The sequence below is a fragment of the Nocardia macrotermitis genome, from assembly GCF_009604405.1.
GTDB lineage: Bacteria > Actinomycetota > Actinomycetes > Mycobacteriales > Mycobacteriaceae > Nocardia > Nocardia macrotermitis.
In genome coordinates this window covers 225,432-283,102 of record NZ_WEGK01000012.1, presented here as the reverse complement: position 1 = coordinate 283,102, position 57,671 = coordinate 225,432, and the positions used below count along the sequence as shown (strand labels likewise).

Sequence of the window (57,671 nt, the reverse complement as noted above, 5' to 3'; positions counted from 1 at the left end):
GGGTAGTTCGGTGATGTGGGTCAGTGGGCAGGTGGCGAGTCCGGCGGCGGTGCATTCGAGCAGGACCGCGGACAGCGCTTCGCCGGTGTGCAGCCACTGCGGGATCGAATCCTCGTGCGAACCGAGCACCACGAGTTCGGCGCGATCACGAATCTCGGCGCGGCGCTCGGAATGCGACGGCCGCGGGAACGCGCGGCCCACATCGACACGGGTGCGCTCCGCGTCGGAGGCCAGCGCTGCCGGGGGCACGCCCTCCACGGTGCCGGAATGTCCTGCCCACCACTGTATTTCCTGTTGATAGAACATGTCGTACTCACGAACCGCCGCGGCACGCTCGGACACCGCGGCCAGCTGCGGCCGGACCTCGGCCGCGAGAATGTCCAGGGTGAGATCGTGCGGGGTGACCAGCCGGTTCAGTGCGTGCGCCAACTCGCTCCAACCGTTCGGTGGCAGCATCGGAAGCCGGTCGGTGTGGCGGTGCTCGATGGCCGCGGCGCGCCGCGCGATGCCCGGCGGAGGGTCCGGCCAGGGCCGAAAGCCGATGGCGGCCAAGTGATCCGGCCGATCCGGTTCGGGCAGCCGATCGGTGTCGGTGTGCCAGCCCAGCGTGGCGAGCACCGTGCGGACATGGTGCAGCGCGGCGCCGCAGCTGATCACCTGCTGACGCCCGCGCGGGTCCGCGGCGGGCAGCCGCCGATCGGGATCGGAATACAGGTGCAGGCGCGCACCATCGAAGATCCACTGCCACGGCTGGGAGTTGTGCAGGGACGGAGCGCGCGCGGCCCGCCCCACCGCGGCCGCGATCGCCCGAGCGTCCGGCGCGGTGGTGATGGGGTTGCGCGCTGTCATACACCAATCCTGCGCGGCGGCGAACCCGGCGGATACGGCCGTTCGGGCCGACTACCGGGTCGATGGTCCCTTCCTGGGATCACCTGCCGATCGCTGATCCGGACACAGGTGGTCCTCCGCTACGAGCAGGCCCCGGTCAGGCCGATCGCTCGAGTGTTCCGACGCTGGATGTCCTGTCGCCCAGGGCGTGCCGCGCTTGTTCGTACTGCGTCCGGAACGCGGCGACGAGTTCGGCGACGGTCAGGTTGTCTTTGATGGCACCGATGCCCTGGCCCGCGCCCCAGATATCCCGCCACGCCTTGGCCTCGCCGAGGCCGCCGGAGCCGAAGTTCATCGTCGTGGGGTCCGACACGGGCAGGTTGTCGGGGTCCAGGCCGGCCGCTTCGATGCTGCCGCGCAGGTAGTTGCCGTGTACGCCGGTGAACAGGTTGCTGTACACGATGTCCTTGGCGGTGGAATCGACGATCATCCGCTTGTATCCGGGGGCCGCGGTGGCTTCGGCGGTCGACAGGAATGCCGAACCGATGTAAGCGAAATCGGCGCCCGCGGCCTGTGCGGCGAGGATCGAGCGACCGTGGGCGATCGCGCCGGACAGCAGCAGCGGCCCGTCGAACCATTCGCGGATCTCCTGCACCAACGCGAACGGTGATTGCGTTCCGGCGTGACCGCCCGCGCCCGCGGCCACCGCGATGATGCCGTCGGCGCCCTTCTCGATGGCCTTGTGCGCGAATTCGTTGCTGATCACGTCGTGCAGGACGATCCCGCCGTAGGAGTGCACGGCGTCGTTGATCTCCGGGCGCGCGCCCAACGATGTGATGACGATCGGCACCCGATGCTCGACGATGACGGCCATGTCGTGCTCGAGGCGATCGTTGGTGCGGTGCACGATCTGGTTGACCGCGAACGGCGCCACCACCGCGTCCGGGTGGGCCGCGGCGTGGGCAGCGGTTTCCTCGTTGATCCGATCCAGCCAATCCCCGAGCAGCGATGCCGGGCGCGCGTTGAGCGCCGGGAACGATCCGATCACCCCGGCCTGGCACTGGGCGATCACCAGTTCGGGACCGGAGGAGATGAACATCGGCGAACACACCACGGGCAGGGTGAGGCGACCGGACAGGGCGGCGGGCAAAGCCATGAGAAGTCCTTCGGCAGTGCGGAATCGACTGGGGCCCACGACCGGTCGGCCCACCAGCCGAACGTAACGCGCCCACACACCATTATGCAACAAGTTGCACAAAGGTGTGTGAGCCATCACGACCGCCGCCCACGAGCCGCACGTCCGCACGACGACCGGAGTACCGGCTCTCTACGATGTGCCGGGTGTCCCTGCAGTTCGCGATCCTGACCGCCCTGACCGAACGCGAATCGACCGGCATCGAACTCACACGCCGGTTCGATCGCGCCTTCGGCTACTTCTGGTCGGCCACACATCAGCAGATCTACCGCGAACTGGACCGCCTCCACACCAACGGCCTGGTCGCCGAGACCACACCCCAGCAGTCCACCGGCCGCGGCCAGCCCAAGCGCTTCGCGATCACACCGGACGGACGCGACGCGCTGCGCGCCTGGATCGCGCAGGTCGACAAACCCTCCCCACCCCGGGACGCGCTGATCGTCCGCGTGCGCGCCGCGGCCGCGACCGGCGAATACGAGAGCGTCCGGGACGCGGTGGCGCACCATCTCGGCCTCCACCTCGAGGCAATCGAGACCTATCAGGAGATCGAACGCCGCGACTTCTCCGCTGTCACCACCGACGCCGACCGGCTCCGGCGGCTGTTGCTCGAGGCGGGCCTGGAAACCGAACGCGCACAGGCGAATTGGTGTCGTGAGGTGCTGGACACGATCGACGCCATCGGCCGCCGCGACGCATGACGCGACTTCAGGCGCAGTGGATCAGGAACTTCGCCACGGCGGTATCGGCGGCCTTCACATCGACCCGGGCGTTCGCCACGGCATCGGGCGCACACCCCGACGGCACCGAGGTCACCGTCGCGCGGTAGCACCCCGGCGGGAATTTGCCGCTGGCCGCACCGTCGTTGCCGGTGGTCAACGTCGCCAGGGCGGCGTCCGCGGCACAACTGGTGACCCGCACCGCGACCATCGGCACCGGGAACCGCTCGGTACCGGTTCCGGCCTGCACCTTCACCGTCCCCTGCGCCGAGGCCGGCGCCGAGGAGGGCGCGGCCGAACCGCCCGGCGACGCGGAACACCCCGCGACGGGCACCGTGAGCAGGATCGCGGCCAGTGCGGACAACGCGGAGAGCGTGCGGCGCATCCCGGTTCCTTCCGATCGATTCAGGAGGCGAACCCCGCCGCCCGCGCCAACTGTAAGCCCTCCCCGTGCCCGATTCGCGGCATGACACCGCGGACCGCTCGGCCTCGAACGAATCCCGAATCCGCTCCAGCGGCCGCGTCACCAGCGCCAATACACTCGCTTGCCGGAGCGTGCCCGATGTCGTGACCTGACGCCGCGGCTCATATGCGCCGCCGGTCCCCGGTCCGGGCGTCTCGAGATGTTTTGTCCGCTATTCCGGAATATCCCGATAGTCACTGCGCCACAGTCGTATTCGAAATGTTGCAGCCGGTATCGCCCGACGGGAAATCCGTATTCTCGCGCGCGAACCGTATGCGAGAGTGGACCCCGCCGCGACGCGCGGCACCGAAAATCGCTCGGCCGAAAACGGAGATCTCGAATTGACACCCGGAGACGCGATGCGGGTGGCCGCACTCGCAGTTGTCACCACCCTCACCGCCGCCGTCGTGACAACGGCCACCGGATCGGCCACCCCGCCGCCGGATCCGATCACCTCCTCCGGGCGGTCCGCGGCCACCGTGAACGCTCCCGACGGCTCCCGGATCACGAAACTCACCGTCCACGACACCCGGCGCCTGACCGTGCAGGTGCATTCGGCCGCGATGCGCCGCGACATCGCCGTCGACGTGCAACGCCCCGCCGACACCTCCACCCCGCGCCCGGTGCTGTACCTGCTCAACGGCTCCGGCGGCGGCTCCGACGGCGACAGCTGGGCCACCATGACCCACGTCCTGCAATTCCTCACCGACAAGAACGTCAACGTGGTGCAGCCGATCGGCGGCGCGTGGAGCGTGTACACCGACTGGATCAAGGATGATCCCACCCTCGGCCGCAACAAGTGGACCACCTTCTTCACCCGCGAACTACCCCCGCTGATCGACGCGGCCCTGGCCACCGACGGCCGCAACGCCATCGCCGGGCTGTCGATGGCCGGTGAATCGGTCTTCGCGCTGTCCATCGCGAGACCGGGCCTGTACCGCGCCATCGCCTCCTACAGCGGCTGCGCGCAGACCAGCGACCCGCTCGGCCAGCAGGAGATCAAGACCATGGTCTCGTTCTGGGGTCACGGCAACCCGGCCAACATGTGGGGCCCGGACAACAGCCCGCTGTGGGCGGCCAACGACCCGTACGTGCATGCCGAAAAGCTGCGTGGGACAAAGATATTCATCTCCGCCGGAACCGGGCTGCCCGGCCAGCACGACACCCTGGACAGCCCGTACCTGACCTACGGATTCACCCGCACCCCAGACACGCTGGCCAACCAGATCCTGCTCGGCGGCCTGATCGAGGCCGGGGTGAACGCCTGCACCCACCACCTGCAGGAGCGCCTGGACCAACTCGGCATCCCCGCCACCTACGACTACACCGCGACCGGAACCCACTCCTGGGGCTACTGGAACGACGCGTTCGTGCGGTCCTGGCCGGTACTCGCATCCGGACTGGGCATCTGACCGGTCCGCGCTTCCGGCTCGTCGCTCGGGCAAATTACCCGCATCCGATGCTCCCGACCACGTGACGTCGGCTCGTTACCCCGTCTATCCTCGCGGTGTGTCGTTACACAGCCCGGCACTCGGTGATGTTCAATCGGTGCCGTTGCAGTTCCAGCGAACGAGTGAAAGGTAGTAGACATGGCACTTCCCACCATGACGGCCGAGCAACGCTCCGAGGCGCTGGCGAAGGCTGCCGCCGTACGCAAGGCCCGGTCGGAGCTGATCGAGCAGATCCGCAAGGGATCGGTGTCGCTGTCGCAGGTGCTCGAGCGGGCCGACAACGAAGACCTGGTGAAGAAGACGAAGGTCGCCGCGGTCATCAAGGCGCTGCCCGGCATCGGCCCGGTCAAGGCCGCCAAACTGATGGACGAGGCCGAGATCCCCGCCGACCGTCGCATCGGCGGCCTCGGCTCCCGTCAGCGCGCCGCCCTGCTCGAGGCGATCAGCAACTGATCCCGGCGGCGCTCAGCACCCGATCAGCCCCGCGACCTGCGTGAACACCAGTGATTTGGTCCACGCGGACTGATCCGATAATCTTGCTGAGCACCACCGGTCCGGGTGGCGGAATGGCAGACGCGCTAGCTTGAGGTGCTAGTGTCCTATTAACGGACGTGGGGGTTCAAGTCCCCCTCCGGACACAGTTCGAAACGAAAGCCGTTGCATCGCAACGGCTTTCGTTGTTTCTGGACCTGACTTTCGCTCCAGGCGAAGGATCCGCGCCGCCCGCGCCCAACCCGTGGGCATGGAATACCGATCCTCGTGTCGGAAGAAGGCGCTACCACGGATGCGGGCAAATCGCCGCTTCTGTTGAGCTGGGAGCAGCACAATCTCCGGGCTAACCCAGACTGAGCACACGCGCGATTGCGGCCCGGTCGTAGACCTGGACAACGCCCGGCGTCGCTTCCAGGCCGACTACGGACTCGTCGAGGTGGGCGATGACGCCGTGCAGTCCGCCATGGGTGACGACACGATGGCCGGGGCGCAGTCGGCGGTGTAGTTCTCGTGCTCTGCGCTTCTTGTGCAGGCGGAATGCCAGGCCCAGAAGTAGCGGGATGGCCAGTGGCAGTAGGAGCGTCAACTGCTGCCACCACGGGCCGCCGGAAGCTGTCGGGGAGCCGGGCAACCCGGGAACGCCTGGCGGGAGTGCACCGAGCGTGTCTGCGAATATTGTTGGCATCGAACAGCTTTCACGCGGTTGAGATGGCCCGGTCGAGGGCATCGCGCAGGTCCCGCGGGTCCGGGAGCGGGCCGGGGCGGCCGTCGCGGTCGAAGTAGAGGCGGCAGGTGAGGGCGGGGGTCGGGTCGTCCGGCGGTGCGATGTCCACGCCGCTGATCCGGATGGTCGGTGAGCCGACGAAGGCTTCGGCCCTTGCCTCTTCGAGAGTGAGAACCTGGCGAGCTTCGATGCGTTCGGGATCGAGGCCGTGTTCCCGGAGCGCTTCCGCGAGCATGGTTTTCGCCCGGGGATGCGAGGGACAGCCGGGCCACCACAGCAATTCGATTCGGGGCGTCGGCATTACAGCGTCCACTTGATGGTGCAGCCGATCGGCTCGGTGTCGGCGATCGTGGGGCCACCGGTCAGGATGTGATCGAGCGCGGTGCGCAGCCACTGCGCGTGCAGGGAGTCGTCGTAGGCGTCGGCGTCGGGAGCGCCGTGGTAGGCGATCACCCCGTCGGGGTTCAGGACGAAGACGTCCGGAGTGTGCCGGGCGCCCCACTGGCGGGCGATTCGCTGCCCGGCGTCGAGCAGATACGGGCTCGCGAAATCGCCCTCGGTGACGCGGCGGCGGGATTCTTCGGTGGTGTCCCTCGGGCTGATCTGCGGATCGTTGCCGTTGATCTGGAGCATGCGCACTCCCGCGCCGGCGTAGTCGCGGGCCACCTGCTGGAGGCGGTCGTGCCAGCCCAGTGCCCACGGGCAGGCATTGCAGGTGAACACCACGACGGTCACCCCGTCGTGGTCGGCGTGTAGCGAGACGGGGGTTCCGCTGGTGTCGGGCAGGGTGAAATCCGGGGCTCGCATCCCGGCGCTCAGGGCAGCGGCCAGATCGGCCGGTTCCAGATGATGAGGATGAGGGCTCAGGCCGGTGATACGGCCCTGGTCGTCGAGGGTGAACTCGAAATCCATGGCCACCATCGGACCGCCGGGACCGGGCAGGCTCGCGCCGTCGGGGCCGGTGATCCGGACGGTGACCCGATGGTCGTCCCGGACCGGCAGTACGGACCACTCGCCGTCGCCGAGGCGGCGCACCGGCATCGTTCGCGCGTGCGCGAGTACGGCGTCGACTCCCTCGATGCGGCGACCCGCGAAGGTGAACACCACCGATGGGGCGAGGATCGGGCGCAGATCATCGAGAAGCGCTGCGGGGGAAAGCAGTACGTCGAACCAGCGGCGGACGCCGCCGGGTGCGCTCTCCAGGTGGATCATGGCCGATCCTTTCGTCGGAACATCTACCCGACCCACCATACCGATTATGTGACTATAGTTTCACCTATTGAAAATATGTGTCACATCACTGTGCTGTGTTCTCGGCCAGTGTCGTGAAGAAGGCGTGCGCCGGAGCCCGCCACGTCGCGCGCCGAGCGACAACCAGCTCCCGGCCGCGATCCCTGGGCCAGTCCGGACGCAGAACCTCGGCCGGCAGGCCCGGTTCGGTGATCACACATTCGCGCCAGGCGTGGACGAGTTCGGTCCAGGCGGCGAAGAACTCCTGGTCGGTGGTCGGTGCGCGCTGGTCGAATTCGTCGATGAAGCGGTCGTAGCGCTGGGCGATCGCGTCCAGATCCCAGGCCCGCTCGACCACGTCGAGGACCTCGGGATGTTCGATGCGGGAACTCAGTACCGTCACCTCGGTACCGGGTTCGGCCGACAGCGCGCTGAGGATTTCATCGTGGAATCGCCGGTGCGGTGCGAGCCAGACGCCGTTGCCGAGATAGCCCAGGCCCTCCAGGAGCATGGAGGTTCGCAGTCGGTAGCGGGAGCGTTGATCCTGCCCCTGGGTGCGCACGACGAACACCGACCACAGGCCGTCCCAATCGGTGTCATCGGCGGGTGTGTCGAGGGCTTTCGCGCCACGCAGCAGCATGACACGGGCCTGCTCGCGCAATTCCACGACCGCGCCACCGCCGCGTCGGGTGGTGGTCAGCGCACCTTCCCGGGCCGAGCGGGAGATCGCCTGGCGCACGGCCGCCGGTGAATGTCCGAGTGCGCCCAATGCCTTCACCAGAATCGCCTGGGGGACGGTCGAATTCTCCGGGGCCACATATTCGCCGAGCACCGCTACCAAGGTGCTCGCGGCGGATGCGGTGGTGGGCCGGGCGGGCGTATCGATGCTGGGCTCCTGTCGGGAATGTGAGCGTGGTGTCGGTCACGGTGCCGCCGAACACTACCGCGCGTCAACCAAGCGGAATAGCAAGACACCAGCGACCGGCCGGGAGCCTATTGGTGACGCCCGGTTCGATCCGTCGATCGCCGCGACGGTACTGGCGCGGCACACCCGTTCGGTGGGGCTGGTGGTGGGCGGTTCGGTGTTGCGGGACCATCCCTACAATCTGACGTGGCGGCTCGGATCGATCGATCATGTTGGGGCGCACAGTATTTCGGGCCCACTGAATATTCCCGAACCGCCGCAGGTCAAGCCGCCGATCTTCGTGGAACCGCCGGTGTCCGGCGAATTCGCCGAACTCGCCGGACTGGCCGATGTCCTACTCGGCGGTGGCGATGCGTTTGCCTCGACGCCGATTCGGCGGTGGCGCAGCCTCTCGGAATCGCCCCCGGCGCGTGGACTCTGGACGATGTGCGGGCCGACGCATTCGTCGATCCGGAGAATTTCGCGCAGGCCGCCCGCACTGCCGAACGCGGCAGCCTCGACGCGCTGTTCCTCGCCGACGGCCCGGCGTTGCGTGAGGATCCGCGGTTCAAGCCCGGTCGGGCGCTCGAGCCGAGCGTGATTCTGGCGACCGTCGCCGCCGAGACCGAGTAGCTGGGCCTGATCGGCACCCTGTCCACCACGTTCAACGATCCGATCGAATCGGCCGAGCGCATGCTGGCACTGGACCACGCCAGCGGCGGGCGGGTGGGCTGGAACGTGGTAACGACGTATTCGCCTGCGGCAGCGGGGAATTGCGGCGCTGCGCTCGATCGCGCAGCCGCTGCGATTGGCTTCGTGAAACGGGACGGCGCGTGAATCCCGCCGATCCCGAGGCGAGTGGGATCAGATCCACCCGTCGAGCGCTGTCAGCAAACCCTCGAAGTCATCGACGTGGACGCTGTGGCCGGTGTCGGCCACAGTGCGGGTTTCGAAGCCGGCCGATCGATACCTCTGCGCCAGCGGTGGCGGCAGCAACATACTCGGGCCGGCGAGCACGATGAGCGAGGGCGCCACGGGATACGTTGGTGCGTAGGCGGTTTCGAGATAGCGCAGGCGTGTGGTGTCGGGGTCCCAGGTGGCGAGTGCGTCGAGTTCGGCCTGTACGCTCGCCTCGCTCCATCGTGGGGACAGCGAACGCAACTGCGCGGCGTCGAGGTCCTTCATCGCCCGGATCGCCGGTTGTGCGGAGCTGAACGGGGTGTCGCCCGGATGCCAGGCGGGGTCCTCGTAGACCGCGCGCCGGGGCCACAGATGTTCGACGATCATGGCCAGCAGGACGCCACCCAGTGAGTGCCCGATCGCCAGTTCGACATCGTCCGGTGCGACCTCGAGCAGGTCGTCGGCCCACTCCTGTACATGCAACCGTGCCATCAGTCCGGAGGGCAGTCGTCGCCGCCACGAGCTGCGCGGTGCGGAGTTGGAGAGCCGGTACCCCGGGGTACTCAGCAGCATCATCGCCGCCGACCGCACCGCATCGGCGTGATCGTGAGAACTTCCTCCGGCCGGCGGGCACGATCCGGCGCGGCTAGGGAGTATCGGGCGCGTGTCGCAGCGGGGCGGCGGTGGTCACGGCGTGGGTGGAGACGCGCAGGTCGCTTCGCCGGATTTCCAGGATTCGCCCGTAGGGCAGGGTTTCCCAGTTCTCGCCGGTGGCTACACCGTTCGAGGTGACCACGGCGTCGTCGGCTCCGATGCGGTAGTGCATGCGAAAGAATTCGGGGCCGCGGCGTCGGCTCACCTCCGATTCGGGGTCCTCCTGTGCGTAGGCGTAGAGCGCGCTCTCGGTGAGCAGCAGGCAGTTGAGGCTGCCGAAATCCGCGCGGGAGCCGATGTCGGCGGCGGTGTGGGCGAGGGCATCGATGGGATCGGTGTTCTCGCCGTGCAATCGGCTGAGCACGCGCAGGAAGAAGCGTTCGGAGTCGGTGTCACCGGTTGCCCCGGCCAGGAGTTCGGGTTCGATCAGATCGTCCAGCGCCTCGCGTGGGGAGAAGAATCCGTTGTGCGCGAAGGCGAGGGTGCCCGCGACGAACGGATGGGTGTTGCCCGGCCGTACCGCGGCACCCGGGGACGCCAGGCGTAGATGCAGCAGGGCCGCGTCCGCGGTGACCCGGGTGGCGCTGCGGTAGGCCGGGCTGGCATAGGCGGGATCGGTTCCGCGCGTGAGGATCTGTTCACGGCCGCGGCGTGCGGCGATGCCCCAGCCGTCGATGTGCTCGCGGGACAGTGCGGTGAACGGTTCGAGCAGACCTTCGAGTGTTTCGGTCAACGGCCGGGGGACGCGGGTGACCACGCCGAGCAGACGACACATTCGCGAGAGCCTTTCGATCGAGTGACGCGGGGCGATTGCCCGGCGCCGGGGACGTCGGAGACGACGTTCGTTGTCAGAGGCGACGTTCGAGCACGTCCGCGGTCTTCGCCAGCGACGCGTTGACCACGATGAACACCGCGGCGGTGACCAGATAGGCGGACAGCAGGGTGTGTTCGTATTCGCCGAGCACCTGCGCGCGGTGCAGCAGTTCCAGGAAGCTGACCACATAGCCGAGGGTGGAGTCCTTGAGCAGTCGCACGAGTTGACTGACCAGTGCCGGGACGAGCCGCCGAATCGCCTGCGGCAGCACGACATAGCGCATCGACTGCCATCGGGTGAGCCCCAGGCTCGCGGCGGCCTCGCCCTGCCCGGGGTCCAGCGCCGCCACGCCCGCCCGGACGAGTTCGGCGATCACCGCCGCATTGGTCAGCGCGATGGGAATCACCAACTGCCAGAACGGCGGCAAGCCGATGCCGAGGCGGGGCAGACCGAACAGGAACAGATACAACAACAGCAGCAGCGGTGTCGCCCGCAGCAGTTCGGTGCACAGGCGCGAGAACACCCGCGGCAGTGCGTTGCGGGTCAACCGCATCAGAGCGAACACGCCGCCGAGCGGAAAGGCCAGCGCCGCGGCTACCGCGGTGACCAGCAGGGTGTTCACCGCGCCGGTCAGCAGATATCGGCAGATCGGCGCGAGCGTGTACACCCGCCACTGGTCGGCCGACAGCTGACCGTGCGCGGCGAACTGGCGAATCACGAAGGCCGCCAAGGCGATCAGTGCGAGTGTCGCGAGTGTGGTGGCGATCCGGATCCGGCGGCGTCCCCGGGGGCCGGGTGCGTCGAAAAGCGTTTCCTCGGTGCGTGATTCGCTCACACGCGGGTGTTTGCGTTCGGCGACCAGTGTCGTCATCGGTGGATCGCCACCCTCTCCTCGATGCGGCCTGCGACGAGTCCGGCGGTGAGCGCGATCACCACGTAGATCGCCGCGACGATCACGAAGGAGGTCAGCGGACTACCGGCCTGATTGGCCTGCTGTTGATACCAGAACGTGAGTTCGGAGACCCCGGCCGCGGCCGCCAGCGCGGTCGCCAGGGCCGATCCGATGAATATGTTGGCCAGCGGCTGGACCATCGTGCGCAGGGCCTGCGGCAGGATGACCAGTCCAAGGCACTGGCCCAGCGACATGCCCAGCGCACGAGCGGCCTCGACCTGACCGCGCGGGACGGTCCGCACGCCGCTGCGCACCACCTCGCAGACGAAGGCCGCCCAGTACAGCGCCATCGCGAGCGCGGCGTTGTAGTACAGCGGGATGAGCAGTCCCACGGTGGGCAGGCCGAAGGTGAACAGCACCAACAGCACCAGCAGGGGCACGTTGCGGAATACCGTGACGTAGGCGGTGGCCGCGGCGCGCAGTGGCGGCACCGGGCCGATCCGGCATATCGCCAGCAGTATGCCGAGTGCGAGTGCGCCCAGATAGGTCAGTACGACCAGGCCGAGCGTTCGTTCCAGGGCCGGGCCCAGATCCGCCCAAATCACCTCGGATCTTCCTTCCTCGTTCTGTTCTGCGTTGTGCTCGAAGGGATTTCGCCGGTCAGCTGCCCGCGACCGAGCCGATGACCGGGGGAGCGGGGACCGGGCCGGGCAGGATCGCGCCGACGGTGGCCTGCCACAGGGCCGCCCACTCACCGTCGGCTTCGATCTTCTTCAGCCAGTTGTTCACGAAGGTCTTCATCTCCGGGTGGTTCAGCGGCAGGCCGATGCCGTAGGGCTCGGTGGTGAACGGCTGGCCGACCACCTTCACCTTGTCCGGCTCCCGGTACGCATCACCCAGCAGAATCGCCTGATCCAGTACGTACGCGTCGGCGCGGCCCTGTTGCACGGCCTGCACGCACTGCGAATTCGTATCGAACAGCACCAGCTCGGCCCCGGGCGCGTGCTCCTTGATGTCCTGTGCGGCAGTGGAACTGGACTCGGTGCAGACCTTCCTGCCGTTCAGGTCGGCGACCTTCGTGATCGAGTTGTCCGCCTTCTTCACCAGGATCGCATCGCCCGAGGAGTAGTACGGACCGGCGAATCCGACCAGCTGCGCGCGTTTGGCATTGATGGTGTAGGTCGCGAAAACCGTGTCCACGGCGCCGTTCTGGAGCAGCGCCTCGCGGTTGGCGACCTGCACCTGCGTCAGCTTGATATCGGTCTTGCCGGTGATGTATTTGGCCAGCATTGCCGCGAGCCCGGCGTCGAAGCCGGTCGTCCTACCGGTCATCGGGTCCGTCAGGGAGAACACCGCCGCGGTATCGGTGCCGCCCACGACGAGCTGGCCGCGCGCCTTGATCGTCGCCATCAGACTGCCCTCGGGCATCTCCGAGGCGTCGGCGACCGGTGCGGTGTCCAGGACATGTTGGTAGGCATCGGAATTCGCGGCGCCGCCGGATCCTGCGGCGGCGGGCAGGGACGATGATCCACAGGCGGTCATCAGCAGGGCGGTGGCGGTGGCCAGGATGGCGGCGGGCAGCGTGCGGCGCGGCACGGACGGGCTCATGGGCGTGCTCTTTCGACGGTCGACGGGATGGCCGAAACAGGTGAGATCTGCTTCGACGTGCGAAATATGTTCAGCGGGTGTGAATTTCAGTGTGTGAGGATCTTGGAGAGGAACTCGCGGGCGCGATCGGTGCGCGGTCCGGCGAAGAAGTCCTGCGGTGGTGCGGATTCCACGATCCGTCCGGCGTCGATGAACACCACCCGGTCCGCGACGCGGCGGGCGAATCCCATTTCGTGGGTGACCACGAGCATGGTCATCCCTTCGCGTGCGAGTTCGCTCATCACGTCCAGGACCTCGTTGGTCATTTCCGGATCCAGTGCGGAGGTCGGTTCGTCGAACAGCAGCACCCGGGGTTCCATGGCCAGGGCGCGGGCGATCGCGACCCGCTGCTGCTGGCCGCCGGACAGCTGCGCGGGATAGGCCGCGGCCTTATCGGCCAGACCCACCCGGGCGAGCAGTTCGTGCGCGCGCTCGATCGCCCGCTCCTTCGGCACGCCCTTCACGCGTACCGGGGCCAGGGTGATGTTCTCCAGTACCGTCTTGTGCCCGAAGAGGTTGAAGGACTGGAACACCATGCCCACCTGTGCCCGCATCCGTGCCAGCTCGCGTCCCTCCAGGGGCATCGGGACGCCGTCCAGCAGGATCTCCCCGGCATCGATCGTCTCGAGCCGGTTGACGCAGCGGATCAGCGTCGATTTACCGGAACCGGACGCGCCGAGCAGCACGACCACCTCCCCGGCGCGCAGCTCGAGATCGATGCCGTGGAGCACCTGATGCGCCCCGAACGACTTGTCGACCCCGCCGAGGCGGAGCAGTGGTTGTGATGGGGAATCGGAAGGCATGTACGAAGCATGACGACGCGGGAACCGTTGGTCCAATGAAGGTTTCGTCGCCTTCGTGTGGAATTTGTTTATGAGTGGGCTTAGCCTGGCCCGATGTACGACCCACGGCAGCTTCAGGTTCTGGTCGAGGTCGCTCGCAGCGGCACCTTCACCGGCGCGGCGGATGCGCTCGGCTACACCCAGCCCGCTGTCAGCTACCAGATACGAACGCTGGAACGCGCTGTGGGAGCGCCTCTTACGAGCCGGTACGGACGCCGGGTCCGGCTGACTCCCGTGGGTGCGGCGCTGGCGCGCCACGCCGAGACCGTGCTCGCCACGCTGCGCACCGCTCAGAACGAGCTGGCCTCGCTGGTGTCGGCGGGCGGGGGACAGGTGCGGATGTCGGCCTTCCAAAGTGGTTGTGTCGGACTGGTTCCCGCTGCGCTGGCCAGGCTGCGGCGCACCCATCCCGAACTCGAGGTCGTGCTGACCCAGACCGAGTGCGGGATCTCGCATCGACTGGTGCTCAGCGGTGAAGTGGATCTCGCGGTGGTCTGTGACCTGGACGATGCGGAGAATCCGCCCGACCCACGGCTGCAACGCATTCCGCTGCTCAGCGATCAACGCTGCGTGCTGCTGCCCGCCGACCATCCCGCGGCCGACGCGGCCTCGGTGTCGCTCGCCGATCTCTCCGGGGAACGCTGGATTCTGGAAACCGTCCGCACCCGCTTCCTGGCAGCGTGCCGGGAGGCCGGATTCACCCCGCGAATCGCGGCGACATCGGACGACCAGCTCACCATCCACGCGTTGGTGGCGAATCGGATCGGGCTGGCCATCATGAACGAGCTCGGCGTCGCCGCGCATACCCACCCCCAGGTCGTGGCCCGGCCGCTACGCGGGTGGCCGACTCGAAACATCTACGCCATGCTGTGGCCGGATCTGCTGAAGTCCGCGCAGGTTTCCGCGATGATCTCCGCGCTCGGTGCGGCAGCGGGCGCGCTGGGGCTGGGCGCGGGGCCCGAACTCACCGGAGATTCGACTCACCCCGATCGAGACCGCTGACCGCCCAACGTATCTGCTCGAAAATCAGTTCGTGTCCGGTTGTCACCGGTAGCGGCGTCCTGCGTGTGCGGTCGTGTATGCCGTTGTGGGCGTGGGGGATTCGACTCACCATGATCGATACCGCTGACCTCTCGAATTTTTTACAGAAAGATCATCTTCCGATCATCCGGATGTAACCACCGGATGAGTGCGCACGTCGGCGCTACCCGGCCTTCTCAGGGGCATCGCCGGGACGGGAGAGGGTGGTCTTTCGATGTTGTTCGGCAGCAACGACTTCGGCGCACGAGGTGCGCACTCCAGCGGGAGAGCCGGCATCGGTTCGTGGCGGACGCATCCGGCCGAGATGTGAATCATGTCGCTGGAAATGCCCCAGGGGCTGCGTTGGCTGAGCTATCTGGCCGGTGCGGCGTGGCCCGAGGGAGACGAGGACACCTTGTTCGCGCTGGCCCGGGATTGGGATACCGCGGCCACGGACCTGCGGAATTTGATCTCCGCGGTCGAAGCCGCGTGTGACATCGCGCTGGACAATTATTCGGGCAGTGGCCGGGAACAGATGGCCACACAGTTCGGCGCGCTGCTGTCCGGCGACCAGTCCGTGGACGCGATCGCGAAGAATCTGCAGCAGCTCGCCGACAGCGTGCAGGACTGCGGCACGCAGATCGAGTACACGAAACTGCAGATCATCAGCACCCTGGCGATCATGGCCGCGGAGATCGCGTGGGCGCTGGCGACACTGTGGGGCGCCTTCGCGGTCCCCGCGATCGAGGCCGAGGGCGCCGGAATCCTGCAGATCATCGGTCGCGCGCTGACGAATCGGCTGATCGCGCACGCGGCGAGGGTTGCCGAGATGCCGTTGTGGAAGCTGGCGGCGATCGAGGTCCTCGAGCAGGCCGGCATCGGCTTCGTGCAGGATCTGGCCATTCAGGCGTATCAGAAGGACGAGGGACACCGCAGCGGCATCGACTGGAAGCAGACACTCACCACCGCCGCGGTGGCCGGGATCTCCGCGGGAGCCGCGACGCCGGTGGGCCATTATCTCGGTGCGGGACTGGGGAATTGGGTCGGCCGTGACTCGATGACGTGGTGGAAGTCCAGCGGCATCGCGGTGGCCTCGGCGGTGCCCGCGGGGTTGGTCGGCGCCGGGGCGGGAATCGTGGCCAATGGCGTCATCACCGGGGAGTGGGAATTCGATCCCGCGGCACTGCTGGGTGGTATCGGCGGTGGTCTGGTCGGTGGTGTGCACGGGGTGATCGGGCACGCCACCGGAACCCGGCTGGCCTCGCTGTCCCTGGGCGCTGGGGACGGCAGTTCCCCGAAGCTCGATGGCCCGGCGGGAAGTCCGCCGGATCGATCCTGGTCGGCCACGAAGGCTTCCGCGTACACGCTCGGCGAGTCCGGGCCCGAAGGCGTGGACCGGACGCGAGACACGGACGAGAAGTCCGTGCGGACAACGGCTTCCGAGTCTCGTTCGAGTGTCGGCGAGTGGAAGTCACCGCAGGCCGGGCGCAGTGTCGACGAAACAGCTTCGCGGTCAGGGGGTTCCGCGTCACGATCGAACAGCCGTGTCAACGTGGCACCGCGGTCGGCGCACTCGAAGAACCTCGGTGAGATGATCCACGGGCGGGCCACGAACATTGCGTCGCGGGGAACCTCGGCGACCGGGGGCCGGAATGCGCAGCGGGCGAACATCTCGGCGAGCGGCGGTGACGGATCGTCGGTGCGCACGTCACCGATAGCCACGGCGCGGACTCGTGCGCAGGCGGTCGTGCCTTCGCGCCGTATCGGCCTTTCGGGGCCCGAGTCCGAGCCGAAATCCGCTTCCCCGGTGCGGGTTCCGGGCCGCACGGCTGGGTCGGCGGAATCAACGCGGCACGCGGGGAAAGCCGGTGATGTGCGGCGTCCCGTCGGCGCGGAGGACAGCAGATCGTCCATCGGCTCGCGGCGGGCGGGGCTTGCGGCGGCCGGAAACGATTCGGAGACAGCGGGTTCGGGGATCGAGTCGAGCCCGCACCCGAGCGTGGACAGGTCGCCGACATCGGAATCGGCTCTGGTACAGCATGTTTCGACCGAGTCCGATCACCGGTGGCGATCGCCGGACGAGGATGCGGTGGACCTCAATGCGTGCGGCCCGCTGGCTCTGACGAAGATCGTCGAGTTGACCGGCAGCACCATCGCCCGTCCGCCGGAGTACCGGGTCGGTCGCAGCGGAATGAGCGCCACCGAACTCGAAGACGCGGCCGGCGCGCCACTGCGATCGTTCGACGGTCACGACAGCATCGGCGACCAGCTGCTGGACATGGGTCCCGGCTCGGTCGCTCTCGTCGTGGACGCATACCGCGGTCCCACGGACAGGTACGGTGTCGGCGCGCACGCCTACCTGATGCACAACGAGGGCGGTGTGATCCGGGTGATCGATCCGGCGACCGGACAGCGTCGTTCGCGGGCGTCGGCGGACATCCGTTCCACCCACGCGATCCTGTACAGCGACCGCGGCGTACCGCGCCCATTGCCGGAGCGGCGCGCGGGTCCCGCCGAGCACCTCGGCGCGGTACGTATCGGCACGCACCGGACCGAGCAGGAACGGGACCTGGAGTCGGGGTCGGGATCGGAGAAGGACCCGGACGCGGAGTTGCCCTGGGACATCCCCAAGGTTGTGATCACTCCCCCGGAGGACGACCTACCCGCTGTGGTGCGGGAATTCGGTTCGCGGCGTGACGTCGCCAAGGATCTTTCCAACATCGTTCCGATACCGCAGGAAACCGTGGAATGGCTGCACGAGCAGATATTCCTCAGGGTGGAGGGTCGTGACGGGCCGGACGAGAAATTCCGTGAGAACGTCCGCCGAGTGCTGACCCAGCGCCTGCTCTCCAGCGACGCCAGTGTGTGGCCCCAGTTGATGAGCGAATCGGGCATGCCGCTGAACGTGCGATACAAGGGCCGCCTGCATCCGGTCTCGCTTCGAGTTTCGTTGCGCCCCATCGGTCCCTCGAAGGAACAGATCGCCCCCCTGTCCGACGGGCCGCCGGTGGGTATCCAGCAGTGGGCCTTCGGAATCCTGTCGACCGCCGACCTCAGCAGCAGCGGCGATTATCGCGCCTTCTCCTACGCCTACACCCACACTTTTCCCGCGGACCACGGCCCCCTGAGCTATGTCGCGCTGGGCGGGGAGCTGGACCTGGTCAACAATCAGGTGTCCACGGGCATCACGGTCACCTCGACCCTGCAACCGATGATCATCATCCGGAGCAAGGGCCGATCCTGGCCCTTCGATTTCGCGATGACCTGGGAATTGAGTGAGGGTGACAGCCTGTCCGACGCGCTCTCGCCGACTCCGGTCAACCGCATCTGGCACCCCACGCTCGATGTCCCGGCAAGAGAACTGACGAGCGATCCGCCGAGCAACATGCTGGTCTGGTTCCCGAACTACGCCAAGGTCGGTGCGGTTCCGACGATCAACCATCGGATTCCCAGCACTGTTCCCGCGCCGTTGAGCCGTGCCGTGGACGAATTCCATCTCTTCGGACCGGTCACTATTCCGGATCATGTCCGGATCATGTCCGATGTCATGACATCGTTTCGCGAGCATTTGAGCGATATGTCGGACAACTCCGCGAAACAATTCCGAAATTTCTTCTCGGAGGGAAATATACGGAGCCTCATCACGGCCGCCGCCCGGACGCGGGAGGAGCCGCTGTCCGACGATGCCACGGAAACCAGCAGCCTGGCGCAGGACAGTGTGGAAAGCAGTGAGAAGGACGAGAGTTCGGTCATCACGCCGACATTCTTCACGTCCTCGGGAAAGGTGATCGGCGCTCTCCAGATCAGGGTGATGATGCACGGCGGCGAGGAGATCACCGGTCCGACCACCGAGAAATCGGTGCTCGAATCCTTCGTGCTGCGATCACAGGGTATGCAGGGTTCCTCCACGACCGCCAACTCGCTGGGTTTCAATCCGTCGCTCGGGTTCGGCTTCGGTGGCAAGCACACCGATCCCGACACCGGAATACAGTCGCTCGGCGGGCAATTCACCATCAAGGGCGGGGTCGCACAGAAGTCCAGCCACATCCTCGGCTACGGCGGCAGCGCGCGCATCGCGCATTCGTTGCGCACCGACCAGCCGCTCCTGGACGTGACGCCTCGGATGACCGTGCATGTCACGCTGATCCCCGCCAGGGGCCGCCCGATCGAGCCCGCGCCGAATACGCCGCTGGCCGATGGGGCCGATTATCCGGTGAAGATGCTCGTGCCCTCGCTGGAAACGCTCGGCCACGCGCCCGAAAAGGAACTCTATCTGCCGTCGGAAATCCTTCATCTACGTCAGCTGGGAGTGTCCACCACGCCGCTCGCCGTGCAGGGCGCCAAACCCCTGTTCGAAGACGTCAGGAAATGGATGGCCGGCCTCGGCTTCTTTCCACCCGATCGGGACGTGCCGACCTGGCGGGAGAACAAAGCGGGCTGGCTCTGGGACAAGACCACCATGCATGCCACCGACGTCGAGCGCGTGGACAATGTTCGCAAGTTCAAGGATATGGTCGAACAACTCGGGCTGCGTGGCTCACTGGACGAGGCCATCGAGGGCGGCCCGCGCACCGCAAAGGATCACGACCCGGAACAGGAAGAGGACGAAAAAGATTGGGACGGTGGCGCGATCACCTGGTTCGAACTCCCCACTCCCACCGGCACACATCGAATCTCGGTCCGCCTCATCACCGAACGGCAGTATCTCTCGGCCGACCCCAACGACGGCGTATCGCACGAGTGGACGCTTCCCAAGGTGCAGACCTTGAATTACAGCGGATCCACGATCCCCGGCGACGAGCAGTTCTCGAAGGCGCCGCTGGCCTGGAATATCGGCGGAAACGCCACCATCTCGAGCCCGTTCGACGAGAAGGCTCGCCTGCTGTTCCAGGGTTTCACTCCCGATTACACCTTCTCGGGACAGGCATCCGAGATCCGGGATTCGAATTCCGGGACCGGTCACGAGTACTACACCCTCAGCCCCACCGAGAACGGCATCCAGATCTTCAGTGTGCCGGTGCGGCACCGGATCGTGATGACCTACAGCCACGGTTCCGCCCCGCACGACATCCGCGGTGACGGCCGTGTGCGCCTGGCCGTCCCCACGTATCGCACACACACCGAGAAGATCCACGACAGGCCCGCCGAACCCACCTTCCGCGAGTTCGACGACGACGATGCCCGCCGCCTCACGCTGCCGTCCACGGGGCGCACGTTGGAAGACGGTGTGCTCCGGCCACCGGATACCACCCTCTTCGACCGTGTCGGCGGCAGCAGGGAAGTGCGCAAGGCCACCGTCGATCTCCTCGATGACATCGCGGCGGAGGTCGCCGAGGAAGCCGAGAGAACCTCTCGCGCACCGGAATCCGAGCGTGCCCCGCACACGCGGACGCTGGATTCGGACCCGGATCCAGCGCACGGCCGGACCGAGGAGACCACCACGGATGTGGTTCCGGCGCCCCGGCCGCCGCTGGTTCCACCGGGCCGCGGCGACTTCGCCGACCTGCGAATTCCCGGCAGTTTCCCCCTCGATCCCGACGATATCGACCTGCCCGTCCGGGAGAACGAACAGCACGGTCCGCTGGCGGAGGACGCCCCCGACGGCCCGTGGTACGACATTCCGCTGGACGACTCGAGCGATGACGACGCGCACGGCGACCTACGGGAGCCCCGAGGCGAGGAGACCGGATCCGATCGGGACGACCCGGCCGATCCGCCGGTCCCCGGCGCCTTCCCCCGCGACGACGGTGCGCCGCGCGAGGGGACGGAATCGGCGTTGACCTGGCCGCAGGTCCGCGACTACCTGCAGGGTCCGCTGCGGTGGACGACCGACCACGCGAGTGACATGGCCTACAGCGTGGGCCGGTGGCTCTGGCGCAACGCGGTCGGTGAACCCGCGACGAACCCGGAGTCGATGGCCCACGAAGCCATCCATACCTCGCTGTCGCCCTATCACATGGTCGGCGACGCGCTGCGGATCTTCCGTGACTCCTATATGGCCGTCGAGGGTGCTTCGACGCCCGGCTGGCTGGCCGGCACCAATATCTCGGTGAAGGTCACCGGATATCTGACAAACGTCAAGGTGCATCCGCAACCGCCGAAGATGGATGCCGAGCGCTGGCTGCAGTCCGTCAGCGGCGCAGGGCATACGAAGGGACGCCAGCGCACGCATCGGACCGGCGCGACCCTGACCGAATCGGTCGGCAAGGTCGACCGCAACGTCATTCCCGGCGCCGGCTACCACTACAGCACCACGACATCACACAGCGACACCGTCAACGACACCACGGGCGTATTCCGCGTCACCACCGAGGACACCACACCGGTCCATTGGTTCACCGCCGACGCACACTACATCGTCCATGTCCGCGTCGGTGCTCGCAATCTCGCCTTCAACGTGCTCGGCGGCAAGCCGCGCGTGGACCGTACCCGTGTCGTGGACGTCCCCGACGCGGTGGAGTTCCTGCTCGTGGACAACGATCTGCAGAACAACCCCGACCTGCTCGAACTGGTCGACAACACCAACCTCGAGAACCTCGAGGCGGGAACGGCGGGGGAGTACGGCAAGATCACCGAGGCCGATCCGCCCGATCGCGGACTCCCGATCGCATACGTGGAGGGAAAGCGGATCGGATACGGCGCGGTGACCAACGTCGATCTCGAAGGCGGCCGGGAAGCGCTGCAGAATCTCGCGCTCGAGCTCATGGAGGAATACGCACCCGGTTCGACCGAGGAGGAATCGAGCAACTACGTGGCCGGGGTGAAGACTCGTATCAACGAGCACACCACCACGTTGGGCCTGCGCACACTGCCCAACGCCGGACCCGACGGCCGTACCGCGTTCCACATCGTCGATCGAAGCAACCCGTTCGACCCGCATCTGGTGACGGTCACATTCGCGGCCGGTCCCGACCCCGCGGTCGATCTGTCGGCCATACGTGGCAAACAGGTCACCGAAACCTCCGGTGTGGACAATATTTTCGGCCACCAGAACGGTGATGGCGCCGCTCTCGAGGTCCCGGGCGCCACCCGTATGACGGATTCTCGCCAGCGCGGGCACCAGATCGATGTCTCGATCAGCGGCCAGCACAACGGCCATCGGCCCAAGTTCGACGTCGCGGTGCAGCGTCAGAGCAATGTGACCGAAATTCAGACCTCCAGCCGTGAGCGGCGCGCGTGGGAACGCAGTTTCGGCAAGACCAGCGAATTCTCCGTGCCCCATGTATACGGGGTGCGGCTCACCAGGCACCCCTTGGACGAGGCCCGGCTGGCGTATCTGGTGCGGCGCGGGATCGCCGTCGTGGCCCATGCGGGCGGCCCCGGACTCGTACTTCTTCCGCCACTGGATATTTCGGAGCTGGCCGCGCCGACGTCGGAATCCCACCGCAGCCTGCGGGCCGGCACACTCATGAGGTTCAACACCTCCGAGACTCCCGACGCCGACACCGTCGTAGCGCTTCCCGAACCCGCGCTCTACCGATCCGATCCGCTGATACGCCCGGAGGCCTCGCACGAGGGCGACAGCGTCATCGAGATGGAGGTGTCCCCGGGGGTGCGGGACCTGCTGACCGGGCCGACCTGGGTACCCACCCGCGGCATCGAGATCTACCAGTTCGACGGCGTGCCGGAATTGGCGCAGGCATTGCGCCACGTCGACCCCTCTGTCGATGTGGACGACCGGATGCTCACGAACCGCTCCTCGGAAGGGATGTTCATCCGCCTGACCACGCTGGTCGAGAGCAACCGCCTCACCCTGGTCGGCCCCGCCGCCACCGCCCCCTTCCTCAATACCCGATCGCAGCCCGAGCCCTTACCGCCCGGGCCGCCCGCGCGGGACGGTGACCATATCGGTCCCACCTCGGTCAAGATCACGCTGTATTCGCCCGAGATCGAGAAGAGCAGCAAGGACATCGCGATCGACGACATCTGGTGGGCGAGCGACGGATTCGAGACCGAGGCCGACAACTCGATCAACACCACCATGAACTTCAGCCTCAGCAGCCCCTATACCGGCGAGGCCAACGACCGCGGCGCATTCACGATTCCTCTCGCCGGCGAGCACGCCGAGCTCGGTCAATACAGCGTCGTCACGTCGAACCGCCGCGAACTCCTGCGTTTCGGCACGCCCATGGAGGGAGCCGCCAAGGAGCCGGGCGGGGAAACCGTCGGGACGATCGGCCATCGTGTGCGCGCCCTCGCCTTGATCGAGGTGCGTGGCCCCGAGGGCACCCTCTGGGTCTCCGGCGGCACTCTGCTGCGCACCACCGAGACCCCGCCGGGTGCCAGGGAATCGAGCAGAACCGACACCACCGACCTCACGAAGCCCGAGACCACCGGGAAGGAGCCCGAGGCCGAGTTCGAGCACGACGCCGCCGAGACCGACCCGAAGACCAGGGCCGAAGCCAGAGCCAGGGCGAGGGAGAGAGCCAAGGCCAGGACCCGAGCCGGCTTGGCGCTGGCCGAGGCCATGAGTCCGCGCAGGACCAGGACCGGCACCGAGGCCGATTCCGCCCCGAAGACGGGCTCCGACGCAGATGCCCGAGCCCGTGCCGAAGCTGCGGCCGAGGCCAAGGCCAAGAGCGAAGCCGAGGTCAGAGCGCGGGCCGAGGCTGAAGCCAAGTCCAAGTCCGATGCCGAAGCAGCCAAACGCGATGCCGCGGCGAAGGCCGAGGCCGAAGCGAGGGCAAGGGCGGAAACCGGGGCCAGGACCGAGTCCGGAGCCAGGAGAGCAGCCCGGGTGGAGGCCGAAGCGCAGGACAGAGCCAGGGCCGAGGCCGTGGCCGGGATCAGGGCCAAAGCCGAAGCCGCCGAAGCGAAGTCGGAAGCCGCGGGAACGAGCACGGACAGTGGCGCGCACCACCGGCCTCCGGTGCCGGGCGGGCTGCGGCCTCGAGGTCCGCGATTCGCCACGGTGGGCAGGATCCCCGCGCCGGCGGGCCATGTGTGGGAATCGATGCCGGGGGACGGCGATTGCTTCTTCTACGGGCTCGAACGGGTGGTGTATCGCGATGATCCGCCGGCCACGGGGGAAGAACTCGACCGGCGCATTCGTCGCCTGCGGGCGGAGGTCGCCGATGAATTGGTCCGCGATCCCGATACTCACTTCGGGAACTTCCACGCCGTCCTGACCGATACGGGCCGCGCCCGGGGGATGACCGACAGTCAGCTCTGGACCGCCTTCTATCGACAGGCCGAGGCGATAACCAACCGCGGAGTATGGCGGAACGCGGTCAGCCACACCGTTCCGCAAGCGGCCGCGGCCGTGCTCGCTCGTCACCACGATCTGACCCTGCGGGTGCAGAGCCGGCAGCTGCGGGCAGGCTGGACCTTCGGCGAGAACACCCGGTCGGTGCCGGATGCGACCACTCTGGTGTACGGCAGCCACTACTACCTCGCCGTGCCGACCGGACAGCCTGCGCACGGCTCCGGTCCGTCCGTCACGGCGCCGCTCGGTCAGCGACGCGACCAGCATCCGGCGGAGTCGACGGACGATGTCGAACGCTCGCGTGCGCTCGCACATGAGCCGGATGGACTGCCGCCGATCGCGCGCCGGGCACCGGTCACGCCGGAGGAGAGCCGCGACGATACCGTCGTGGATCTGCCCTTCTCGCTGAGTCCCGGCCGGACCACCTCGGAGACCGTCGAGCACACCCCGGTCGCAGAGCCGGAACCGGAACCGATTGTGCGACAGCATGTTCGGGAAGAAGACGAGATCACGGCGTCGCGGCTCGCGGGCACGCGTCCGCGACAGCGCCTCTTTCCGCTGGTCCCCTCCGCTGCCTTTCCGAACCCGGACCCTCGCTTGTTCACCGTCAGCCTCGGCAAGCCCCCCGACCTCACGACGGAGCTCGCCGAACCACAAGTTCACGACAGCAAGGAGCCGACGATTTCCACATCCGATACGAACCCGGCAACCCACTCGCGCACCGAGATCCGCACCGGGGGCACACCCTCCGGCACCGACAGAGAACCGATGGGCGCCAAGGGCAGGCCGCCGCGCACCGATGGGACGACCGGCACCGACAGAGCGACTCGCACCGACGGAACAACCCGCACCGACACGACCACGGCGACCACACGCACCGACAGCACACTCCGCATGGACGACCCCGTCGTGCCAGCGGCGGCCCAGCGGGTAGGCACACGACGACTGCACCGCTTCGTCTCCCATCTCCGCGGCCGCGGCGCATCCGGCTCCGACACGGTGGAGCCTCGCCCGGCGGTAGGCGCACCGCACCGGCATCTGCGGGATATCTTCCGTCATCCGCTGAGCCGGTTCCGTAGTCGCACAACGAGTTCCACCACGGCGACCACCCGGGGCGACGGCGCGACCGCGCGCACGACGGCCGGGAATCCGGCGCAACCGGCCACCGGGCAGCGGGCACATCCGGACAGTCTCGCCGACGCGCTCGCGGGGATTCAGCGCGATACCGGAAGCACGGCAAAGTCCGCGCGCCTGCGCGACGATGCCGTCCCACAATTCCCGCGGAACACCCGTATCGGCGTTTCACCGGATCCGCGCACGGTGATCGGAACGATGGCAGCGCCACCTTTCTCCGCGCCAGACTGGACGGGTGACCGCCACGACTCCCCATCCCGTCAGCAGCCGTTATCGTGATCCCGAATTCACCACGCTGCCGAGAACCAACCTCACCGTCGAGCTACAGCTGGCCCATCGTTCGGTGCGCGCCTTCCTGGACGCACCCGTCGGCGACGAGGAATTGACCACCCTCGTCGCGGCGGCTCAATCGGCGTCGACGTCATCGAATCTGCAGGCGTGGAGCGTGATCGCGGTGCGTGATCCCGCGCGGCGGGACCGGTTGGCGACGTTGGCGGGCGACCAGGATTTCATCCGCCGTGCCCCGCTGTTCCTGGTGTGGCTGGCCGATCTGGGGCGCGCTGCCCGGCTCGCGGCGTCCCAGCGGGCTTCGCTGGATGCGACGCGATACCTCGAGTCGACCATCCTCGGTTTCGTCGACGCCTCGCTGGCCGCACAGAATGCGGTGCTCGCCGCCGAATCCCTCGGTCTGGGAACGGTATTCGTGGGCGCCATCCGCGACGCGCCCGATGCGGTGGCCGCCGAACTGCACCTGCCCGATCGGGTGTTCGCCACCTTCGGCCTGGCGGTGGGTGTTCCCGATCCGGCCGAGTCCGCCGGCGTCAAACCCCGTCTGCCGCAACAGGTCGTACTGCATCGCGAGGTCTACGACGACAGTGACGACAGTCTGATCGGCGACTACGACACCCGTCTTGCCCAGTACAACGCCGAACACTCCCGTTCGGCCGGATGGATCACCCCGGTGCTGAAGCGGCTCGCGGATCGCGACAGCCTCAAAGGCCGCGACCGCCTGCGGGATCATCTGCGCGCACAAGGGCTGCCGTCGCAGTAGCGCGACCCTGCGGTACCGCGCCCGGGTCCGGAATTCCTGTCCGGCTGCGGCCGCTCGCCGAACAGGAGCCTTCGCCATGAGTACCGGAATCGGCACGACCGCGCGGCCGACGCGGCGGAGACTGACTCTCGCCGCATCCATCGTCGGGTCCGGCGCGTCCGCCGAGGCGTGGAATTGGCCGGGTACCAAGTGGAATCGCTTCGCGGACTTCGAACGCTATCGGCGTTGCGCGCAGATCGCCCGGTCGGGGAATCTCGACGCGGTGTTCGTATCGGATCATCCGGCGCTGCAGCGCGACGCCTCGCACGGCCCGAGCCATCTGTTCGACCCGATCGTACTGTTCTCCGCGATCGCGGCCGCCGTACCGGACATCGGATTCGTGCTGACGGCCTCGACGATTGCGATTTCCGGTATCGACAACCCCACTCGAGAGGACCCGATGACCGTCTACGACCCTGCTACGCCCTACACCGCCGCCCCCGTCCGTTACGAGACGATCCCGTATCGCCGCAGCGGCCGGTCCGGCCTGGACCTGCCGTCGATCTCGTTCGGACTGTGGCAGAAGTTCGGCACCGACTACCCGTTCGCCACGCAGCGCGAAATCATCCTGCGCGCTTTCGATCTCGGCATCACCCATTTCGACAACGCGGACCGGTACGGCCCGCCGCATCGGGCCGCGCAGCAGAATTTCGGCGCGGTCCTGAGCAGAGATCTCGCGCCCTACCGCGACGAGCTGATCCTGTCGACCAAGGCGGGCAACCCGATCGGTGCGAGCCCCTACCTGCGGGGCGGATCGCGCAAGTCCCTGCTGAACTCGTTGGAGCACAGCCTGCGCGATCTGGGTACCGAGTATGTCGACATCTTCTATCACCACAGTCCCGATCTCGATACTCCGCTGCAGGAGTCGGTCGGTGCGCTGGTGGACGCGGTGCGCCAGGGCAAGGCGCTGTACGTGGGCATCTCCAACTACCAGCCGGACCGGGTGCACGAGGCCGCGGAACTGCTGCCGGCCGAGGGCGTGCCGCTGCTGATCCACCAGACCCGGTATTCGATCTACGACCGCGGCCCGGAACGCGGCGGGTTGCTCGAGACCGCGAGCTCCGACGGCTTCGGCGTGATCGTCTATTCGCCACTGGCACAAGGGCTTCTGACCGACAAGTACCTCGAGACGATTCCCGAGGGCGCGCGGGCGCGCAACAGCGCGTTCCTGTCTCCGGAGGTCATCGACGACACCTATCGGCAACGGACCTCCGCGCTCAACAAGATCGCCGAATCGCGCGGGCAATCGTTGGCGCAGTTGGCGTTGCAGTGGGTGCTGCGGCGTCCCGAGGTCACCTCGGCGCTGATCGGCGCCAGTTCGGTCGAGCAGCTGGATCACAACCTCGCGGCGCTGTCGTTCCCCACGCTGACCGATGAGGAACTGGCGCTGATCGATGAGCACGGGGTGCACGGAACCGGAACGCGGCGTTGAGATGTCCGGTTTCCACCTGAACATGTCGTTGATGACGCCGGGACACTTCCGGCAGGCCGGGCGGCTACCGCACGCCGATCCGGTCGCCTATCTCGATATCGGCGCGCGTGGGAATTCCTCGATGTGGTCACCAAGCTCTGGGACAGCTGGGAATCCGACTGGCTGGTCGCGGACAAGGCGTCGGGGCGCTATGCGGATCCCGATCGCATTCACCGCATCGATCACGAGGGAGAATTCTTCTCCGTCGCCGGTCCGCTGCCCGTGCCGCCGGGCCCGCAGGGACGGCCGGTCGTGGTTCAGGCGGGCGGGTCGGAAGGCGGCCCGACTCTCGCCGGTGACTTCGCCGACGTGGTGTTCACAGTGGCTACGACCTGTTGCCGGTCGAGCGGCTCACCGCCAACCTCCTCGGCGGCCTGGGCCCGCGGCCGGGGTCGTTCGGGCCGGACGATCCGATCGAACTCGCCGATTTGCCGGAAACCATTCCGGCCGAGATGTTTTCGACCGGGTTCAGTGAATCCACCCGGGCGCTGATCGCCGCCGGGCCGCGCACGCCGCGGGAGTTGATCGAGCGCAGTGCCGGGGGTTCGGGCCATCGGCTGCTGGTGGGCGCCCCCGATCAGGTCGCGGACGATCTGCAGGAGTGGTTCGAGGCCGGAGCTGCCGACGGCTTCACGATCATGCCCGCCGAAACCGTCGTCGATCTGGAGAATTTCGCCACCGGCGTGGTGCCGATTCTGCAGCAGCGCGGGCTGTTCCAACGCGAATACCGAGATCGGACGCTGCGCGCGCGCCTGGGATTGCCGGTCCGGCAACGGAATCCGGGTGCGATCGCCGAATCCGCCTGAAATCGTCTGCGAGTCGTCCTGTTCGGTGGTCGCGATCCGCGGCGGACGCTGCTGGGTACCGCCGGAAAGAATGTTCGGGGAGGCGAACACCGAGAGTCACGCCCGGCTGTCGGTGTCCTCGGCCGCGGTGTTGAGGAAGCTGCGGGGCGCGGTGCCGTTGACGGTGTGATCGCCGATCAGGGCGGCCTTGTAGACGGATGGATTGTGGGAGGACACCGTGCGGGCGTTGCGCCAGTGGCGGTCCAGGGCGAGGCCGGATTTCACGGCACTGGCGCTGCCCGCGTCGAACAGCTGCCAGATCGCCGCACCGGTGAGTTCGGTATTGACCACCTGGGTCGCGGCCGAGTCCAGCAGTATCCGTCGCGCCCGCCGTGCCGAAGGGGCGGACTGGAATTCGTCGAGTGCGTCGGCCAGGAGCAGCACATTGGCGCGGGCGGTATACGCCTTGCTTCACACCTCGCCGACGATCTGGAGTACCTGCGGATCGCCGGTCGGGTCGGGGGTGGAGGCCAGCGGATAGGACCGGGTGCGCCCGCGTACGACGGCGGCCAGATCGTCGGCGGCCGCCCGGGTGATTCCGGCCTGGGTGGCGGAGTGGACGAACTGGTAGAACGCCTCCATATAGTCGTTGGTCAACGAACTATGGTGGTGCAGAACATATTCCGGATCGACTCGTACCTGGTCGAATACCGCTGTGCCGCTGGCGGTCAGGCGCTGGCCGAAGCCGTCCCAGTCATCGACGATCGTGATCCCGGGAGTCTCACGCGGCACGATCGCCGAGAGGAATTCGCCGTTCTCGCGCACCAGCACGTTGAGCCAGTTCGCGTACAGGCTGCCGGTTGTGTAGTACTTGCGGCCCGAGAGCAGGTAGTGGTCGCCGGATCGGCGCAGTTCGGTGCTCAGTGCCGACAGATTCGTGGTGTTCAGCTCGGCCCCGGCCGGTCCGAAGAATCGGCCCGCCGCCGCATCGTGCAGCAGTGTCGTACGTGCCGGGCCCGGGGGAGCCGAACGCAGGATCTCGGTCAGCCCGAGGTGGCCGCGGAAGATCTGGGCCAGATTGGAATCACCGGCGGCGATATCGATCAGTACGTCGGCGAGTACCCGCACCGACGCGCCGGAGCCGCCGAATTCCACCGGCACGCGCAGGGCGCCGACCCCGGCATCGAGCAGGCGGCGCAGCTGCTCGGTCGGCAGGATGTGTTCGGCATCGCGAATCGCCGCCTCCGCGGCGAGCTCTCGGGTCGCGTCGGCGATCGCGGTCAACCGGGCGGGTAATTCGTCGACGGCGGTCATCGGCCTCTCCGATCGTTGGGTGTGGCGCGTCGGGCACCGATCGGCCCATCGCCCCCACGAAAGATCTACTGGGCCAGATGTTTTGCGACAAGAAATATGTTCACGGTGGTCGCAAAGGTGGGAGCGGGCAGCCGCACGGCACACCATGGGAGACGCACAGGGGGTCGAAGAATCCCACTCACCGCTGCGAAGGACGTCATCCACGTGCCGGATATCGCTGCTGTCGAATCACCGTTGTTCCGCGTCGCCGACGAGGTCCGCGACGCGCTCGTCCACGGACTGCCCGTGGTCGCCCTGGAATCGAACGTCATCGCGCACGGCTTCCGCGCACCGGACAACATCGCCGTGGCGCGCGAGGTGGAACACGCCGTGCGTGCCGGTGGCGCGATACCCGCGACCATCGCCATCGCCGACGGGCAGTTCCAGATCGGCTGCGGCCCAGCGGAACTCGAAGCGCTGGCCGCCGCGGGCCGGTCCGCGGCCAAGGTGACCAGCCGCGATATCGCGGTGGCGCTGGCCGGTGGCTCCCTCGGCGCGACGTCGATCTCCGCGACCATGGCGATCGCCGATCGCGCCGGCATCGCCACGGTGGCCTCGGCGGGACTCGGCGGTGTGCACCGCGGCGCGCAGACCACCTTCGACATCTCCGCGGACCTGACCGAGTTGGCGCGCACCCGGCTGATCGTGGTCTGTGCCGGCGTCAAGAAGATCCTGGACGCGGGCCTGACCCTGGAATTCCTGGAGACCCAGGGCACCCCGGTGATCGGGTACCGATCCGGTGAGTTCCCGGCGTTCTACTGCCGCGACAGCGGCTTCCGCACCCCGGTACATCTGGACTCGGCACGGGAGATCGCCGAGGTGGCCGGATTGCACCTGGAGTTCGCGGGATCCGGATCCGTACTGGTCACCCATCCGATTCCGGAGGCCGACGCGCTCGACGGCGAGCGGATCGAGGCCGCCATCCGGGACGCGCTGGCCAGAGCCGAGCGGGAGCGGGTCACCGGTGCGGCCGTGACCACCTTCGTGCTGCGCGCGGTGGACGAGGCGACCGGCGGCGCCGCCGCCGCGGCGAACCGTGCGGTACTGATCAGCACCGCCGCGGCCGCCGCCGAAATCGAATCCGCCCGTGCCGCACTGGCCGAAGGAGTCCGCGATGCCCACTGAAACACCGTCTTCCGCAGTGTTGTTCGATCTGGACGGCACCCTGCTGGATACCCCCGGCGCGATCGCCGAGCAGTTCGTGCTGGCGGTCGAGGCCGTGACCGGCGTCGATCCGGGCGTGGGTGTGGCGCGGCGGCTGGTCGGGCGGCCGCTGCTCGAGATGGCCGCCGAACTGTCCGGCTCACCGGCGGATTCGGCTACGGCGCAACGGGTTTCGGAGGAATATCTGACCCGGTACCGGGAGGTGATCGTGCCCGAGGCGGCCGATCTGCTGTTTCCGGGTGTGGTAGGCGGGCTGGGTCGGCTCGCCGACGCCGGGCTCGCGCTGGCGGTGGTGACCAGCAAGAAACATGCCAGCGCCGAACTGATCCTGCAATCCGCGGGAATCCGCGACGCCTTCGCCGCCGTCGTCGGAGCCGACGACGTGGATCAACCCAAACCCCATCGCGCCAGCGGCGACCTGGCACTGAGCACACTCGGATTGACCGAGGCCGGGGCCGGGGGTGCGGTGGTCGGCGACACCGCGGCCGATATCGGATTGGGTGACGCGCTGGGCACATTCACCGTCGGGGTGACCTACGGCGTCTGTACCACCGGCCAGATAGCGTCCGCCACACCGGATCACGTGGCTCACACCTTCTACGACGTCGTCGACACCCTGCTCCTGCGACATCGAAAGCGAGCCAGGCCATGACCACCTGGACCCGTCCGGACATCGGACCTGTCGATCTCGACCGGTATCTCGGCACCGCGGTATTCGTCCTGCCCGCCACACCCGGTCTGATCGCCCTGCACACGCAGGCACGTGACGCCGCCGCAGGTCAGGAACAGTTCGTCCGCATCACCGGGCGCATCATCCGGCTGCTGCTGGAAACCGCGCTGTCCCACCTGGAACACCGACCGCACGCGGTTCCCACTCCCACCGGATTCGTGTTCGAGGGGGTGCAGGCGGTACAGCCGCAGCTGTACGCGGTGACGATCCCGCGGGCCGGGGACGCGCTCGAGGCCGGACTGCGCGAGATCCGGCCCGACACCCGATTCGGCAAGATCCTGATTCAGCGCGACGTGGTCACCAAGCAGCCGACGCTGCTGTACCGCAAACTGCCACCGGACATCGCGGGCAGGCAGGTGCTGCTGCTCGATCCGACCATCGCCACCGGCGGCACGCTGCTGACCGCGATCAACGAACTCGTCGCCGCGGGCGTCGAGGAGTCGGACATCCTCGTGGTCAACGTGCTGACCTGCCCGGAAGCGCTGGCCACGGTGCTGTCGCGACGTCCGGACATCCGGATCGTCACCTCGCACATCGACCGAACCCTGACCGATCAGGCGTTCATGCAGCCGGGTATCGGCGACTTCGGCGACCGGTACCACGGCACCGTCGCCGGTGCCTGAGGCCGGGCCGGCCGGAAGACATACGTGAGGAGAAGCGTGCATACCGCGGACAATCTCGTCGATCTCTTCGCCGAACACCTCGACGCGACACCGGAAGCTGTTGCCTGCGTGGATGATCGGGACACCCTGGACTATCGCGAGCTGGCCGCGCACTCGGCCGCCGTGGCCGCGTCGTTGCGCGCGGCCGGGGTACGGCCCGGTGACACGGTCGGCGTGCTGTTGCAGCCGTCGGTGCGACTGGTCGTCGCGGTCTGGGCGATTCTGCGGGCCGGCGCCGCGTATCTGCCGCTGGCGGTGGACTATCCGGCCGAGCGACTGACATATATGGCGAACGATGCCGAGCTGGCGTTGGTGCTCACCGATGCCGGGACCGACGAGCAGGCGCGGCGGATCCTGCCGCCGCGCGCACGCACGCTGCGCGTGGACGCAAGGCGCACGGAAACCTTTCTGACACCGCGTCATTCGGCACAGGGGTCTGGTCCGGCCTACTCGATCTACACCTCCGGGACGACCGGCACGCCCAAGGGCGTCGTGGTACCGCATCGGGCCATCGCGCACCAGCTCGGCTGGCTGCGCTCCGAACTCGGGCTCGGCCCCGACGCGCGAGTGCTGCTCAAAACGCCGGTGAGTTTCGATGCCGCGCAATGGGAACTGCTCGCCAACGCCGTCGGCGCGACGGTGGTGATCGCGACCGCCGGTACGCACGCCCGCCCCGAGGCGATACTGGAATATGTTGCGCGACAGCGCATAACGATCCTGCAGTGCGTGCCCACCGTCTGGTCCGAGCTGGTCGGTCTGCCCGCCCCGGGCGAGCTCGACTCGCTACGTACGATCGTCAGCGGCGGTGAGGCACTGCCGGGTGTGGTGGCCCGCCGGATGCGGGCGGCGTTCCCGGCCGCGCGCGCGGTGAACCTGTACGGTCCCACCGAAACCACCATCAACGCGACGTGGTTCGACTTCACCGATACCGATCCGGCCCTGACCCCGGTGGTTCCGATCGGCCGGCCCGTGGCCGGGTGCCGCCTGCTGGTGCTCGACGACTCGGGTGTTCCGGCGACCGAGGGAGAGTTGCTGATCGGCGGGGTACAACTGGCCGACGGGTATCGCAATCGTCCCGAGGCGACCGCCGAACGATTCGTCCGTCGTGGCGCCGAACGGTGGTATCGCACAGGAGATCTGGTGCGCGGGAACAGCGACGGGGATCTCGAGTTCCTGGGCCGCACGGACGATCAGGTGAAGGTCGACGGCCACCGCATCGAGACGAACGAGGTCCGATTCTGGATCGAATCGCATCCCTGGGTCCGCGCCGCGGCGGTGGTGCCCCGGCAGACCGCCCGCGGCGCCACCCAACTGGCCGCGTTCGTCGAGCTGGACCCCGAACAGGCGCCGCTGATGGACCAGGGGGTCGCCGGGCGCCACCACCGCTCCAAAACGACACGTACCCAGGTGACGGCACAATTGTCGAATCTGGGGATTCGCCCGGTCGGCACGGAACCAGCGCTCGCGCTGCCGGGCTCCGAACCGACCGCCGAACAGCGACGGCGGGTGTTCGCCCGCAAGACCTATCGCACCTTCGACACCGTGCCCATCTCGCTCGCACGCATCGAGGCGCTGCTGCACCGGTGGCACGCGGCTCGACCGGCGCGTGCCACGGGGATGCCGGATCTCGACGGCCTCGGCCGGTTGCTGCGCTGGTTCGGCCCGTTCCACAGTCCGGATCGATTGCTGCCCAAGTATTCCTACGCATCACCGGGAGCGCTGAACGGCACCCGGATCTACGTCGAGACCGGCGGGCTGGCCGGTCTGGAATCCGGGATCTACTACTTCCATCCACTGCGGCACGCGCTGTACCGGGTGGCCGATACCACCCGGACCGGTATGCGGCTGCACCTGGTCGGCCTGCCGCGGGTGATCGAGTCGGTGTACACCACCAACGTCCGGGAGGTGCTGCAGTTCGAGGCCGGTCATCTGCTGGGAATGCTGGACGAGGTCGCGGCCGAATCGGGCTGGATGCTGAGTTCGGTTGCCGTGGAACCGGTTTCCGGCGTCACCGAGGGGGTGGTGACCGCATGGGTGCAGGTGCACGGGCAGCGCAGCACCGATCGGCACGGTATCTACCGATTCACCAGTGCGGGCGCGAGTTTCGTCACCGAGCAGAAGATCGAGCGCCGCCACGTCGTGGCGATCAATCAGCGCAGCTACGACGATTCGGGATTCGCGGTCGTGTTCACCACCACACCGCAGGCCGGGTGGGCCGGATTCACCGCACTCGGCCGCGCGCTGGCGCATCTGCAACAATCGGGCAGCCGCGTCGGCCTGGGATTCATGTCGGCCGGATACGCCTCACTGACCGGCCGGGACCTGCCGTCCGCGCGGCGGCTGGACGATATCCTGGGGCTGCGCTCGCTGAGTTATCTCGCACTGGCCGGGCCGGTATCCGACGACCAACTCGCCGCGACCGGTATGGACGAGGACACCGTGCACATGCGCGGACCCGAGGAACTGCTCGCCGACGACCTGCGGGTGGTGCTGCCGTCGGCGATGGTACCGTCCGCGATCCACCTTCTGGACCGTATCCCGTTGTCGCGGAACGGGAAACAGGATCGCGCCGCATTGTCTCGGCTGGCGGCCGAACTGGTCGTGACCGAACGTCCGGTCGCCCCGCCGGTCTCCGCGCGCGAGCGTGCCGTGGCACGGGTGTGGTCCGAGGTACTCGGCTACGACCCGGTCTACCGCGGTGACGACTTCTTCGCCCAGGGCGGCAATTCGATGTCGGCACTGCGCTTGATCCGGCTGCTGAGCGAGCGACTCGGGGTCGCGCTTCCGGTGCAGACCCTGTTCCGCCATCCGACCCTCACCGAATTGTCCACTGCCACCGAAGAATCCGCGCCACCGCGGGCGGATCGACTGCTGCCGCTGGCCGGTACGGGTTCCGCGACGACGACCATCCTGTGGCCGGGGCTGGGTGGTTATCCGATGAGCCTGCGTGCGCTGGCCGGTGAACTGGCCCAGGACGGGCACACCGTGTACGGGATGCAGGCTCGCGGCCTGAACGCCGGTGAGGTCCCGCACCGGGACCTGGCCGCCCTGATCACCGACGACCTGGACGAGGTGCGACGGATCCGGCCCGGCGGCCCGCTGCGGCTGGTCGGCTACTCCTTCGGGGCCCGGATCGCCGCCGAGGTGGCCCACCACCTGCACGCGGCAGGACGTCCGGTCGAGGCGCTGGTCCTGATCGCCCCCGGCTCGCCGGTGTTGCCCGGACTGCCCGACGATGGCGAGGTCGACTATGCCGCAGGATATTTCAAGCGAGTGCTGGCCTCGGTGTTCACCGGCCGGATCGACCCGCCGTTCGCGGCCGAACTCGACGAGGCGGTCGCCACGCGCGAGCGGTTCCTCGATCTGATCACCTCGCGGGTACCCGAATTCGGGCGTGAGATGGCCGAGCGGATCGTCGCGGTGGTCGAGCACACTTACCGGTTTCGGTCCGAACCCAGCGGCATCGATCCGGATCTGCTGGACCACAGCGTCTTTTTGCGGGCGCGGGGAGACGGTCCGAGTTTCGCCGACGTTCCGGTCGTCCCGCTGCGCGAGCGTGTCCGGCCCGTGGGCAACCTGCCCTATCGCCACTACGAGATCGTGACCGCCGGTGCGCTCGATATCGCCGCCGCGGTGCTGGAACACCGGATGAGTCAGGAGTTGATGCCCAATGCCGCACGTTGAGATCTCGCATTTCCCGGCCGAATTGGCCGAGCCCGCCAAAATTCGGCTCGAGCAGGACATCGTCGCCGCGGTGATCCGGGCATTCGGAGTCCGCGAAGGCGCGGTGTCGATCGGACTGGCACCGGTCGATCCGGACCAGTGGTCCGAACGCGTCTATCGACCACTGATCACCGACCGGCCGGATGGCGCCGGGGTGCTGCGGTCACCGGACTACTGATGGCGTCCGCAGACTCCGCAGCAGCACGCCCGGCGCCGGTCGCGGCGCTGGCCGTGGTCGTCGGCGTGGCCGCGCTGAACCTGCGTCCGGGCATCACCGCCGTCGGCCCGGTGCTGGACACCGTGACCGGACACTACGGCGCGGGCGCGGGTGCGGCGGGAATCATCACCGCCGCACCGGTTTTCGCCTTCGCCATCACGAGCCTGATCGCGCCGCTCGTACTGTCCCGGATATCGGTGCGAAACGGGCTGGTGGCCTCGCTCGCACTGGTCGGGATCGGGCTCGTGGTGCGGCCGTGGGCGGATCTGGTGGTATTCGTGGCCGGCACCTTCCTCGCGGCGATCGGGGTCGGGCTGCTGGCGGTGCTGTTGCCGGTCGTGGTGCGCGGCAGCGGACGGACCGGGGTGTTGGTGACCACGTTCACCACGGCGCTGCAGGCGGGCGCGGTGATCGGCTTCGCCGCCGTGGTGCCGCTGACCCGTGTGGTCGGCGGCTGGCGCCGGGCGCTGACGCTGTGGGCACTACTCGCGGTGGCGGCTGTGGTCGTGGTGTGGCGTTCGGTACCGGCCCGGGGGCGCCCACACTCGGAAAACACTCGGCGAGAACGGAATCCGATCGAGGTCCTGCGCCGAACCCGCAGTATCGGGCTGGCGTTGTTCTTCGGTCTGCAGGCGCTGGTCGCCTTCGTCGTGATCGGCTGGTTGCCCTCGGTGCTCGAGAGCGCCGGAGTGAGCGCGAGCGCGGCAGGGGGTTATCTTGGGGTGCTCACCTGCCCAGGGGTTCCCATCAGTCTGCTGGTCCCACCGCTGGTGGCCGCCTCGGCGCATCCGGCGCGCTGGCTCGCCGGGTTCAGCGTGTGCACCGTGGCCGGAGTGCTCGGCTTCCTGATCGCCCCCGGCGCGGCTCCGCTGCTGTGGTCGCTGGTGCTCGGTGTGGGGCTCTCGGTGTTCTCCCTGGCGCTGGCCGTGGTGACGGTGCGCGCCGGCAGCACACCCGCGCCGATCGAATTCTCCAGTGCGGTGCAGGGTGTCGGATATCTGATCGCGGCCCTGGGCCCGTACGCGGTCGGTGTGATCCGCCGATTCACCGACGGCTGGACAGTGCCGCTGGGCGTGCTGCTGGCGGTCGCGATACTGCAGACGATCACTGCGGCCGCTTGCGGGCGCGAGACGAAATACATTGCACCCGAACATGGTTCGCCGATCGAAGCCCGGACCGTTCCCGACGATCAGACAGAGAGGCGGTGACCCTTGCCTTCCGACAGCGTGGCCGACGTCGCGGATCTGCTCGACGACCGCAGCCATCACATCGAATTCAACGGACATCTCACCAACCACGTCAAACACGCGGTGGTCGCACTGGCCGAACTCGGTGCGCCCGAGACGCTGATCCGCGACTACTACAAGAATTACGCAGAGCTGACCGCGTACGGGTTCCCGCTCGAACCCGCTCGCCCCTCGCCCGGGGTGATCGACTCGGGCAACTGGCAGGAGTTCCTCGGGCAGCGCGTGCATTTCGCCGCCTACCGCGGATTCTTCGACGCGGAGATCGCACGGCTCGGAGCCACCGCCGCGGTGGCCCGGTATGCCCCCGAACTGCTGCGCGGCTGGATCGGTGCGTTCACCCATGCCGCGATCCACCTCGGCTGGGCGGTGTGGGCCGAACATCCGGGCATGATCGCGGAAGCGCTTGCGTACCTGGCCTTCTCGTTCGTTCCAGTGGTCGACGAGGCGCGACGTCCGGCGGGCGCGTCCGCTCGGGGGCCATGGGATTCGCTGCTGGCGCTGAGCCGGAGCTGGGCTCGGGACGAGGCATTCGGCGGCGCCGTGCGAAACGTCATCTCGGACACCGACGCGGTGACTCGGCTGCATCCCGAACTCAACCGTTCCGGATTGCAGGCGCGGGTGGCCGCCGTCGCGCACGGCGGCATACCGGAACTGGCGGCGCGATCCCCCTGGGCGGCAGCGTTGTCCCCCGATGCCAGGCAGGCGCAGGTTCGTCGCGCGGTCACCCTGTTGTATCTGGCGCAGCCCGGCGATTTCGTGGTGCTGCACCTGATCACTTCGCTGTTCGCCCTCGAGGCCGTGGCCCGGACGCTGGATTCCGAAGCAGCCACCGCACGGCTGCACGATCTGTACTGGGCTGGTGCGCGGATCATCCTCGCCGCCGAGCGGAAGATCCCGCGACCGGAGAAACTGAGCGAACTCGCAGCGCTGTACCCGGTGCGCGGAGGTGACCACTCCGATTCCGCCGCAGCGGAATTCGATCTCATCGCGCGACGGTCGTGGCTCGAGGAAGAAGAACACAACCCCAAACTGGTCTTCGTCCTGCGGCAGTGGTGGAACGAACAGGGCTGGAACGCCTACCGGCATGCCGCCGGTCAGTTCACCCGAACCCCGGAGCTGCCACCGAGTTTCGCCGAACCGCCCACCGAATGACCGCGCCCGCAGCGCGATCCGACCGAACGAACAGGAAAACACACGTGACCGAGGCGATCTCGACCGACCTGCAGCGCCAGCTCGACAAACGATACGGATCCGGTGCGCCGCGCGCCGGGACGGTGGGCAATGCCACGTTGGAGGTGTTGCTGAGGCACCGCACGGTGCGGCGCTTCCTGCCGGGAACGATCGGCGAGGACGAATTGGCGGTCATTCTCGCGGCCGCGCAGTCCGCCTCCACCTCGGCCAACTTCCAGTTCACCAGTGTGGTGGTGATCGATGATCCGGCTGTGCGGGCCAGGCTGGCCGAATTGGCCGGCAATCAGCAGCTGATCCTGGACGCGGCGGTATTCGTGGTGTGGGTGGCGGACTGGTCGCGCAATATCGCCCTCGCCCGTGAACACGGGCACACCATCGAGGCGACCAGCTATCTGGACAGCGCCGTCTCCAGCATCGTCGATGTCACGCTGTCGGCGCAGAACGCCGCCGTCGCGGCCGAATCACTCGGCTACGGAATAACTTTCGTGGGCGCGCTGCGCAACAACATCGACGAGGTCATCAAGTTGCTGCGGCTGCCGGAGTGGACCTTCCCGGTGTACGGGCTGGCGATCGGCATACCCGATCCGGAGGACCCGGCCGACGTCAAACCGCGGTACGGGCAGGGCGTCGTCGTGCACCGCAACACCTACACCCCGCCCGCCGAGGCCGATGTCGCGGACTACCTCGACCGCATCAACGGCTACTACCGCGAACAGGAACTACCCGAGGACTGGGTGAAGAACCGGCTGGCGGGCCGGATCTCGACCAAGGAGAGCCTGCACGGCCGGCAGGGGATCCGAAACACCTTCCACCGCCAGGGTTTCGAGCTGAGATAGGCCACAGGAGAACAACGATGCACAGAATCAGCTCTATCGTCCGGACCGTCGTGGCCGCGCTGCTGCTGGCCGGGATCGGGGGCTGCGGCGCCCAGGCCACCGGCTCGGGCGAGGAGATCATCTACATCACCGACGCGCCCATCGGGCAGAACGAATTCCTGCGGCTCGGCAAGACCGGCACCGAACAGGCCGCCCAGGCGCTGGGCGCGACCGCACGGACCTATGAGAGCACCGATGAGCAGTCCCGCCGGTCGAATCTGGAGGCGGCGGTGCAACGGCATCCGGCCGCCATCGTGCTGATCACCTACGAATTCAACGATCTGGTGAGCGAATTCGCCGACAAATATCCGGATCAGCAGTTCGTCCTGGTGGATGCGTGCCCGACGAAGATCCCGGCCAATCTGCGGTGTGGCACGTTCAAGGCCTACGAGCCCTCCTACCTGCTGGGGGTGGAGGCCGGTCTGCTCGATCGCAGCGGGCACGTCGGCACGGTGGCCGCCCGGGACTCGGCCTTCTTCCATCAATGGTCCGATGCCTTCGCGCTGGGCGCGCGCAGCGTGAATCCGCACGTCACCGACACCCAGCTGTTCGTCGGCGGCGACAACGCGGTGGGCGACCCCGCCCGCTCGAAAGAGTTGGCGCTCACCGCGGTTCAGTCCGGCGTCGATCAGATCTACGGCGTCACCGGCGGCGGAAACGGCGGCGTCTTCGAGGCGGCCGCGCAGAGCCGGGTGCTGGCCTACGGGGTCGATGTGAACCAGTGCCCGCAGCAGCCGGGCGTGGTGGTGGACAATGCGATCAAACGGGTCGACAAGGTCGTACTGGACCTGCTGACCGAAATTCACCAGGGCAAACCCGGCGGCGCCACGACCGCGTTCGGACTGGCCGAGGACGGGGCCACCGTCACCAGCCTGACCACCGAGGCGGCCACGAGCGGCTGCACGATTCTGCAACATCCGGACGTGCTCGCCCGGGTGCGCGCGGCGCGCGCGGACATCATCGCGGGCCGGATCACGATTCCGCACGCGGACAAGTGAATTCGTGATGCACACCCTGACCCTGGACGCGATCACCAAACGGTTCGGTTCGGTCCTGGCCGACGACGCGATCTCGCTGACCGTGCGCGGCGGTCGGATACTCGGACTGATCGGCGAGAACGGCGCGGGCAAGTCGACGCTGGTCTCGATCCTGTACGGGCTACACCGGCCGGACTCGGGACGCATCCTGATCGACGGCCGCGAAGTGCGGTTCCGTTCCCCGGGCGATGCCATCGCGCACGGACTGGGCATGGTATTCCAGCACTTTCAACTGTTCGCCGACATGTCGGTGCTGGAGAACGTGGTGTACGGGGCGGAGCCGGGGCGCTGGGGTGTGCTGGACCGCAGGGGCGCCGCGCGCCGGGTCGCGGCGCTGGCGGCGGAGTACGGCCTGGACGTGCCGCTCGACCAGGCCGCGGGCACACTGCCGGTCGGTGTGCTGCAACGCGTGGAGATCCTCAAGGCGCTCTACCGCCGAGCCGAACTGCTGATCCTGGACGAGCCCACCGGTGTACTGACGCCTCCCGAGACGCGCGCACTGTTCCAGGTACTGCGCGCGCTGGCCGACCAGGGACACGCGGTGCTGCTGATCACTCACAAACTCGACGAAATCGCCGCTGCCGCAGATGAAGTCGTCGTACTGCGAGACGGGCGGCGGGTGTTCGGCGCCGAGGTCGCCGCGACCACGCCGACGGAACTGGCCCGGCATCTGACCGGGCGTGAGGTCGATCTGTCGCCCCGCCGTGCCACACGGCCGCCTGGTGATCGGGCGCTGATCGTCGACCGCGCGGTCACCGCCGGCGCCGGACGCGCCGCGCTGGACGGGGTTTCGCTGACGGTCCGCGCGGGGGAGATCGTCGGGGTCGCCGGCGTGGCGGGCAACGGCCAGGAAACCCTGGCCGCGATCGTCGCCGGAACGCGCGTCCCGGATTCCGGCACGGTCACCCTCGGCGCTCGCGACGTGACCACCTGGGACAACGCCCGTCGACGTGCGGCCGGACTGGCCCACATCCCCGAGGACCGCAACAGTACGGGCGTGGCACTCGAGGCGAGTGTGATCACCAATCTGGCCGCCGGATTCCATCGCCGCGCACCGATCGGCGACCGCGGCCTGATCAGCCCGCGGGCCATGCGCGCGCATGCGCGAGAACTGGTCGCGCGCTTCGGCATTCGGGTCGCGGATCCGGACGCGGCGGTGCGTGGCCTGTCCGGAGGCAATGTGCAGAAACTCGTGGTGGCGCGCGAGTTGGCGCATCGCTCGCCCTTCCTGCTGGCCGAACAGCCCACGCGCGGAATCGATCTGGGCGCGGTCGAATTCGTGTACCGGCAGCTGGACGAGTACCGGTCCGAAGGCGGTGCGGTGCTGCTGATCTCGAGCGAGCTGAGTGAATTGCTCGCTCTCGCCGATCGCATCGTCGTGCTGGCCGACGGAAACATCGTCGGTGAATTCGCCGCCACGCAAGCCGATCCCGAGCGAATCGGTGCGCTGATGGCTGGTACGGCGGTCGCGGCGGAGTCGATATGACCGCGGCGGCCGGCGTGCTGCGTCGGCTCCGAGGTGCGGGGGCCACCGTCGCGGATCGCGTGATCGCGGTCGCGTTGACCCTGGCGGTGACCGCCGGGCTGTTCGCGTGCACCGGCCATGATCCGATCTCGGTGTATCGCAGCATGTTTCAGGGTGCACTGGTCGGCCCGGGGTTGGTGACCACGGTGCAGCAGACCGTCGTGGTGGTCGGACTGGGTCTGGGGTTGTCGTTCGCGTTCCGGGCCGGACAGTTCAACCTCGGTGCCAGCGGGCAGTTCGTACTCGGTGGGGCGGCCGGTGCGGTGGTGGCGTTGTACTGTCCCGGGCCCGGGTGGCTGGCCGTCGTGACGGCACTGCTCGCGGCGACGGTGGCGGGCGCACTGCTGGCATCGGTGCCCGCGGTGTTGTTCACCGGACCGTCCGCGCCGGTGTTCGCGACCTCGCTGCTGCTCAACTATCCGGTGCTCTCGCTCACCTCGTACCTGATCACCACGCGGCTGAAGGATCCGTCCTCCGATCTGGAGGCGTCCCGGCCGATCTCGGTCGATCGGCGGATCCCCGCTCTCGCCCCGCCGCACTCGGGTGCCCGGCAATTCCTGGAATCGGTTTTCGGACAACGGAATCTGCTCACCCTGCTGGGGTCCGAGCTGAACTGGTCGCTGCTCGTGGTGGTGCTGATCCTGGGCGCGGTCCTGCTGCTCGAGCGACGTTCGGCACTGGGATTCGAGACCGGGCTGGTCGGACTCAATCCGCGGATGGCCGCGGCGGTCGGCATCCGCACCGGTCGCGCGATCGTGCTGGCGCTGGCGCTCGGTGGCGCGATCGCCGGGGTGATGGGTGCGCTCGTGGTGCTCGGCTCGCACTATCGGCTGATCGACGGCGCGCTGGATGGCACCGGATATCCGATCACGGCCCTGCTGGTGGTGATGCTGGCCCGGAACAGCTCGGTCGCGGTGGTGGTGGTCGGGTTCCTGTTCACCGCGATCGGCGTGGGCGGACAAGAGGTGGAACGCGATTACGGCCTGTCGTCGTACGTGTCCACCGTGGTTCAGGCGCTGGTCGTATTCCTGGTTTCGATGCGGCTCACGACGTGGCGGTCGCGGCCGGGGCGGATACGGACACGGGTCGAAGAGGTGCGCTCGTGAATCTGCCGGGGATATTGGTCTCCTCTGCGGTATTGGCCGCGGTGGTGCGCGGCCTGGTGCCACTGGTGCTGCTCGGACTGGGTGGGCTGATCTGTCAGCGAGCCGGGGTGTTCAACGTCGCGCTGGAAGGTGTGCTGCTCACCGGCTGTTTCGCCGCCGTCGCGGGCAGTGCGTGGTCCGGCAATGCGCTGATCGGGGTGTTCGCGGCGGCCGTGGCGGGTGTTCTTGTCACCTTCGCGCTCGCACTGGGGTCGATCGGGCGTCGCGGCGATCCGCTGGTGCTGGGCACCGCACTGAATATCGTGCTGTCCGGGCTGACGACCTTCCTGCTGCAAGCGATATTCCACGTGCGCGGCACCTATCAACGCCCGGATCTGGCCCGGCTGCCGCACTGGTTCGCCGGGGTGTCGGTGTCTTGGATCGGTCCCGCCATCGCCGCCCTGAGCCCGCTGGGATGTCTTGCGGTCCTTGCGGTTCCGGCTGTACACGGCTTTCTGCGGCACACCGTGCCCGGTATGCGGTTGCGCGGCGTCGGCGCCGATGCGGCCGCCGCGGAATCGCTCGGCATCCGTCCCGACCGCTATCGGTTCGCGGCCCTGCTCGTCGCCGGGCTCTTCGGTGGCCTCGCCGGGGCCGAACTGTCGCTCGGCGCGGTAGCCCTGTTCACCGAGAACATGTCGGCCGGTCGCGGCTGGGTGGTGGTGCTGGTACTGCTGATCGCGGGCGGCCGCCTGCGCGTGCTGCTGTTGACACTCGTCGTCTACGCCTACGCCCAGGCCGTCGGGTTCCGCCTGCAAACTATCGGCCTGCCGATGCAATTATCCGATGCCGCACCCTATCTGGCGATGATCGTGGTACTGATCCGCGCCGGTGCGCGCACCCGGCGCCAGAGATCGACACCGGCAGTGATCGATCGAGCGTGAGCGCGAATCATTGTCCACTTCGGTGGGGTTCCAGTTGCTGAATGTGGTGAACAGGTCGCGGATCTGGTCGGTCCGCATGCTGATCGACCACGAGAAGTGGCGAATATGCGTGGTTGCGAAATGCCCGCTGGTGGTCAGGCTCGCCGCCCATGCGTCGGTCTCGAGTTCGCCGTGCGCGCGACGTGGTTCCACGGCAGTCCGGCGGGCCACGATCTGGGCGACTCGCTCGCAGAAGGGCGTGACCGGGACACTCGGGTCGCTGAAGGCGTTGCGCCACACGGCGAAATGGCCGCCGGGTCGCAACACGCGATGCAGTCTGGGTACGACCACGTTCAGATCGAACCAGTGCACGGCGGTGGCCGCGTCCGCGAGATCGTAGAAGCTTGTCGGTAGCCGAACCTGCTCCGCGGTATCGACGTGCACGACCGCGGCCGGGTACCGCCGCCGCAAACGATCCGCCAGGGCCGGGCCCGGTTCGACCGCGTCGACCGACGCGCCCGCCTCGAGCAGTGGCCCGGTGGCCAGTCCGCTACCGGCACCGAGATCAACGGCCCGGATTCCTGGCCGTAGCACCCCGAGATCCTGCAACTCGGCCCAGAGCACGGCCGGATACGGGGGCCTGGCCCGGTCGTAAACCTCAGCATGGGTATCGAAATGCAGTGGGTCGGGCATCCGGAACACCCTAATTCAGTGCTGGCCGTCTCGAGTCCCGTGACCAGCGGCAGAGCGGAGTTCGATGGGGAACCGTGGCTGTCCCTGGGAGCATTACCGAACATCTCCTCGTGCTGCCGGCCCGGCCGTCTGCGCCGCGAGATCGGTTGTGGCACTGAAAGTCCGGTGTTTGCTGGTTGCAGAATGTTGCGAGGTCGGTTTCGTGCCCTTATCCGAACAGGCTGGAGGTCGTTCCCCATCGATTGTGGTAGGTGATCTGTTCCAACGGTGGGCGGGTGGCCGGGCGGAAGGTGGAGGTGGTCGTGTAGCCGATGGCGAGCGTGGCCACCTGGGTGATCTCTGGTGGGATGCCCAGAATGTGGGCGGTCTCGGCTTCGAATTCAGCGAGGTGGTATCCGACGATGGTGCTGCCCAGCCCGCGAGTACGCAACGCCAACTGCAGGCTCCACACCGCCGGATACGCCGAGCCGTAGAAAGCGGTCGAACTCGCGTTGTCACCACTGGGCCGCCCGGGGAGGCACGCCATCACGTAGGCGGGGATGCGTTCCAGTACTGCCAGCAGGTGCTGGCCCGATGCCAGCGTACGAGGTGGCACGAGGTGGCCGTACGCGGCCTGGGATTTCTCGCCACCCGAGCGAATGAATTGTGCTAGTTGGGTTTTCGTCTCTTGGTCGTCGACGACAAGCCACCGGAAGCTCTCGAGGAGAGAGCCTGCCATGGGTGCCTGCTGCGCGATACGCAGGCATTCGGCGAGCAGTTCCGGTTCTACCCGGCGGCCGAGGTCCAGCTTCCGGCGTACCGAACGAGTGGTAGTCAGCAGGGTGTCGTTGTCCATCGCACGCTCCTTCGCAAAAACTTACTTAGTAAGTGTATGTCGTCAGTACTTACAATGTAAGTACAGGCAGATGGATCCGAGGAGAGCGCTGGTGACGGCACGGCGAGAAACGCTTACCCGTGAGCGGGTGCTCGACGCAGCGTTGAACCTGGTCGATACGCAAGGGTGGGCCAAGTTGTCGATGCGGCGGCTCGCCGCGATGGTCGGGGTCGAGGCGATGTCGTTGTACAACCACGTTCGCAACAAGCGTGATCTCCTCGACGGCATGGCGGCGCGGGTGTTCGAGCAGATCGAGCTACCCGATCCGGAACTCCCTTGGCCGCAGCGTGTTCGGGCGTTGTGTCACCACGCCAACATCTGTTTCTCCGCGTATCCGGCTGTTGTCGGTGCGTTGGCGGCAGGGCAGGCCAACCCGCGCTCGCCGGGCGCGCTTCGGTTCATCGATGCCCTGCTGGGTGCTCTGCTGGACGCGGGTCTGGACGAACGCGCCGCGGTCCGGCACTACCGGTCACTGCTGGCGATGCTGTTCGGCAGCGTTCTGGCGCGAACCGGCGATATCGCCGATGCCACCGGCGCACCGGATGAACCGATCACCGACTGGTTTTGCCGCACCGTCACCGCCGAGCAACTGCCGAACCTGCACCGCACTTTGCCCGCCCTCATCGATGTCGACTGCCGGCCCGACTTCGACCACACCATCGATATGTTCCTCGCCGGACTGCAAGCGACCGCGGGCGAATCCGCGAGCGGGCCTCATTCGACCGGCCAGCGGTAGGTCTGGTCGAACTGTTCGCGCGCGTAGGGCTGCGGATCCGCGAAGCACAGCCGCCAGGTCCTGATGTCCGACTCCTCGATGCTCCCCAGGTCTTCGGGAATCTCGTCAGCGAAGTAGTGCAGGCTCTGCGGGTGCAGGACGCCGGGTCCGGGCGCACGAGAAGATCGCCTGGCCGGCGAACAGTAGCTGACGCCGTGCCGGCACGAGCGGAAAGTGGTTGCGCGGGAAGGAGATCCGGAGCCGCGCGCCCACTCGCAGCGTGCATCGCCCGGGACCCGCCGCGGGAAGCCGGTTCGTTCAGCACGGCCAGCCGGTATCGCCCATTGCCGGGTGGCCCGCACAGGGAGTACTGGCGGACCAGTCCGGTGTCGATCACCCGGATGACGTGGCAGGACGGTCGCAAGGTCGGCACGGTCGGCGAGATCCGCACGGCCGACGGCGAGCTGTGCGTCTCGGTGGAGGCGTTGTTCATCGACAAGACCGTTCCGCGCCCGCGCTAGCGCCGCAAGGCATCGGCGCTCGCGGGACCGAATACGGAGGTGCCCCATGGGCAAGTTGGACGGGCGGGCGGCGATCGTCACCGGCGCGGGGATGGGCGTCGGTCGCGGGATCGCGGGCGCACTGGCTCGCGCGGGCGCGGACGTGCTGGTCGCGGAGATCGACGAGACCGCGGGCGCGGACACCGCGCGGTGGTTGCGTGAAACCTGGGGTGTGCGTGCGAGATTCGTGCATACGGACGTGACGCGGCAGTCGCAGATCGAGGCGATGGTGGATACCGCGGTGGCCGAGTACGGGCGGCTGGACATCGCGAATCAGCGAGTAGGACAAGAACATACAGGGCACCAGGAAGCCTTGGAGGGCACGTCCGGCGATCAGCAGGCCGTAGCTGGGCGCCACCGCCGACAGGAGCGATCCCGCGGCCGTCAGCGCGATCGCGGTGAGCAGAAGTTTGCGTTTGCCGTGGATGTCGGCTTGCCGAGCAGCGGTGCGGTGACCGCCCCGACGAGCAGGAACGAGGTCAACAGCCAGGCGCCCTGGGTGGTGTGGAAGTGCCCGGCGATCAGCGGCAGCGACACCGAGATCATCTGATAGCTGAGCGAGAGCAGTTCGACGACCAGCACGATCCCGAACAGCGAGAGGATCACCCGAGGCGTCCACGACGCCTCGGGTGGGGGCCCGGGGCCTACGGTCGGCGTGTCCTGTGGCGATGGATCCATGGCCGGCGTCCTTTCACGCGCACCCATCCGAATCTGGTGCCGCGACTTCGCCCACACGGGGCGGGGTGCTTGTCGTCGGGCATGACGTGCATCACACGATCAATGCCGTGCCGGGGCAATCGAAGTCCCGGTGTGCGGGAACGCGGCGACGCGGTTCAGTGGTGGTCGGCGACGAGTCGCCATGGCGGAACCGGTGGGCGAGGTCGGTTTCGACGCGTTGACGTTCGAGGCAGTCGCGCGGCCGCGCCAGGGCGTCGAAGGCGACGTTGTAGCGGCGCTGGGAGACCGAGCGCGACATGGTCCGCCGCCGATCCCACGCGGACAGCGGCGAAGTTGTCCGGGTTTCGGGCCGGTCAGGTGGAGGCGCGGATGGTGAGCGACACCGGCAGCACGACCCGCTCGCCGGGGACCTGCTGGCCGGTGGTCAGCCGGAGCAGGATCTCCACCATCGCGCGGATCTGTTCCCGGGGGTCCTGATGGACCGATGTCAGGGGCGGTGTCGTTGCCGGGGCGAGGGTCGGGTGATCGTCGAAACCGATGACGGCCACGTCGGTGGGGACCCGGCAGCCGGCTGCGGCCAGCGCCCGCAGCGCACCGGCGGCCATGGGGTCGCTGGCGGCGAACACCGCGTCGAGTTCGGGGGCGCGATCGAGCAGCCGGCGCATCGCCTCCTCGCCCCCGGCGATGGTGAAGTCCCCGGACTCGACCAGATTCCGCCCCCGCACCCCGCGATCGCGCATCGCGGCGCGCCAGCCGGCGAGCCGGTCGGCGGCGGCGGGATGTTCGGCCGGGCCGGATACCGTCGCGATCCGGCGGCGACCCTGGTCCACGAGGTGATCGACCGCGAGCCGGGCGCCGGCGGCGTTGTCGAAGTCGACCACGTGCTGGGCTCGTCGGCCGCTGTGCGTGCGGCCACCGAACACCACCGGGATCCGCAGCGTGCCCAGCGCGCCGGGCAGCAGATCGCCGCGGTGCGGGGCGAAGACCAACGCGCCGTCGACGTGGCCACCGTCGAGGAAGCTGACCACGCGCGGCACATCGGCGTGGTTGTCGACGAACATCACCAGCAATTGTCCACCGTGCGTGGACAATTCGGCGTAGGCGGCGCGGATCACCGCACCGAAGTACGGGTCGTCGAGCACCTTCGCCTCCGGCTCCGACAACACCAGCGCGATCGCCCCGGTGCGGCGGGTGACCAGCGACCGGGCCGCCAGATTGGTGGTGTAGCCCAGCCGGGCCGCGGCGGTGCGCACCGCGTCGCGCGCGGGGGCGCTGACGTAGGCGTCGTCGTTGAGGGCCCGCGATGCCGTGGACCGCGAGACCCCGGCGTAGGCGGCGACATCCTCGAGGGTGGGCCGGTTGGGCCCGGGCCGAGCGGACACTCGTTTCACCTCCCACGGACCGGACCGTCAACGCCCTCGAGGTTACACATCTCTGAGAGCGTTTCCATAGCTAATTCGTCGCCACTTCGAGCCCATTAATAGGCTATTGACAGGGGTTGAGAGCGGAGTCACACTCTCATTCATCTCTGAGAGCGCTCCCAGGGCGGTCCCAAGTTTGATCAATGAGGAGTTCGAACGTGCGACACATACTCCGCAAAGTGCTCATCACATGCGCCGTGCTCGCGGTCGGGACCAGCGGCATCAGCGGCTGCGCCGGCGGTGGCAGCGGCATCACACTGACCGTCGCCACGTTCGGCGAATTCGGTTACGAGAACCTGGTGCAGGAGTACCAGCGGGCCCATCCCGGCATCACCGTCACGCTGCGCAAGACCGGCCAGGGCGGACCGTACCACCAGGACCTGCTCACCAAACTCGCTGCCGGATCCGGACTTTCGGACGTGGTCGCGATCGAGGAGGGGCACCTCTCCGACATCGCCGACAAGTCCGGCAAGTTCAACGACCTCGCCACGATCGGCCCCAAGGACGTCACCCCGGCCCGCTGGCTGCCGTGGAAGTACCAGGAGGGAAAGTCCAAGGACGGCAAATGGATCGGCTACGGCACCGACATCGGCCCGCTGGCCATGTGCTACCGCAAGGACATGTTCGCCGCGGCCGGGCTGCCGACCGACCCCGACGCGGTGAAACCGCTGTTCGCCACCTGGGACAGCTACTTCGCGGCGGGGCGGCAGTACGTCGCCGCCACCCACACGCCCTGGTTCGATTCGGGCTCACAGGTTTTCAACTCCATGGTGAACCAGCTCGACACCGGCTACTTCGGCACCGACGACGCACTCACCATCTCCAGCAACCCGCCGCTGAAGTCGGCCTGGGACAAGGTGACCGCCGCCATCGTCGACGGTGAGTCCGCCAAGCTGACCTCGTTCAGCCCCGAGTGGCAAACCGGATTCAAGCAGAGCGCCTTCGCCACCACGGTCTGCCCGGGCTGGATGCTCGGCGTCATCAAGGAGAACGCGGGACCCGGCAACAGCGGGAAATGGGCTGTCACCGAAGCCTTCCCGGGCGGCGGCGGCAACTGGGGCGGCTCGTTCCTGACCGTGCCCAAGCAGAGCAAGCATCCCGAGGAGGCCGCGGCACTGGCGGCCTGGCTGACCGCGCCCGAGCAGCAGATCAAGGCGTTCGGGGCGAAGGGCCCGTTCCCGAGCCAGGTGCAGGCACTGCGGGATCCGGCGCTGTTGTCGGCCACCGACGACTACTTCGGTGGCGTGCATTCCGGCGCGCTGTTCGCCGCGCAGGCCATGAAGGTCGGACACGCGCAGTACAAGGGACCCAAGGACGGCCAGATCCAGGAGAGCGTCGTCAAACCCGCGCTCACGGCGGTCGAACAGGGCACCTCGCCGGCCGACGGCTGGAAACAGGTCGTCGAGGGCGCCGAGAAGCTCGTCGGCAAGTAGCGGTCCGGCATGTTCCTCGCACAACGGTCCGGCGCCGCCCGATTCGCGAAGCTGGATCGGAAGCTGTCGCCCTACCTCTACATCGCGCCGTTCTTCGTGATCTTCGGGGTGGTGGGGGTGTTCCCGCTGCTCTACACCGTCTATGTGTCGCTGTTCCATTGGGAGCTGGGCGCCGACCACCCGCGGTTCGCCGGACTGGGCAACTACAGCGCGCTGCTCGGCGACGACGAGTTCTGGACAGCGCTGCTCAACACCGTGAGCATCTTCGTGCTGTCCAGCGGGCCGCAGATCGTGGTCGCGGTACTGCTGGGGGCGCTGCTGGACCGGGTCACCCGCTTCCCGACGGTCTGGCGGACGGCCGTGCTGCTTCCCTACGCGGCCAGCCTGGTCGCGGTCGGGGTCATCTTCACCAACCTGTTCGGGCCGACCTACGGCCTGATCAACGCGCTGCTGGAGATCGTCGGTGTGCACCGAATCGATTGGCAGGCAAATAGATTCGCCAGCCACATCGCCATCGCGACGATGGTGAACTGGCGCTGGACCGGATACAACGCCCTGATCGTGCTGGCGGCGATGAAGGCGATTCCGCGGGAGCTGTACGAAGCGGCGATCGTGGACGGCGCCGGCGCGGTGCGGCGGTTCGTCAGCATCACGCTGCCGCTGCTGCGGCCGACGCTGATCTTCATCATCGTCACCTCGACCATCGGGGGCCTGCAGATCTTCACCGAACCGAAACTGTTCGACGCCCAGCCGGGGTCCAACAACGGCGGCTCGAAACACCAGTTCCAGACCATTTCCCTGTACCTGTACCAGTCGGCGTTCGAGACCCAGCAGCTCGGCTACGCCGCCGCCATCGGCTGCGCGCTGATGATCGTGATCCTGCTGTTCGCGGTAGTCAACTTCCTGCTGACCAGGCGGCTGGCCGCGGGCGGTGAGAAATGAGGCGATCGGGCTGGACCCAGTTGCGCGGCCTCTGGGTCTACGGGCTCCTGCTGGCGTTCGTGCTCGGTTCGGCGTTCCCGTTCTACTGGTCGTTCCTGGTCGCCAGCCGGGACAACGGGATGCTGGGCGACAAGATCCCGCCGCTGCTGCCCGGCGGCAACTTTCTCGCCAACGCGAGCCGGGCCGTGCACGCGGTGGCGTTCTGGAAGTCGTTGGGCAACAGCGTGATCGTGTCCGGCACGGTGGCGGCCTCCACGGTGCTGTTCGCGACCCTGGCCGGATTCGCGTTCGCGAAACTCCGGTTCCGGGGGCGGCAGCCGCTGTTCCTGTTCGTCGTCGCGACCCTGGCGCTGCCCACGCAACTGGGTGTCATCCCGCTGTACATCGCGATGTCGAAGTTGGGGTGGACCGGGCATCTCACCGCGGTCATCGCGCCGAGCCTGGTGTCCGCGCTGGGGGTGTTCTGGATGCGCCAGTACACCCTCGACGCGATTCCCGACGAGCTGGTGGAGGCCGCCCGCGTGGACGGCTGCTCGATGATCCGCATCTACTGGCACGTCTGCCTGCCCGCGGTCCGCCCGGCCGCGGCGTTCCTGGCCATGTTCACGTTCATGACGGCCTGGAACGACTTCTTCTGGCCGCTGGTCGTGCTCGACGCCGACAACCCGACCGCGCAGGTCGCCATCGAGGAACTACAGAGCGGCTACTACGTGGACTACTCGCTGGTCCTGGCCGGGACCACCCTCGCCACCATCCCGATTGTGATCGTCCTCGCCGCGCTCGGCCGCCAGATCGTGGCCGGCGTCATGCAGGGCGCCGTCAAAGGCTGACGCGAAAGGACGACCGTGACCCAGCTTCTCTTCCCTCCCGATTTCGTGTGGGGGGCGGCGACCGCCGCCTTCCAGATCGAGGGATCCACGACGTCCGACGGGCGGACCGACTCGATCTGGGATGCGTTCTGCCGCAGGCCCGGCGCCATCGCCGGCGGCGACACCGGTGAACCCGGAGCCGACCACTACCGGCGGATGCACGACGACGTCGGGCTCATGACCGAACTCGGCCTGCACGCCTACCGGTTCTCGATCGCATGGCCGCGGGTGCGGCCCGACGGCGGGGTGGTCAACCCGGCCGGGCTGGGGTTCTACGACCGGCTCGTCGACGCGTTGCTGACGGCCGGAATCGATCCGTGGATCACCCTGTATCACTGGGATCTGCCCCAGGCACTGGAGGATCGCGGGGGCTGGGCGAATCGGGACACCGCGCAGCGCTTCGCCGACTACACCGAGGCGGTGATCGGCGCACTCGGCGACCGGGTGCGGCACTGGGGCACCCTCAACGAACCGTGGTGCTCGGCGTTCATGGGCTACGCCCAGGGCACGCACGCCCCCGGGCGCACCGAACCGGCGGCCGCGGTGGCGGCCACCCACCATCTGTTACTGGCTCATGGCTTGGGGCTGCGGGTGATTCGTGAGTTGGCGCCGCACGCGCAGGCCGGGTTGGCGCTGAATCTGTACCCGGTGCGGGTGGCCGATCCCGCCGATCCGGCGGACCTGGACGCCGCGCGCCGCATCGACGGGCTACAGAACCGGATCTTCCTCGATCCGCTGCTGCGCGGGGCGTATCCGGAGGACATGCTGGCCGATCTCGCGCCGTTCGCCCTGCCCGAGCTGATCGGCGCCGATGACGCGAAACTCATCGGCGCCCCGCTCGACTACCTGGGATTCAATTACTACCGCGACTATTTCGTCACCGCGAAACCCGACGGGACGAATCCGGCACACACGCCGTGGGTGAGCGCCGAGCACGTCCGGTTCCCCGACCGCGGCCTGCCGCGCACCGCATGCGGCTGGGACGTCGCGCCCGACGGGCTGAGCGAGCTGCTGTCGCGGCTGCATCGCGACTATCCCGGGGTGCCGCTCTACATCACCGAGTGCGGTGCGGCCTACGACGATCGGATCACCGCCGACGGCTCGATCGCCGACGATGCCCGGATCACCTTCCTGCACAGCCATCTTCGCGCCGCGCACACGGCGCTGGCGGCGGGAGTGGACCTGCGCGGGTTCTTCTACTGGTCACTGCTGGACAACTTCGAATGGGCCGAGGGATACGCCAAGCGGTTCGGCATCGTCCACGTCGACTACGAAACCCAGGTTCGCACACCGAAAGCCAGCGCCCGGTGGTATTCGCGAGTGATCGCCGAGCACGCCGTACCGTGACCGGTCCGCGCGAATCCACCGCAGCGCGGTCAGTCGATCCGGACCGGTGTGACCAGGATCCGGTCGTGGCCGATCATCCGCCGCGGGCCGGTGAGTTCGACGGCCATGCCGCACGGCAGGTCGGTGGCCGAGCGCCCGACGAAGATCTCGACGATGCCGGGCTCGACGATGCGGTGCATATCCATACCGGTGAATCCGGTGCGGTCCGCGTGCAGGGTGAAGCTCACCCGCGCACTGTCCCCGGGCCCGAGCGTCACCCGGGTGAATCCGGCGAGCTCCCGTACCGGCCTGGTGACCTGGGCTCGGGTGTGGTGCAGGTACAGCTGCACGGTCTCCGCTCCGGCGCGGTCACCCGTATTGCGCACTGTCACCGAGACGTCGACCGTGCCGTCGGTCGGGATCGCGGAGTCACTCAGCGCCGCCTCCGAACAGGCGAATGTCGTATAGGAGATGCCGTGGCCGAACGGGAACAACGGGGCCGGATCGAGATTGCTGATGCCCGCGCTGTTCCCGCCGAGCGGCGGCTGCAGGTATGTGGTCACCGATCCGGGTGATCGGGGAATCTGCACCGGCAGCCGTCCGGACGGGGTGATCCGCCCCGACACGACCCCGGCGATCGCGCCGCCGCCCTCCTCGCCGGGCATGAACGCCTGGATCATCGCGGCCGATCCGGTGTACCGGCCCAGTGCGTACGGACGTCCCGAGATCACCACGAGCACAACGGGTGTGCCGGTGGCGAGCAGCGCCTGCACGAGTTCCCCCTGCACGCCGGGCAGATTCAGGTCCTCGGCGTCACATCCCTCCCCGGAGGTGCCGTGGCCGAACATTCCGGCCCGGTCGCCGACGACCGCGATGCACACATCGGATTCCCGCGCGGCGGCGACAGCCGGGCCGAAACCGGAACGGTCGACGTCGCTGATCGGGCAACCGGGGTGAACCGCGATCCTCGCGCCCGGCAGTTCGTTTCGCAACGCCTCGCCGAAAGATGGTGCGGCGACACCGATTCCGAGGCCGGGATAGCGCGGCAGCACATGATTCGGAAAGGAATAGCAGCCCATCAGCGCGAGCGGATCGTTCGCGCACGGTCCCACCACCGCTATGGTCGACGCCGACGCGGCCAACGGTAACGTGCCATCGTTGGCCAGCAGCACCACCGACCGCTCGGCGATATCCCGGGCTATCGCCCGGTTGCCCGGCGAATCGAGATCGACCGGCTCGGCGCGCGGCGTCCACTCCGCGTCCAGTAGGCCCTGTTCGGCCTTCTGCCGCAGCAGCCGCAGCACCGAGCGATCCACCAGATCTTCGGAGACCTTCCCCTCCTGAACCAGTGACAGTAATTCCTCGCCGTAGCACAGGGTCTGCGGTAACTCGACATCGATGCCCGCGCGCAGCGCGATCGCGCCCGCCGCGCCGGTGCCGTCGGCCACCCGATGCATCGTCTCGAGGAAGGCGATGGCCCAGTAGTCCGACACCACCACCCCCTCGAAACCCCACTCCTGCCGCAGGATTCCGGTGAGCAGCGCCGTATTCGCCGCCGCCGGAACACCATCCAGGTCGACATAGGCGTTCATCACCGAACCGGCTCCGCCCTCCCGGACCGCCATCTCGAAGGGCGGAAGGATGACATCGCGCAGCTCGCGCGGGCCGATCGATACGGGCGCATGGTTACGCGCGGCCCGGGACGCGGAGTATCCGGCGAAATGCTTCAGTGTCGCCACCACTCCCGAGTCCTGCAGCCCCCGCACATAGGCAGCGCCGAGAATGCCTGCCAGATAGGGATCTTCACCGAGGGTCTCTTCGACGCGCCCCCACCGGTAGTCCCGCACGACGTCCAGTACCGGCGCCAGTCCCTGATGTACGCCCACCGCATGCATATCCGCCCCGATCGCCCGCGACATCCGCTCCACCAGCGCGGGATCGAAGGTGGCGGCCCAGGCCAGCGCGGTCGGATATACGGTGGCGCCGAGGGTGGTGAACCCGGTCAGGCACTCCTCGTGCACCAACGCCGGGATACCCAGCCGGGTCCGCTCGACGATCTCGCGTTGCAGCGCGATCAGGCGCTGCACCCCTGCGCCGGCACTGACCGGGCCGGTGCCGAAAACTCTTGTCAGATGGCCTGTTCCGTGTTCGTAGGCGTCATCGGACCGGGCCGATCCATCGGCGAAGACGTCCTGCATCGGCGCGACGTCGCCGCTGATCTCAGCGCTGCCCGGCCAGGCGCTGCCCAGCTGGGCCAGCTTCTCCGGCAGCGTCATCTCCGCCAGCAGCGCCCGCGCGCGCTCTCCCGGCGGCAGAGAGCTGTCGTGCCAGCGCCGTACCCGTTTTTCGTTCGCGGGCTCGTTCATCGGTGTCCCTGTACGGCCGCGGTCGAGTCGCGCACGACCAGCTGCGTCGCGAGTTCGACATGATGGGAATCCAGTGGTTCACGATCGATCAGCTTGAGCAGCGTGCGCACGGCGACCCGGCCCATATCCCGCAGTGGCTGGCGGATCGCGGTCAGCGCGGGGGTTGCCAGGCGCGCGAGCACCGTGTCGTCGAACCCGATGACACTCAGGTCGTCGGGCACGCGCAGCCCGCGGCGGCGAGCGGCTTCGATGACACCCAACGCGGTCGTGTCGCTGGCGCCGAAAACGGCCGTCGGCGGATCGGCCAGATCCAGCAGCCGCCCGCCCATCTCGACGCCCGCGGGATAGTCGAATGCGCCGCCGTGCAGTACGAGCGCCGGATCGTAGGCGACGCCGGCGCCCTCCAGCGCGGCGCGATAACCGTGCAGGCGTGCCTGCCCCGGCACGGATTGCGTTGGCCCGCCGACGAATCCGATCCGGCGGTGCCCCAGGCTCAGCAGATGCTCGGCCGCGGCGACCCCGCCGGTCCAGTTGGTCGCGCCCACGCTGGTGACCTCGGTGCGGGGGGAGTTCAGCGGGTCGATGACGACCAGTGACAACCCCGCCCGCGCGAAGGCCTCGACCTGTGCCGGCGTCAGCTCCGAGGTGACCACGATCAACCCGGCGCGGCCGTTGCTCTTGAGCCGCTGGGCCCACTGGTCCTGCGGCGTCAAGGGGCCGCCCCGGTCCGCGTCGCGCACCCGGCTCACGACGACATCCACCGCCAGTTCGGCCGCGGCCTCGGTGACGCCCCGAATGACCTCGAGCTCGTACGGGCTGTCCAGACAGTCGAACACGGCGTCGATGGTGCGGGCGGGCTCGGCCACGCGCCGCCCGCGCTGCGGTACATAGCCGGACTCCTGCAGCACCCCCTCCACGCGGGCCCGGGTGGTATTCGCGACGTCCGCGCGACCGTTGACGACCTTCGACACCGTCGCGAGCGACACCCCGGCGATGTCGGCCACCGTCGCCAATGTCACCTGCCTGCTCGGCACGTCGCCCACCGGTTACCTCCCAAATCGCAAATTTTCGACACACTTTACGCCGGGGTTCATCGAATAAACAGCCCTTGACCGGCCTCGGTGCACGGCCTATCTTCCGTCCATCGAGATATTTACTTTCGAAAGTTTTCGAATCTTCAATGGGGAAGTGACATCATGGCGCTGCTCACTCGACGCACCGTCTTGCGCGCGACTGCCGCGACCGTTCTGCTCACCCTCGTCGCGGCCTGCGGCACCGCGGGCCCGGCCTCCGGCCGACCCAGCGCCTGGGCCCTGACCGGCGGCGACGAGCAGGTGTTCCGCAGTTCGTTCGACAGCCAGGGAATCAACGGCCAGTTCTTCGGCAACGACGCATACAAACAGAAGATCCGCTCCGCCGTCGGGTCCGGTCAGGCGCCGACACTCATCTTCAGCTGGGGCGCGGCCGGAACGCTGAAATCCTGGGTGAATGCGGGCAAGATCATGGACCTCACCCCGCTGGTACAGCAGGATCCGGCCCTGACCGGCCGGTTCCTGCCCTCGGTTGCCAAGACCGGCACCATGGATGGCAAAACCTACGCCGTAC

The 57,671-nt window shown here is 67.9% G+C and carries 47 protein-coding genes, 1 tRNA gene and 5 pseudogenes (2 of these 53 cut by a window edge); 31 read left to right on the top strand and 22 right to left on the bottom strand.

Annotated elements, in window-relative coordinates; all coding sequences use genetic code 11:
• Positions 1-849 carry the 5' portion of an Acg family FMN-binding oxidoreductase gene (locus NRB20_RS26515; RefSeq protein WP_153413630.1) on the bottom strand. The gene continues 144 nt to the left of window position 1, outside the view, so 849 of the gene's 993 nt are visible here — the first part of the coding sequence; its start codon is at positions 847-849; the stop codon falls past the left edge of the window.
• Between the two features lie 136 nt (positions 850-985).
• Positions 986-1,984 carry an NAD(P)H-dependent flavin oxidoreductase gene (locus tag NRB20_RS26510; RefSeq protein WP_153413629.1) on the bottom strand — a complete coding sequence of 333 codons (999 nt, stop codon included), beginning with the start codon at positions 1,982-1,984 and terminating at the stop codon, positions 986-988.
• A 185-nt stretch (positions 1,985-2,169) separates the two neighbouring features.
• Between NRB20_RS26510 and NRB20_RS26505 the strand changes: the two genes are divergently transcribed.
• A complete protein-coding gene (locus NRB20_RS26505; RefSeq protein ID WP_319945423.1) occupies positions 2,170-2,721 on the top strand; it encodes a PadR family transcriptional regulator in 552 nt (183 codons plus the stop codon).
• A gap of 7 nt (positions 2,722-2,728) precedes the next feature.
• Here the strand turns inward: NRB20_RS26505 and NRB20_RS26500 are convergent, their stop codons facing one another.
• Positions 2,729-3,124 (bottom strand): hypothetical protein, encoded by a 396-nt coding sequence (locus NRB20_RS26500; protein WP_153413625.1) that lies wholly within the window; start codon positions 3,122-3,124, stop codon positions 2,729-2,731.
• A 437-nt stretch (positions 3,125-3,561) separates the two neighbouring features.
• Here NRB20_RS26500 and NRB20_RS26495 point away from each other — a divergent pair, with 437 nt between their 5' ends.
• The 3 genes from NRB20_RS26495 (at position 3,562) to NRB20_RS26485 (ending at position 5,291) form a co-directional block, all read left to right on the top strand.
• Positions 3,562-4,614 (top strand): alpha/beta hydrolase, encoded by a 1,053-nt coding sequence (locus NRB20_RS26495; protein WP_153413793.1) that lies wholly within the window; start codon positions 3,562-3,564, stop codon positions 4,612-4,614.
• A 177-nt stretch (positions 4,615-4,791) separates the two neighbouring features.
• Positions 4,792-5,106 carry an integration host factor, actinobacterial type gene (gene mihF, locus NRB20_RS26490; RefSeq protein ID WP_153413623.1) on the top strand — a complete coding sequence of 105 codons (315 nt, stop codon included), beginning with the start codon at positions 4,792-4,794 and terminating at the stop codon, positions 5,104-5,106.
• A gap of 99 nt (positions 5,107-5,205) precedes the next feature.
• Positions 5,206-5,291: transfer RNA gene (locus tag NRB20_RS26485), tRNA-Leu, on the top strand.
• A 197-nt stretch (positions 5,292-5,488) separates the two neighbouring features.
• Here NRB20_RS26485 and NRB20_RS37690 read toward each other — a convergent pair.
• The 4 genes from NRB20_RS37690 to NRB20_RS26465 form a co-directional block, all read right to left on the bottom strand.
• The gene (locus NRB20_RS37690) at positions 5,489-5,731 is read right to left on the bottom strand and encodes a preprotein translocase subunit YajC (protein WP_194290016.1); all 243 of its coding nucleotides are present in this window, start codon (positions 5,729-5,731) and stop codon (positions 5,489-5,491) included.
• A gap of 109 nt (positions 5,732-5,840) precedes the next feature.
• Positions 5,841-6,170 carry a thioredoxin domain-containing protein gene (locus tag NRB20_RS26475; protein WP_153413619.1) on the bottom strand — a complete coding sequence of 110 codons (330 nt, stop codon included), beginning with the start codon at positions 6,168-6,170 and terminating at the stop codon, positions 5,841-5,843.
• On the bottom strand, positions 6,170-7,081 hold the full coding sequence (locus tag NRB20_RS26470) for a redoxin domain-containing protein (protein ID WP_194290015.1): 912 nt from the start codon (positions 7,079-7,081) through the stop codon (positions 6,170-6,172). The genes NRB20_RS26475 and NRB20_RS26470 overlap by 1 nt, the downstream gene beginning before the upstream one ends.
• 85 nt (positions 7,082-7,166) lie before the next feature.
• Positions 7,167-7,940 (bottom strand): PaaX family transcriptional regulator, encoded by a 774-nt coding sequence (locus tag NRB20_RS26465; RefSeq protein ID WP_153413615.1) that lies wholly within the window; start codon positions 7,938-7,940, stop codon positions 7,167-7,169.
• A 462-nt stretch (positions 7,941-8,402) separates the two neighbouring features.
• On the opposite strand from NRB20_RS26465, the pseudogene NRB20_RS26460 reads away from it, so the two are divergent.
• A pseudogene (locus tag NRB20_RS26460) lies at positions 8,403-8,789 on the top strand (LLM class flavin-dependent oxidoreductase); the annotation flags it as partial.
• A gap of 78 nt (positions 8,790-8,867) precedes the next feature.
• On the opposite strand, the gene NRB20_RS26455 reads toward NRB20_RS26460, so the two are convergent.
• The 6 genes from NRB20_RS26455 to NRB20_RS26430 form a co-directional block, all read right to left on the bottom strand.
• Positions 8,868-9,479, bottom strand: coding sequence for an alpha/beta hydrolase (locus NRB20_RS26455; RefSeq protein WP_153413614.1), 612 nt, complete (start codon positions 9,477-9,479; stop codon positions 8,868-8,870).
• A gap of 70 nt (positions 9,480-9,549) precedes the next feature.
• Complete coding sequence (locus NRB20_RS26450) at positions 9,550-10,332, bottom strand: class II glutamine amidotransferase (protein ID WP_153413612.1); 783 nt, start codon at positions 10,330-10,332, stop codon at positions 9,550-9,552.
• Between the two features lie 73 nt (positions 10,333-10,405).
• Positions 10,406-11,242, bottom strand: coding sequence for an amino acid ABC transporter permease (locus NRB20_RS26445; protein WP_153413610.1), 837 nt, complete (start codon positions 11,240-11,242; stop codon positions 10,406-10,408).
• Positions 11,239-11,868: an amino acid ABC transporter permease gene (locus NRB20_RS26440; RefSeq protein ID WP_319945422.1), complete on the bottom strand. Its 630-nt coding sequence runs from the start codon at positions 11,866-11,868 to the stop codon at positions 11,239-11,241. Before NRB20_RS26440 ends, NRB20_RS26445 begins: the two co-directional genes overlap by 4 nt.
• Positions 11,869-11,923: 55 nt before the next feature.
• Positions 11,924-12,871: a glutamate ABC transporter substrate-binding protein gene (locus NRB20_RS26435; RefSeq protein ID WP_153413608.1), complete on the bottom strand. Its 948-nt coding sequence runs from the start codon at positions 12,869-12,871 to the stop codon at positions 11,924-11,926.
• 86 nt (positions 12,872-12,957) lie between these two features.
• Complete coding sequence (locus NRB20_RS26430; protein ID WP_153413789.1) at positions 12,958-13,686, bottom strand: amino acid ABC transporter ATP-binding protein; 729 nt, start codon at positions 13,684-13,686, stop codon at positions 12,958-12,960.
• 120 nt (positions 13,687-13,806) lie between these two features.
• On the opposite strand from NRB20_RS26430, the gene NRB20_RS26425 reads away from it, so the two are divergent.
• From NRB20_RS26425 to NRB20_RS38470, 6 genes and pseudogenes are all read left to right on the top strand, one after another.
• A complete protein-coding gene (locus tag NRB20_RS26425; RefSeq protein ID WP_153413606.1) occupies positions 13,807-14,754 on the top strand; it encodes a LysR family transcriptional regulator in 948 nt (315 codons plus the stop codon).
• A 352-nt stretch (positions 14,755-15,106) separates the two neighbouring features.
• Positions 15,107-25,390 carry a WXG100-like domain-containing protein gene (locus NRB20_RS26420; protein ID WP_153413604.1) on the top strand — a complete coding sequence of 3,428 codons (10,284 nt, stop codon included), beginning with the start codon at positions 15,107-15,109 and terminating at the stop codon, positions 25,388-25,390.
• Positions 25,347-26,162, top strand: coding sequence for an NADPH-dependent oxidoreductase (locus tag NRB20_RS26415; RefSeq protein ID WP_319945421.1), 816 nt, complete (start codon positions 25,347-25,349; stop codon positions 26,160-26,162). Before NRB20_RS26420 ends, NRB20_RS26415 begins: the two co-directional genes overlap by 44 nt.
• Before the next feature lie 439 nt (positions 26,163-26,601).
• Complete coding sequence (locus tag NRB20_RS26410) at positions 26,602-27,633, top strand: aldo/keto reductase (protein ID WP_153413785.1); 1,032 nt, start codon at positions 26,602-26,604, stop codon at positions 27,631-27,633.
• Positions 27,634-27,756: 123 nt separating this feature from the next.
• Positions 27,757-27,942, top strand: a pseudogene (locus NRB20_RS38475) (NtaA/DmoA family FMN-dependent monooxygenase); the annotation flags it as partial.
• A gap of 65 nt (positions 27,943-28,007) precedes the next feature.
• On the top strand, positions 28,008-28,478 hold the full coding sequence (locus NRB20_RS38470; protein WP_227833909.1) for an LLM class oxidoreductase: 471 nt from the start codon (positions 28,008-28,010) through the stop codon (positions 28,476-28,478).
• A gap of 96 nt (positions 28,479-28,574) precedes the next feature.
• On the opposite strand, the gene NRB20_RS26400 is transcribed toward NRB20_RS38470, so the two are convergent.
• Together NRB20_RS26400 and NRB20_RS26395 are read right to left on the bottom strand one after the other, a co-directional pair.
• Positions 28,575-28,901 (bottom strand): acyl-CoA dehydrogenase family protein, encoded by a 327-nt coding sequence (locus NRB20_RS26400; protein WP_153413602.1) that lies wholly within the window; start codon positions 28,899-28,901, stop codon positions 28,575-28,577.
• 27 nt (positions 28,902-28,928) lie between these two features.
• Positions 28,929-29,771, bottom strand: a complete 843-nt coding sequence (locus NRB20_RS26395; RefSeq protein ID WP_194290013.1) for an acyl-CoA dehydrogenase family protein — start codon at positions 29,769-29,771, stop codon at positions 28,929-28,931.
• Between the two features lie 204 nt (positions 29,772-29,975).
• Between NRB20_RS26395 and NRB20_RS26390 the strand changes: the two genes are divergently transcribed.
• Genes NRB20_RS26390 through NRB20_RS26335 form a run of 12 tightly spaced genes read left to right on the top strand, consistent with a single transcriptional unit; the run spans position 29,976 to position 44,210 of the window.
• On the top strand, positions 29,976-30,935 hold the full coding sequence (locus NRB20_RS26390) for a pseudouridine-5'-phosphate glycosidase (RefSeq protein ID WP_319945420.1): 960 nt from the start codon (positions 29,976-29,978) through the stop codon (positions 30,933-30,935).
• A complete protein-coding gene (locus NRB20_RS26385) occupies positions 30,925-31,626 on the top strand; it encodes an HAD family hydrolase (RefSeq protein WP_153413596.1) in 702 nt (233 codons plus the stop codon). Before NRB20_RS26390 ends, NRB20_RS26385 begins: the two co-directional genes overlap by 11 nt.
• Entirely contained in the window at positions 31,623-32,327 is a 705-nt protein-coding gene (gene upp, locus NRB20_RS26380) for a uracil phosphoribosyltransferase (protein WP_153413594.1), read from the top strand. Before NRB20_RS26385 ends, upp begins: the two co-directional genes overlap by 4 nt.
• Before the next feature lie 36 nt (positions 32,328-32,363).
• A complete protein-coding gene (locus tag NRB20_RS39375; RefSeq protein ID WP_153413592.1) occupies positions 32,364-36,050 on the top strand; it encodes a non-ribosomal peptide synthetase family protein in 3,687 nt (1,228 codons plus the stop codon).
• Positions 36,037-36,267 (top strand): tautomerase family protein, encoded by a 231-nt coding sequence (locus NRB20_RS26370; RefSeq protein WP_153413590.1) that lies wholly within the window; start codon positions 36,037-36,039, stop codon positions 36,265-36,267. Before NRB20_RS39375 ends, NRB20_RS26370 begins: the two co-directional genes overlap by 14 nt.
• Positions 36,267-37,514, top strand: a complete 1,248-nt coding sequence (locus NRB20_RS26365; RefSeq protein ID WP_153413588.1) for an MFS transporter — start codon at positions 36,267-36,269, stop codon at positions 37,512-37,514. The genes NRB20_RS26370 and NRB20_RS26365 overlap by 1 nt, the downstream gene beginning before the upstream one ends.
• A 3-nt stretch (positions 37,515-37,517) precedes the next feature.
• Positions 37,518-38,705, top strand: coding sequence for a questin oxidase family protein (locus tag NRB20_RS26360; RefSeq protein ID WP_153413586.1), 1,188 nt, complete (start codon positions 37,518-37,520; stop codon positions 38,703-38,705).
• A gap of 44 nt (positions 38,706-38,749) precedes the next feature.
• Entirely contained in the window at positions 38,750-39,580 is an 831-nt protein-coding gene (locus tag NRB20_RS26355) for a nitroreductase family protein (protein ID WP_194290012.1), read from the top strand.
• Positions 39,581-39,597: 17 nt separating this feature from the next.
• Positions 39,598-40,617: a BMP family ABC transporter substrate-binding protein gene (locus tag NRB20_RS26350; RefSeq protein WP_153413582.1), complete on the top strand. Its 1,020-nt coding sequence runs from the start codon at positions 39,598-39,600 to the stop codon at positions 40,615-40,617.
• Positions 40,618-40,624: 7 nt separating this feature from the next.
• The gene (locus NRB20_RS26345) at positions 40,625-42,142 is read left to right on the top strand and encodes an ABC transporter ATP-binding protein (RefSeq protein WP_153413580.1); all 1,518 of its coding nucleotides are present in this window, start codon (positions 40,625-40,627) and stop codon (positions 42,140-42,142) included.
• On the top strand, positions 42,139-43,287 hold the full coding sequence (locus tag NRB20_RS26340) for an ABC transporter permease (protein WP_153413578.1): 1,149 nt from the start codon (positions 42,139-42,141) through the stop codon (positions 43,285-43,287). The genes NRB20_RS26345 and NRB20_RS26340 overlap by 4 nt, the downstream gene beginning before the upstream one ends.
• Entirely contained in the window at positions 43,284-44,210 is a 927-nt protein-coding gene (locus NRB20_RS26335) for an ABC transporter permease (RefSeq protein WP_153413576.1), read from the top strand. The genes NRB20_RS26340 and NRB20_RS26335 overlap by 4 nt, the downstream gene beginning before the upstream one ends.
• Here NRB20_RS26335 and NRB20_RS26330 read toward each other — a convergent pair.
• The gene (locus NRB20_RS26330) at positions 44,106-44,882 is read right to left on the bottom strand and encodes a class I SAM-dependent methyltransferase (protein ID WP_153413574.1); all 777 of its coding nucleotides are present in this window, start codon (positions 44,880-44,882) and stop codon (positions 44,106-44,108) included. The genes NRB20_RS26335 and NRB20_RS26330 overlap by 105 nt on opposite strands.
• A gap of 208 nt (positions 44,883-45,090) precedes the next feature.
• Positions 45,091-45,717, bottom strand: a complete 627-nt coding sequence (locus NRB20_RS26325) for a nitroreductase family protein (RefSeq protein ID WP_153413573.1) — start codon at positions 45,715-45,717, stop codon at positions 45,091-45,093.
• 91 nt (positions 45,718-45,808) lie between these two features.
• On the opposite strand from NRB20_RS26325, the gene NRB20_RS26320 reads away from it, so the two are divergent.
• The 3 genes and pseudogenes from NRB20_RS26320 to NRB20_RS38455 all read left to right on the top strand — a co-directional run.
• On the top strand, positions 45,809-46,492 hold the full coding sequence (locus NRB20_RS26320; RefSeq protein WP_319945419.1) for a TetR/AcrR family transcriptional regulator: 684 nt from the start codon (positions 45,809-45,811) through the stop codon (positions 46,490-46,492).
• Positions 46,493-46,881: 389 nt separating this feature from the next.
• Positions 46,882-46,992, top strand: a pseudogene (locus NRB20_RS26315) (PaaI family thioesterase); the annotation flags it as partial.
• A gap of 46 nt (positions 46,993-47,038) precedes the next feature.
• Positions 47,039-47,299, top strand: a pseudogene (locus NRB20_RS38455) (SDR family NAD(P)-dependent oxidoreductase); the annotation flags it as partial.
• On the opposite strand, the pseudogene NRB20_RS38450 reads toward NRB20_RS38455, so the two are convergent.
• The 3 genes and pseudogenes from NRB20_RS38450 to NRB20_RS26300 all read right to left on the bottom strand — a co-directional run.
• Positions 47,288-47,709: pseudogene (locus NRB20_RS38450) on the bottom strand (MFS transporter); the annotation flags it as partial. The pseudogenes NRB20_RS38455 and NRB20_RS38450 overlap by 12 nt on opposite strands.
• Positions 47,710-47,800: 91 nt before the next feature.
• Complete coding sequence (locus NRB20_RS26305; RefSeq protein ID WP_153413569.1) at positions 47,801-48,007, bottom strand: hypothetical protein; 207 nt, start codon at positions 48,005-48,007, stop codon at positions 47,801-47,803.
• A 55-nt stretch (positions 48,008-48,062) separates the two neighbouring features.
• Positions 48,063-49,091 (bottom strand): LacI family DNA-binding transcriptional regulator, encoded by a 1,029-nt coding sequence (locus tag NRB20_RS26300; RefSeq protein ID WP_319945418.1) that lies wholly within the window; start codon positions 49,089-49,091, stop codon positions 48,063-48,065.
• A gap of 218 nt (positions 49,092-49,309) precedes the next feature.
• Between NRB20_RS26300 and NRB20_RS26295 the strand changes: the two genes are divergently transcribed.
• The 4 genes from NRB20_RS26295 to NRB20_RS26280 are packed head-to-tail and all read left to right on the top strand — an operon-like array spanning position 49,310 to position 53,721.
• Positions 49,310-50,563 carry an ABC transporter substrate-binding protein gene (locus NRB20_RS26295; RefSeq protein ID WP_319945417.1) on the top strand — a complete coding sequence of 418 codons (1,254 nt, stop codon included), beginning with the start codon at positions 49,310-49,312 and terminating at the stop codon, positions 50,561-50,563.
• Positions 50,564-50,572: 9 nt separating this feature from the next.
• Positions 50,573-51,505, top strand: coding sequence for a carbohydrate ABC transporter permease (locus NRB20_RS26290; protein ID WP_153413565.1), 933 nt, complete (start codon positions 50,573-50,575; stop codon positions 51,503-51,505).
• The gene (locus tag NRB20_RS26285; RefSeq protein WP_153413563.1) at positions 51,502-52,335 is read left to right on the top strand and encodes a carbohydrate ABC transporter permease; all 834 of its coding nucleotides are present in this window, start codon (positions 51,502-51,504) and stop codon (positions 52,333-52,335) included. The genes NRB20_RS26290 and NRB20_RS26285 overlap by 4 nt, the downstream gene beginning before the upstream one ends.
• Positions 52,336-52,350: 15 nt before the next feature.
• Positions 52,351-53,721 (top strand): GH1 family beta-glucosidase, encoded by a 1,371-nt coding sequence (locus tag NRB20_RS26280; protein WP_319945416.1) that lies wholly within the window; start codon positions 52,351-52,353, stop codon positions 53,719-53,721.
• A gap of 29 nt (positions 53,722-53,750) precedes the next feature.
• Here the strand turns inward: NRB20_RS26280 and NRB20_RS26275 are convergent, their stop codons facing one another.
• Both NRB20_RS26275 and NRB20_RS26270 read right to left on the bottom strand, forming a co-directional pair.
• Complete coding sequence (locus tag NRB20_RS26275; RefSeq protein WP_153413562.1) at positions 53,751-56,066, bottom strand: glycoside hydrolase family 3 N-terminal domain-containing protein; 2,316 nt, start codon at positions 56,064-56,066, stop codon at positions 53,751-53,753.
• Positions 56,063-57,109, bottom strand: a complete 1,047-nt coding sequence (locus NRB20_RS26270; protein ID WP_319945415.1) for a LacI family DNA-binding transcriptional regulator — start codon at positions 57,107-57,109, stop codon at positions 56,063-56,065. Before NRB20_RS26270 ends, NRB20_RS26275 begins: the two co-directional genes overlap by 4 nt.
• A gap of 153 nt (positions 57,110-57,262) precedes the next feature.
• Between NRB20_RS26270 and NRB20_RS26265 the strand changes: the two genes are divergently transcribed.
• Positions 57,263-57,671, top strand: the start of a protein-coding gene (locus NRB20_RS26265) for an extracellular solute-binding protein (RefSeq protein WP_153413560.1). Its footprint extends 875 nt past the window's final position; the window shows 409 of its 1,284 coding nt (coding positions 1-409); it begins with the start codon at positions 57,263-57,265; its stop codon lies beyond the right edge, outside the window.

What these genes read in the sequence shown, in the direction of transcription:
- NRB20_RS26495 (WP_153413793.1), top strand. Translation starts at nt 3,562, where the DNA reads ATGCGGGTGGCCGCACTCGCAGTTGTCACCACCCTCACCGCCGCCGTC.
- NRB20_RS26365 (WP_153413588.1), top strand. Translation starts at nt 36,267, where the DNA reads ATGGCGTCCGCAGACTCCGCAGCAGCACGCCCGGCGCCGGTCGCGGCG.
- NRB20_RS26500 (WP_153413625.1), bottom strand. Translation starts at nt 3,124, where the DNA reads ATGCGCCGCACGCTCTCCGCGTTGTCCGCACTGGCCGCGATCCTGCTC.
- NRB20_RS26425 (WP_153413606.1), top strand. Translation starts at nt 13,807, where the DNA reads ATGTACGACCCACGGCAGCTTCAGGTTCTGGTCGAGGTCGCTCGCAGC.
- NRB20_RS26395 (WP_194290013.1), bottom strand. Translation starts at nt 29,771, where the DNA reads ATGACCGCCGTCGACGAATTACCCGCCCGGTTGACCGCGATCGCCGAC.
- NRB20_RS26325 (WP_153413573.1), bottom strand. Translation starts at nt 45,717, where the DNA reads ATGGACAACGACACCCTGCTGACTACCACTCGTTCGGTACGCCGGAAG.
- NRB20_RS26330 (WP_153413574.1), bottom strand. Translation starts at nt 44,882, where the DNA reads ATGCCCGACCCACTGCATTTCGATACCCATGCTGAGGTTTACGACCGG.
- NRB20_RS26285 (WP_153413563.1), top strand. Translation starts at nt 51,502, where the DNA reads ATGAGGCGATCGGGCTGGACCCAGTTGCGCGGCCTCTGGGTCTACGGG.
- NRB20_RS26435 (WP_153413608.1), bottom strand. Translation starts at nt 12,871, where the DNA reads ATGAGCCCGTCCGTGCCGCGCCGCACGCTGCCCGCCGCCATCCTGGCC.
- NRB20_RS26340 (WP_153413578.1), top strand. Translation starts at nt 42,139, where the DNA reads ATGACCGCGGCGGCCGGCGTGCTGCGTCGGCTCCGAGGTGCGGGGGCC.
- NRB20_RS26410 (WP_153413785.1), top strand. Translation starts at nt 26,602, where the DNA reads ATGACCGTCTACGACCCTGCTACGCCCTACACCGCCGCCCCCGTCCGT.
- NRB20_RS26385 (WP_153413596.1), top strand. Translation starts at nt 30,925, where the DNA reads ATGCCCACTGAAACACCGTCTTCCGCAGTGTTGTTCGATCTGGACGGC.
- NRB20_RS26510 (WP_153413629.1), bottom strand. Translation starts at nt 1,984, where the DNA reads ATGGCTTTGCCCGCCGCCCTGTCCGGTCGCCTCACCCTGCCCGTGGTG.
- NRB20_RS26470 (WP_194290015.1), bottom strand. Translation starts at nt 7,081, where the DNA reads ATGATCCACCTGGAGAGCGCACCCGGCGGCGTCCGCCGCTGGTTCGAC.
- NRB20_RS26305 (WP_153413569.1), bottom strand. Translation starts at nt 48,007, where the DNA reads ATGTCGCGCTCGGTCTCCCAGCGCCGCTACAACGTCGCCTTCGACGCC.
- NRB20_RS26345 (WP_153413580.1), top strand. Translation starts at nt 40,625, where the DNA reads ATGCACACCCTGACCCTGGACGCGATCACCAAACGGTTCGGTTCGGTC.
- NRB20_RS26350 (WP_153413582.1), top strand. Translation starts at nt 39,598, where the DNA reads ATGCACAGAATCAGCTCTATCGTCCGGACCGTCGTGGCCGCGCTGCTG.
- NRB20_RS26275 (WP_153413562.1), bottom strand. Translation starts at nt 56,066, where the DNA reads ATGAACGAGCCCGCGAACGAAAAACGGGTACGGCGCTGGCACGACAGC.
- NRB20_RS26475 (WP_153413619.1), bottom strand. Translation starts at nt 6,170, where the DNA reads ATGCCGACGCCCCGAATCGAATTGCTGTGGTGGCCCGGCTGTCCCTCG.
- mihF (WP_153413623.1), top strand. Translation starts at nt 4,792, where the DNA reads ATGGCACTTCCCACCATGACGGCCGAGCAACGCTCCGAGGCGCTGGCG.
- NRB20_RS26445 (WP_153413610.1), bottom strand. Translation starts at nt 11,242, where the DNA reads ATGACGACACTGGTCGCCGAACGCAAACACCCGCGTGTGAGCGAATCA.
- upp (WP_153413594.1), top strand. Translation starts at nt 31,623, where the DNA reads ATGACCACCTGGACCCGTCCGGACATCGGACCTGTCGATCTCGACCGG.
- NRB20_RS26370 (WP_153413590.1), top strand. Translation starts at nt 36,037, where the DNA reads ATGCCGCACGTTGAGATCTCGCATTTCCCGGCCGAATTGGCCGAGCCC.
- NRB20_RS26420 (WP_153413604.1), top strand. Translation starts at nt 15,107, where the DNA reads ATGTCGCTGGAAATGCCCCAGGGGCTGCGTTGGCTGAGCTATCTGGCC.
- NRB20_RS26290 (WP_153413565.1), top strand. Translation starts at nt 50,573, where the DNA reads ATGTTCCTCGCACAACGGTCCGGCGCCGCCCGATTCGCGAAGCTGGAT.
- NRB20_RS26455 (WP_153413614.1), bottom strand. Translation starts at nt 9,479, where the DNA reads ATGATGCTGCTGAGTACCCCGGGGTACCGGCTCTCCAACTCCGCACCG.
- NRB20_RS26450 (WP_153413612.1), bottom strand. Translation starts at nt 10,332, where the DNA reads ATGTGTCGTCTGCTCGGCGTGGTCACCCGCGTCCCCCGGCCGTTGACC.